A 56,291-nucleotide genomic window follows, 5' to 3' on the forward strand; every position below is an offset into this window, starting at 1 on the left:
GCCACCGGAGATGCTGCTCAAGGCCTTGCTGCTGCAGATCCTGTTCTCCATCCGCAGCGAGCGCCAGTTGGTCGAAGCGATCAACTACAACCTGCTGTACCGCTGGTTCGTGGGCCTGAACATCGAAGACAAGGTCTGGGACCACTCCACTTTCAGCGCCAACCGCGAACGTCTGTTCAACGAAGACCTCGCCCGCGCCTTCTTCGAGCGCGTCAAGCTCAGTGCCCAGTGGGGCAAGCTCGCCAGCGACGAGCACTTCAGCGTGGACGGCACGCTCATTGACGCCTGGGCCTCGCACAAGAGCTTCAAGCGCAAAGACGACGACAGCGGCACGCCGCCTGGGCGCAACCCCGAGGTGGACTTCAAGGGGCAGGAGCGCTGCAACGACACCCACGAGAGCACCACGGACGCCGATGCCCGGCTGTTCAAGAAGAGCCAGGGCGACAAATCCCGCCTGTGCCACATGGGGCACATCCTCATGGAGAACCGCAACGGGCTGATCGTGGATGTCGAGATCACCCACGCCAGCGGCACGGCCGAGCGCGAGGCGGCGCTGGCCATGTTGGAGCGTCGGGGCAACAGGAACAAACGGGCCACGGTCGGTGCCGACAAGGGCTACGACAGCAAGGCCTTCATCAAAGGCTGCAGAAAGCTCAAAGTCACGCCCCACGTGGCGGCCAAGGACAAACACTCGGCGGTGGATGCGCGAGTGACACGGCACGAGGGCTACAAGACCAGCCTGAAGGTGCGCAAGCGCATCGAAGAGGCCTTTGGCTGGATCAAGACCGTCGGTGGTCTGGCAAAGACCAAGCTGATCGGTCAGGCCAAGCTCACGGGCCAGGCGCTGCTGTGCTTTGCCACCTACAACCTTGTGCGAATGGGCAGCATCGGCGGCTGGTGGGACGCGCATCATGCGTGAGCCCAGGGATACGTGCGCCCGAAATGGGCGGGAGGGCCTGCAAACCGGCCAGATGGGCCGTTGCAATCGCTGCGCAGACGCGTCTGGGCAGCTCGTGTCTTCGCACTCAGCGTCCCTGATGCGTTCGAAAAGCACTTTTTCAACGGCCTGCTAGGGCCTGTGAACACTATGGAAGGGGATCGCATTGCCTCGCAAAGAAGGTGGATGCCAGGCGCTTGCGCGCCGCAAGGCTCGTGCCTTGCCAGCGCGGGCAACGCCGCAGACGGCCCCTTTGCGAGGCAACCCGAAGGGAAGCTCATGACAGCCCCCTCGGTGTTGCGTTCCTTGTGCGTGCGGGCGCACGCACTGCGTCACGCGCCTTGATGGGCAGGCTGTCATGAGCTTCGCGACTCCTTCCATCACAGGCCCTAGCGGCACGCCACGCGGGCTGCAGGCGCCTACACTCGGCCCATGCTGCGCTGGCTTCTCGTCGTCTTCCTCGCCCTGGTGCTCATCAACGGGCTCACCCCCTGGCTGCGCCGCCTGGGGCTGGGCCGGCTGCCGGGGGATTTTCAGTTCCGCCTCTTCGGGCGCGACTGGTTCATCCCGCTGGCCAGCACCGTGCTGCTGAGCTTCCTGCTCAGCCTAGCGGTCAAATGGTTGTGAGCCTTTTATGGCGCTAGCCCTTGCTGGACAAGCGCGGCAGCTATCAATTGAGATAAACGTTTTTGCCCTACAGCCGAGGCGGCCGCGGTTGCGCCATGATGGGCCCCATGCCGCAGCAACCTCCTACCTCCCAGTCGCCGGGCCTGCATGCCGGCGTGGACATTGGCGGCACCAAGGTGGCCGTGTGCCTGGCGGACCCTGCCAACGGCAGCGGGCCGCCGGTGTTGCTCACGCGCGTGGCGGAGCCCACCGCCAAGACCGGTGCGCCGGATGCGCTGGCCCAGCAGGTGCTGCGGCTGCTGGATGCCGCCTGCACGCAGCAGGGCATCAAGCGTTCGGACTTGGCGGGTGTGGGCGTGGCGTCCTGCGGGCCGTTCGTGCGGCATGCGGGCATGGTCGAAGTGGTCAACCCCAACATCTGCGGAGGGCTCGCCGGTGCGCCGCGCGGCCTGGGCAACGACTGGACCCGGGTGCCGCTGCAGGCGCCCTTGGCGCAGGCGCTGGGCGCAGACCGCGTGCATGTTGCCAACGATGCCGTCGCCGCGCTGCAGGCCGAGCGGCTGTGGGGAGCGCTGCGGGGGGAGGACGATTGCGCCTACGTGACCTGGAGCACCGGCATCGGCGTCGGCCTGTGCGTGGACGGCTGCGTGCTGCGCGGCAAGAACGGCAACGCGGGCCATGCCGGCCACAGCTACGTGGGCGACCCCGACGCGGGCAGCGACGTGGCGCTGTGCGGCTGCGGCAACCAGGGCGATGTGGAGTCGCTCGTCGCGGGCAGTGCGCTGCCGCGCCGACTGGGCCGGGAGGCGCCCGCGCTGATGGCGGCGGCGGACGCGGGTGACGCTGCCGCGCTGGCCGAAGTGCAGGCGCTGTGCGTGCTGATGGGACGGCTGCTGTACAACCTGGTGGCCACGTTGGACCTGCGGCGCATCAGCCTGGGCGGTGCCGTGTTCCTGCACCACCAGGCGCTGCTGCTGCCGCTGCTGCGTGCGCAGCTGGCGCGCTACTTCCCCGCGCTCACCGCCGGGGTAGAGCTGGTGCCTGCGGGGCTGGGCGCCCATGTGGGCGACTACGCGGCGTTGGCTCTGCTGCAGCAACCCGGTTGAACTCAGCGGTTGGCCTTGACCGGCTGGGGCGTGGCGGGGCCGCTGCGCGCAGGACGCGTGCACCCAGACAACCCTCAAGTGGCTGCCACGGCCCCTGCCGGCGCGGTGACCGGCGGTGCAGCCTCGTCGCGCAGCGCCTGCAGGAAGCTGTTGCGCCACCAGTGCACGTCCTGGCGCTGGATGCGTTCCATGAGCCGTTCATGGCGCCACTGGCGCTCGGACAGCGGCATGCGCAGCGCGGTCTGGATCGCGTCGGCCATGCCCTGGGTGTCGTAGGGGTTGACCAGCAAGGCCTCCTTGAGTTGCTCGGCCGCGCCGGCAAAGCGCGACAGCACCAGCACGCCCGGGTCCTCGGGCTCTTGCGCCACCACGTATTCCTTGGCCACCAGGTTCATGCCGTCGCGCAGCGGCGTGACCAGCCCCACGCGTGCCGCGCGGCACAGGCCGGGCACGCGCTTGCGGGCGACGGTGCGGTGGATGTAGCGCAGCGGCATCCAGTCCAGATCGCCATAGTCGCCGTTGATGGCGCCGCACAGGCCCTCCAGCTCCTGGCGCAGGTCGGCATAGGCGTGCACGTCGTCGCGCGAGGGCGAGGCGATCATCACCAGCGTGGCGCTGTGTTCGTTCTCGGGGTAGCGTTCCAGCAGCTGGCGGAAGGCGCGCACGCGGTGCGGGATGCCCTTGGAGTAGTCCAGCCGGTCAATGCCCAGCAGCAGCTGGCGGCGTGAATACTCCGCGCGCAGGGCTTCGCAGGTATGCACGGCGTCTGGTGCGCGGCCCAGGCGCTGGAACTCCTGCACATCGATGCCGATGGGGAAGGCCGCCACGCGCACGGTGGCGTTGAAGGCGCGCAGGCGCTGCCCGTCCAGCTCTTGCGCATGGGCTTCGTTGACCATGTAGCGTGTGAAGTGGACGACGTCGGCCTCGCTTTGCAGGCCCACCAGGTCGTAGGCAAAGAACGAACGCATCAGCCACTCGTGTTGCGGCAGCGCTGCGAGGATGAGCGGCGGGGGAACGGGCACATGCAGGAAAAATCCGATGCGCTGGCGGCAACCCAGCGCACGCAGCTCCGCCGCCAGCGGGACCAGGTGGTAGTCGTGCACCCAGATCACGTCGTCCTCGCGCAGCAGCGGCAGCAGCTTGCGCGCGAACATCTGGTTCACGCGGCGGTAGCCCTCGCTGTAATTGGCGCTGAAGTCGGCCAGGTCCAGCCGGTAGTGCAGCACCGGCCACAGCACGCTGTTGGCGTAGCCCTGGTAATAGGCCGCGTGGTCCGCCTGGCACAGGTCCACGGTGGCCAGGGTCACGTTGCCGGCCTGGTGTGTTTGCAGCGCACCTTCGCCGGGTGTGCCGTCCGGGGTGACGGTGCCGCTCCAGCCGAACCACAGGCCGCCCGTGCGTGCCAGCGCGTCGCCCAGGGCCACGGCCAGGCCACCGGCAGCGCTCTTGCGCGGGTCGGCCAGGCGGTTGGAGATGACGACGAGTCGGCTCATGCAGGAAGGCTCCAGGTCAGATCACGCTGTCCCAGGGGGCGGACAGCCGCATGGCGGCATTGATGATGCCCACCATGGAATAGGTTTGAGGGAAGTTGCCCCACATCTCGCCCGTGGCGGCGTGGGTGTCTTCGGACAGCAGGCCCAACGGGTTGCGCACGGCCAGCATGGCCTCGAAGATCTCCTGCGCCTGCTCGCGCCGGCCGGTGCGCGCCAGCGCGTCGATGCGCCAGAAGGTGCAGATGTTGAACGCGGTCTCGGGCTTGCCGAAATCGTCCGCGGCCTCGTAGCGGCGCATGAAGGGGCCGTCGCACAGCGTGTGTTCCATGGCGTCCAGCGTGCTCACGAAGCGCGGGTCGGTGGGGTGGATCAGACCCACCTCGGCCATCAGCAGCACGCTGGCGTCCAGTTCGCTGCCGCCAAAGCTCTCGGCAAACACCTGGCGCTGGGCGTGCCACGAGCGCTCGAGGATTTCGCCATGCATGCGCTGCGCATGCTGCTGCCAGTAATGGGCGCGCTCGGGCAGTTGGAGGGCGCGTGCGATCTTGGCCAGCCGGTCGCAGGCCGCCCAGCTCATGAGGGCTGACGAGGTGTGGATGCGCGCGCGCGTGCGCAGCTCCCACATGCCCGCGTCGGGCTTGCCGTACACCTGCACGGCCAGCTCGCCCACGCGCTCCAGGCGCTCGAACTCCGCGGCGCCGGCGGGGTGCAGCAGCCGCCGGTCGTGGAAGGACTGCGCCGCGCCCAGCACGATGTTGCCGTACACGTCGTGCTGGAAGTGCTCCGCCGCCTGGTTGCCCACGCGCACCGGGCCCATGCCGCGGTAGCCAGCCAAGTGGGGCAGGACGGATTCGGGCAGCTCGTGCTCCAGCCCGATGCCGTACAGCGGCTGAATGTGGCCGCTGCCGGTTTTGGCCACGATGTTGCCGAGCCAGCGCAGGTAGTCCTCCATGGTGCCCACTTCCGACAGGCTGTTGAGCGCGCGCACCACGAAGAACGCGTCGCGCAGCCAGCAGTAGCGGTAATCCCAGTTGCGGCCGCTGTGCGCCGATTCGGGGATGCTCGTGGTCATCGCCGCGACGATGGCGCCCGTGTCCTCGAACAGCGACATCTTCAGCGTGATGGCCGAGCGGATCACGGCCTCCTGCCACTGCAGCGGCAGATGCAGGCGCTGGGTCCAGTGCTTCCAGTACGACACGGTCTCTTGCTCATAGTGGCGTGCGGTGTCGCCAATGCCGCCGGAGAGCGTTTCGTCTGCACCGAGCAGGAAGTTGTATTCGCGCCCCGCTACAAAGGGCTCGCCCGAGAGCACGTACGCCACGGGCGCGTCGGTGTTCAGCCGCAGCGTGAAGTCGCCCCCCACGTAGCGGATGTGGTTGCTGCCGCGCGTGAGGGCGGGCAGGGCCATGCCCCAGTCGTAGCGCGGCTGTACCAGCACGCGGATGCGCGGGGCCCCGCGCACCGGTCGCACGCGGCGCACCAGCATCACGGGGCGAAAGGCGCGAGAACGTGCGAAGAAGCGCGGGCAGAAGTCGGTCACCTCCAGGCAATTGCCATGCGCGTCGGTCAGGTGCGTGCGCAGCACGGCGGTATTGGGCTCGTACCACTGCTCGCTGCGGGCGAAGTCCTCCAGCTCGATGGCGAAGCGGCTGCCATCGGGGCCGGGCTGGACCAGCGCATTGAACACCGGGTCGCCGTCAAAGCGTGGCATGCAGCTCCAGACGATGCAGGCGCGCGCATCCACCAGCGCGCTGATGGTGCAATTGCCGATCATTCCCAGCGCCAGTGACGGTGCGGCCATGGCGGTGGCGCCCACGTGAGGTGCTTTGCTCGTCATGTGATCTCCTCGCCCACGGCGTGCTGCAGCCATTGGCGTACGGCAGCAGGTGTGGCCAGCCGCGCGTGGGCGCGCGTCGCGCCTTCGCCCACCTTGATGCCCAGGCCCCCCAGCGACTGCGCGGCGGCAAAGCCGGCTTCGTCCGTCACGTCGTCACCCACGAACAGCGGCGCGCGCCCGGCGAAGGGAGCCAGGCGCATGAAGTCCGTGATCGCGCGGCCCTTGTCCGGCCCCACGGGCTTGACCTCGTACACGAACTTGCCGTGCAGCAACTCGGCCCCCGGCACCTCGCGCAGCGCCTGTGTGATCGCCTGCAGGCACAGCGCCTGCAGTTGCGGCGCCTGTCGGTAGTGCAGCGCCAGGCCGGCGCTCTTGGCCTCCAGCAGCAGCTCGGGGTGCTGCGCCATCAGCGGGCGCAGCGCGGCCAGCAGCGGCTGCAGTGGCAGCACCGGCAGGCCGCCGCTGCGCCCGTTGCCCAGGCGGTAATGCGCGCCATGCTCGCAGGCCACGGGTAGGCGCAACGGGTCCAAAAAATGGTCGATATCGGCCATGGTGCGGCCGGTGACGATGGCCAGCGCCCCCTCCAGCCGCACATGCAGTGCTTGCAGGCAGTCCACCACGCCGGGCGGCAGCTGCACGGCATGCGGCTGTGCGGCAATGTCGGCCAGCGTGCCGTCGAAGTCGAGGAACAGGGCGTGGCGGGAAGTCGGCAGAGGCGGCGTGGGCATCGCCCGCAACCTTAACCCTGCACGCGCGCGGCCACTGTAGGCCGGCTACCCGCAGGGCCGTAGGCATTGAAAACCTGGCCCCTTACCCGCAATTGCCTGGTTTCGCCAACCCCCGCGAGGTCCTCCATGAGCTCCCCCGAAGCACTGCATGTCGTCTGCCCCCACTGCCACACCACCAACCGCGTGCAGGCCGCGCAACTGGGCAGTGCGCCCGACTGCGGCAGCTGCCATCGGCCACTGTTCACGGGCGAACCGCTGGCGCTGGATGCGGCCAGCTTCGACCGGCATGTGGCGCGCAGCCACCTGCCGGTGGTGGTGGACTTCTGGGCGCCGTGGTGCGGCCCCTGCCGCCAGATGGCGCCAGCCTTCGCACAGGCTGCGCGCGAGTTGGAGCCGCGCATGCGGCTGGCCAAGCTGGATACCGAGGCGCACCCCGCGATCGCGGCGCGCTACGGCATCCGCAGCATCCCGACGATGATCCTGTTTCGCGGCGGACAGGAGGCAGCGCGCATCTCCGGCGCGCTGGGCGCGGCCGATATCGCGCGCTGGGTGCAGTCGGTGTAAGGCGCTGCGGAACCAACCCTCGTGTGGCGCTCGCCCCTGTTGTGGGGCCGCGGCGCTAACGATTCGCCATACGAATGGCTGTTGCTGCGTACCCGCAGCCAATCCTCACCGGGAATCCTCACCGGGGCCAGGCACCACAGGTGCTCAGCCAGCGTTGCCCCGAGGTTCTGGGGCAGGCTGCGCGGTGGCGTGAAGCCAGTCGGCCACGGCCTGTACGCGGGCGGCGTGAATCATCTCGCCCACCTTGGGGCCGCTCAGGCCCAGTTGCGCAGCGTGCGCAGCCACGCTGCTGGTGGTGACCGACTGCACGGCCGCGAGCGCGGCGTTGATGCGCGCGCGCTGCGGGTAGGGCCGATCGGCAAAACCCAGGCGTCCGCGCGCATCGCATTCACAGGCCAGCAGGATCTCGTCCAGCCGCGCGGGTTTGCGGATGGCGTCGCAGCGCTCCAGCAGGCGCACCAGCGCGGCAGCGCCCAGGTCGCCGCTGCGGTGGATGTTGCCGTGCTCGCGCGCCACCACGTCGGCCAGTTCGCGGCATTCCACCGGCACGCGCAAGCGTTCGCACACGGCCTTGAGCAGCCGCGCGCTGCGCTGCTCATGGCCGATATGGCGCGGCAGCACGTCGTGCGGCGTGGTGCCTTTTCCCAAGTCGTGCGTGAGGCAGGCGAAGCGCACGGCGAGCGGGGCCTGCAAATGGGCTGCCATGTCCAGCACCATCATCAGGTGCACGCCGGTGTCCACTTCGGGGTGGTATTCGGGGCGCTGGGGTACGCCCCACAGGCGCTCGACCTCGGGGAGCACCACGGCCAGCGCGCCGCAGTCGCGCAGCACGTCGAACATGCGCGAGGGCTGCGGCTCCATGAGCCCGCGCGCCAGCTCCTGCCACACGCGCTCGGGCACCAGGTGGTCGGCCTCGCCGTCGTGCACCATCTCGCGCATGAGCTGCATCGTCTCGGGCGCCACGGTGAAGTCGGTGAAACGCGCCGCAAAGCGCGCCACGCGCAGGATGCGCACCGGGTCCTCGCGGAAGGAGTCGGTCACATGGCGCAGTACCCGCGCCTGCAGGTCGCGCGCGCCGCCATAAGGGTCAAACAGGTCTCCAGCGCCCGTCCAGTCAGCGCTGGCAGCTATTGCATTGATAGTAAGGTCGCGCCGTGACAGGTCTTCTTCCAGTGTCACGTCGGGCGACGTCTGCACCACGAAGCCGCGGTAGCCGCGCCCGCTCTTGCGCTCGGTGCGCGCCAGCGCGTATTCCTCGCGCGTCTCGGGGTGGAGGAAGACGGGGAAGTCGCGCCCCACGGGCAGGTAGCCGCGTGCCACCATGTCGTCGGGCGTGGCGCCGACGACGACCCAGTCGTGGTCATTGACGGGGCGGCCCAACAGCCGGTCGCGCACGGCGCCGCCCACCATGTAAATCTGCATGGGGGCAGTGTATTCAACCTGGAATCGGTCGCTGTCCGCACGTCATCGCCAGGACTGCCGCCCCGCTGGACGAGGCAGGGCGCAGGTGGCAGTAGCCGAAGCATTCTTCGCTGCGCAGATCGTCCTCGTCGATGCCGGCGTCGTCCGCCGCGCGCAGCGTGCGACCACGGCCGGTTTGCAGGCGCAACCCGCAGGCTTGTCCAGGTGAAAAGCCATGGCGCCGCTCGGCCAGCGGGACGCGGGCACGCAGGTGGGTGGGTGTCGTCGGCCGTGGTGCAGGCCTTTCGGCGCGTTGGCCTGACTGGTGGTTACGCCACCTCTACAACCAGGTGGGGGTTGAACCGCGCGTTCTCCACCTGCCCATCCTTGGCATAGCCGCGCGGGTTGCACAGCACGCGTGTGCCGTGCAGCCGGTAGTCGAAGCTGTCGTGCGTGTGCCCATGCACCCACAGCCGCGCGCCGCTGCCCTCGACCAGGGCCTGTGCGTCGGACACGAAGGCGGCGTTGATGGGCGAACCCGCAAAGCGCGGGTGGATGCTGTGTGGCGAAGGCGCGTGGTGGGTGACGACCACGGTGGGGCCGGCAAAGGGCTGGGCGAGTTCGCGCGCCAGCCAGCGTGCGTTGGCGTCGAACAGGTCGGCCGCGTGCTGGGGCGTGAAGAGCGCCCCGCCGTCTGCGCCACCCGCGCGTATGCGGCTGAAGTCGCGCATGAACTGCTGGGCCTGGGCCATGGCCTCGGTGCGGGCGGCGCCATCGCCGGCCACGCGGAAGTCGCTCCACAGGGTGCTGCCGATGAAGCGCACGCCCTGCAGCACCAGGCTGCGGTTGTCCAGCAGGTGCACGGGACTGCCCTCGCACAGACGGCGCAGCTCTTGCACGGTGTCCTGCAGGCTGGAGCCGTAGAACTCGTGGTTGCCCGGCACGTACAGCACCGGCTTGGCGAAGCCCTGCGCCCAGGCCACGGCGGCCGCGGGGCGGGCAATGTCGCCCGCGAGGATCACCACATCCGCGTCGGTGCGCGGGTGCTCCATGCCCTGCACGCCCAGGTGCAGGTCGGACAGGATGTGCAGTTTCATGGCAACGCGCCGGCGGGCTAGCCGCGCCGCGCGCGGTAGGGCTCGTCGAACGGCACGAAGTCCTGCTCGGCCAGTGCGCCGTCGATCCAGGCCTTCACGCCCGGCAACTGCTGCACGCGCTGCACATAGGCGGTGATGTGTTCAGGCACGGGCAGGGCAAAGGTGGCCAGACGCATGCACACCGGCGCATAGAACGCGTCGGCAATGCTGAACTGGCCGAACAGCATGGGGCCGCCGTGCTGGTCCAGCAGCTCGCTCCACATGTCGATCAGGCGCTGCACGTCGGCGCGCACGGCGGGCTGGTCGCGCCACACGATCTCGCCCACTTCGGGCAGGCGGGCCTCGATGTTCATGCCGCAGTGGCTGCGCAGCGCGCCGAAGCCACTGTGCATCTCGGCCACCACGCTGCGGGCGCGGGCGCGCGCGGCCTTGTCCTGGGGCCACAGGTGCTTGTCGGGGTACTGCTCGGCCAGGTATTCGGCGATGGCCAGGCTGTCCCAGACGGTGATGTCCCCATCCACCAGCACGGGCACCTTGGCCACGGGGGTGACGGCCTTGAGCTGGCGCTTGAACTGCGAATTGGCATCGAAGCTGTCAAAGCGCACGGGCACTTCCTCGAACGCGATGCCGGCCTGGCGCAGCAGCACCCAGGGGCGCATCGACCAGGAGGAATAGTTCTTGTTGCCGATGTAGAGCTGGAGCATGGAGGGGTTCCTTGATGCTGTGGTGCTACGTTAAAAAGAGCTGCTCGCGCCCGTAATCACAGGGTTTGAGCTCGTTATTTGCTTGAAAGCACCGGATGCCAAGCGCAAGCCGCTCTTGTTTTTGAAGCGTCAAACCGGCCAGACCACGCCGTTGTCGTTGAGTATGGCGTCCAGCGGCAGATCGTGTGCCTCGGGCTCGAAGTCGTCCAGGTAGCCGTGGGTGAACCCCAGGCCCACGGTGGCGGGGCGGGGCTGCAGCGCAGCCAGCGTGCGGTCGTAGAAGCCCCCGCCGTAGCCCAGGCGGTAGCCGCCCGGGCCGTAGCCCACGCAGGGCACGAACAGCAGCGTGGGGTGGATGAGCTCGGTGTCCTTGGGCTTGGGGATGCCGTAGGCGTCTTCCTCCATGGGGCAGCCGGGATACCAGGCGTGGAAGGTGAGCGTCTTGTGCACCTTGTCCACCACGGGCAGGCCGATGCGGCGCAGCTGGGGCTCGTCCAGCAACTCGCCATCTTCCTTCCAGCGGTGCAGCGCGGGCAGCGGATCGAACTCACCCTTGATCGGCCAGTAGGCGCCGATGATGGTGTCCGGGCGGTCCACCAGCCAGATGCGCATCACGCGTTGCAACTGGTCGGCGCGCTGCAGGCGGTCCGGCAGATTCAGGCGCTGTTCTACCAATGCGCGGCGCAGGGCTGCTTTGTCCATCACATAATCCCCCAATGCTTTGGATGAAGATTCTGACACCGCTGATCGCCGGCGCTGCCCTGGCCACCGCCGCGCCGTGGGCCGGGGCGCAAAACCGCGGCGATGACACCGTCCTGGAGATGCAAAAGGCCTTCCGCAAGGGCGACAAGCAGCGGCTTGCCGCGCTGCTGCCGGGCGCGCGCGGCCATGCCCTGGAGCCCTGGGCCGCGTACTGGGAACTGCGTGCGCGGCTGGAGGAGGCCCAGCCCTCCGAAGTGACCGCCTTCCTGCAGCGCTGGGCGGGCACCTACCAGGAAGACCGTCTGCGCAACGACTGGCTGCTGCTGCTGGGCCAACGCCGCGACTGGGACCAGTTCGCAGAATTTCACCCGCAGTTCCGCATGGGCGATGACCGCGAGGTGCATTGCTACGCGCTCGCGATCGAGCAGATCAAGGGCACGGCCGCCGAGAGTGCCGGCGCTGAGATGCTGCGCCACTGGTATGCGCTGCGCGAGCTGGACGACGGCTGCTCCAGTGCCGCCGCCGAGATGCTGGCCGCCAAGAAAATCAAGCCCCTGGACGTGTGGCGCAAGGCGCGTCTGGGCGCAGAGGCCAACCGCCTGCGCGTGGTGCGCAAGGCGGTGGAAATCGTCGCGCCCGATGCGCTGCCGCAACTGCGCGAGGCGCTGGATTCGCCCACCAAGTACCTCACGGGCCGCGCCACGGCGCGTGGCAAGGAGCGTCAGGAACTGGTGGTGCTGGCGCTGACCCGCATGGCCATGAGCGATGTCGCCAACGCCGCCAGCCTGCTGGACAGCAAATGGGGGCCGCACCTGTCGGCCGAGGAGCGCAACTGGCTCTGGGGCCTGATCGGCAAGCAGGCCGCCACGGCGCTGTCGCCCGATGCGCTAAGCTACTACGCCAACGTGGGCCGCGACGCCGACCTGACCGACGACATGCTGGCATGGCGCACGCGCGCCGCGCTGCGGGCCGGGCAATGGAAGCTGGTGGGCCGCAGCATCGATGCCATGAGCCCCGCGGCGCGCCAGGAAAGCGTCTGGACGTACTGGAAGGCGCGCGCCCTCATGGCCAACCGCCCCGGCGACGAGGATCGCGCGGCCGCGCGCCAGCTGTATGCGCGCATCGCCGGCACCACGGGTTTTTATGAACAGCTGGCGCTGGAGGAGCTGGGCGAGCGCGTCACGCCGCCCCCGGCGCCCGCACCGCTGACCGAGGAAGAAAAAGCCACCGCGCGCGCCAACCCCGGCCTGAACCGTGCGCTGTACGCCATCCTGATGGGCCTGCGCAGCGAAGGCGTGCGCGAGTGGAACTACACCACCAACCTGCACACCCCTGGCGGCATGGGCGAGCGCGAGCTGCTGGCGGCGGCCGACTTCGCCTGCCAGCGCGAGGTGTGGGACCGCTGCATCAACACCAGCGAGCGCACCAAGGGCGTGATCGACGCGGCGCAGCGCTTTCCGATGCCGTTCCGCTCCGCCGTGGTGGAGCGCGCGCGGGGCATCGGGCTGGACCCGGCCTATGTCTATGGCCTGATCCGCCAGGAAAGCCGCTTCATCATGGATGCCCGCTCGGGCGTGGGCGCGTCGGGCCTGATGCAGGTGATGCCCGCCACCGCGCGCTGGACGGCGCGCAAGATCGGCCTGGAGGGCTTCTCCCCCCAGCAGCTCTACGACCGCGACACCAACATCACCATCGGCACCGCCTATCTGAAGCTGGCGCTGGACGACTTCGACGGTTCCATGCCCCTGGCGGCGGCAGCCTACAACGCCGGTCCGGGCCGCCCGCGCAACTGGCGCAACGGCCCGGTGCTGGACGCGGCCATCTGGGCCGAGAACGTGCCCTTCAGCGAGACGCGCGACTATGTGAAGAAGGTGCTGGCCAACACGGTGAACTACGCCGCCATCCTCACCGGCCAGCCGCAATCGCTCAAGAGCCGGCTGGGCACGGTGGGCCCGCGCGACGCGCGCGCGCCGGAGCCGAACAAGGATTTGCCTTGAATCTGCCTTGAGGGCCTGCTGCGCTATATAAAAAGGAGCTTTCAGCGCTTGCAGAGTAAGCGCTGGAGCCATTTTTCATGCCACATCGTCACCCCGCGGCGGCGCCTTGCGGCCGGTGACCATGGCGCGCACCAGGTTCTCGCGGTGCTGCAGGCAGGTCCATAGCACACCGCCCACATGCAGGGCCACGCAGGCCAGCAGGGCCCAGCCCAGGGACTGGTGCAGGTGGGCCAGCCAGCCATAGCCCCAGAACCGGTCGGTGGTGTAGAGCCAGCCGGTGAAGCCCAGCAACGCCATGATCGCCAGCAGTGCCAGCACCATCCAGGCGCCCAGCGGGTTGTGGCCGAGGTAGCGCGGCGCATGGCCCGCCAGCGCCAGGCGCGCATAGGCCAGCGTGGCCGCCGGCGTGCGCACGAACTGGGCGAAGCGCGCATAGCGGCTGCCGCCGAATCCCCACGCCACGCGCGCGGCCAGCAGGGCCAGGGCCACGTAGCCCACGCGCTCGTGCAGCGGACCGGTGTCGTCGCTGCTCCACCAGGCCACGGCCACGCACGCGGCCAGGCCCCAGTGCAGCAGGCGCACGGGCCGGTCCCACACGCGCAGCGGTGCGCCGGCGGCGCGCGCACCGTCAGTCTTGAACGCGCTCAAGCGTCTTGGGGTCGAAGAAGGCTTCCACGCGCTTGCCCTGCGGGTCTTTGCCGTAGACCTCGTAGCAGGTCTCGGTCTTTTCCATGCGGCGCACGGTCCAGCCTTCCTTCAGCAGCTTCTGCTCCAGCTCGGTGTGCGGTCGCCATTCGGCGGGGGGATGCTCGGGGCAGGTGACCTTGCCGTGGGCGAAGGCGCTGCTGGCCGAGACGGCGAGCGCCAGGGCGGCGATGTGCGAGATCCAGGATGTCATGCGGGGCTCTCTTTCTTGCCGGGAAGGAATGGGTTGCGGTGATCGTTCGCCGGTGTGCTCAGGGCCTGGCCCAGCGGCGCAGCAGGTTGTGGTACACGCCCGTGAGCTGTACCAGGCGCGGGTCGTCGGGCGCCACCAGCGGCGTGAGTTGCTGGATGGACTGGTCCAGGTCGAACAGCAGCGTGCGCTCGCCCTCGTCCTGCACCAGGCTCTCGATCCAGAAGAACGATGCCACGCGCGCCCCGCGCGTGACGGGCGTGACGCGGTGCAGGCTGCTGGAGGGGTACAGCACCATGTCGCCGGCGGCCAGCTTCACGGCCTGCACGCCGAAGGGGCCCTCCACCTCCAGCTCGCCGCCGTCGTATTCCTCGGGCTCGGCCAGGAACAGCGTGGCCGACAGGTCGGTGCGCATCTGCTGGTGGCTGCCGGGCAGGAACATGAGCGCGCTGTCCACGTGCGCGCCGTAGGTGCCGCCGTCGGCGTAGCGGTTGAACTTCGGCGGGTAGATGGTGCGCGGCAGCGCGGCGCTGATGAACAGCGGCGTGCTGCTCAGCCGGCGCAGGATGTGCTGGCCCAGGCGCTGGCAGAGTTCGCTGCCGTCGGTGATCTGCTGGTTGCGCTTGACGCTCTTGGCCAGCGTGCCGGCGGTGGCGGCGCCGTCGTCCCAGGCGGCGGCGTCCAGTTGGGCGCGAAAGTCGCGCACCTCCGTTTTGGAGAGGACCTGGTCGATGGAGATCAGCATGGTGGTTGCGGTGTGAGGCAATTGGGGGTGATGTCGCACAGCTGGGCACAGCCGGCCTGAGCCATGCAGGCGTGCAGCTCCTCGGTCAGCAGCTGCAGCATGTGGGCCACGCCCAGCGCACCCGCCACGGCCAGGGCGTACATCTGCAGGCGGCCGATGAGCACGGCGTCGGCCCCCAGGGCCAGGGCCTTGAAGGCGTCGGCGCCGCTGCGCACGCCGCCGTCCAGCAGCACGGGGTAGCCCTCGCCCACGGCGGCGCGCACGGCGGGCAGGCGATGCAGGGACGCGGGCGCGCCGTCCAGGCTGCGCCCGCCGTGGTTGGAGACGATGAGGCCGGCCGCGCCCGCCGCCTGCAGCGCGCGGGCGTCGTCGGGGTGCATGACGCCCTTGATCCATACGGGCAGGCGGGTCTCGCCCAGCAGCCAGCGCAGGTCGTCCCAGGTAGGGGCGTGGCGCATGGCGCCCTGGAAGATGCGGCTGTCGTCCGCGCCCAGTACGGGCGGCGCGGGCGGTGGGTAGGCCGCCAGGTTGGCGGGCGTGCAGTCGGCGGGCATCACAAAACCCGCCTGCAGCGCGCTGCGGCTGGCCAGCTGGATGCTGGCGTCCAGCGTGAGCACGATGGCGCGGTAGCCCGCGGCCTCGGCGCGGCGCAGCAGGGCGAGCGTGTGTTCTCGCTCGGGCTGCAGGTACAGCTGGAACCAGCGCGCGGGGCCGGCGGCACCCGCGATCGTCTCCAGCGTGCACGACGACAGCGTGCTGGCCACCAGGCAGGTGCCCGTGGCCTGGGCGGCGCGGGCGGTGGCGACTTCTGCCTCGGAGTGGGCCAGGCGCTGGTGCGCCACCGGGGCCAGCAGCAGCGGGTGGGGCAGGTCCAGCCCACCCAGCGTGAGCCGCGTGTGGCCGCCGCGCACGTCGCGCAGCAGGCGCGGCACGATGGCCCAGGCGGCGAAGGCGGCGCGGTTGGCGGCCACCGTGCGGTCCCAGCCGCAGCCGCCGGCCACATAGGCAAGACGGCCCGCGTCCATGTGCTGGGGCGCGAGCCGTTCGTAATCGATGGCGTTCCAGACGCCTGCGGGAATATGTGGTGTCATCAAATTTGATAGCTGCTAGCGCTTGTCCATCAGGCGCTAGCAGCCTATTTGATTACAAGTCCAGGTTCAACGTCAGGCGCACTGCGCGGCCGTCGCCCTTGTACAGGAAGGCGCCCGAGCGGTACACGGCGGTGTAGTAGTCCTTGTCGGTCACGTTCAGCACGTTCAGGCGCAGGTCGGCGTGCTTGTTGATGCGGTAGGACGCGAACAGGTCGTACACGCTGAACGAGGGCACTGGCTGCGAGCACATGCCGTTGGTGTAGCCGGCACCGGTGTCGGGCTGGCCGCCGCAGCGGCTGCTCTCGTAGCGCGCCACGGCGCCGAAGGAGAAGTCGCGCGTGAGCTGGTACTTGCCCTGTACGGTGAAGGAGCGGTCGGCGAAGTTGGACAGCGGGTTGCCCACGTTGGACGCCACGGCCGAGCGCAGCACCTTGGATTTCATGATCGCCGCTCCGGCTTGCAGCTGGAAGTTCTTGGTGAGATTGCCGGCCAGGCCTAGTTCGATGCCGCGCACGCGGTTCTTGCCGGTATTGAAGGTGCCTTCAGTGTCGTAGTTGGCGCCCTCCATCACGTCGTCCTTGGTGGTCTGGAACACGGCGGCGGTGGCCAGCAGCTTGTCGTCCAGCAGGTTCCACTTGGTGCCCAGCTCGATGTTCTGCGAGGTCTCGGGCTTGGCGCCGGCGGCGCTGCCGTTGTGGATCACCAGGCCGCCGTAGCCGCTGCTCGTGCCGGTGTCGGGTTCGCCGCCGTTGATGTCCTGCGCCGTGCCGTAGCTTGCATAGACCATACCCATGGGGTTGATCTTGTAGCTCACACCCAGGTGGCCGTTGAGCAGTGTGTCGTTGAAGCCGTAGTTGCCCGTGATCGCGCCCGTCTGGTTGTTGCGGGTGTCCAGCGACAGGTCGTAGTGGTCGGCGCGCAGGCCGCCGAACACGGTCCACTGGTCGGTCAGGTCCACCGTGTCCATGGCCGACAGCGCGAAGGTCTTCACGCGCCAGTCGCGTGTCCAACTGCGGCGTTCGTAGCTGCGGCCGGCCAAGTCGCCCAGGTTGCTCACGGGGTTGCCGTTCAGATCAGTGATGCACCAGCCGGCCTGCGGGCCGTTGCGGCCCGAAACGCGGCAGTTGGTGGCGCCGGTGTTGGTCACGCCGTAGTTGCCGGACTTCACCTTGTGGTCGGTGTATTCGAAGCCGAAGATGAATTCATGCTTGAGGCTGCCGATCTGCTTGTCCCAGCGCAGGTTGCTCTGGTGCGCGAAATATTTCACGTCCTGCCAGCCGGTGTGGCCGCCGTCCAGCACGCCGGCCGTGCCGATCGGGTTGTTGGCCGCGTCCAGCACCGTGCCGTTGGAGGCTCCCGTGGTGGCGTAGCGGTTGTCCGACTGGCCGTAGCGCGTCAGGCTGGTGAGTTTGAGGTCGGGCGCAAAGCGGTAGGCGATGCGCGCGGTGACCGTGTCCACGTCGGAATTCAGGAAGTCGCTGTTCTGCGCATAGACCGGCACACCCGTGGCGGGGCGGCGGTTGGGCACCGTGCCCACGAGGTAGCCGCCCAGGTCGGGATGCTTGTCCTTGGCGCGCAGGCCGTAGTAGTCCAGCGTGACGGACAGGTCTTGGTTCAGCTCCCACAGGCCCGACAGGGCCAGGCCGTCGCGGCGGCGCTGCGAGGGGCTGCGGCCCGGCACGTCCTCGCCCGAGGTCAGAGCGTTGGCGCGCAGGGCGAACTTGTCGGTGAAGCCCTTGTTCATGTCCAGCGTCACGCGGTGGTGGCTGTCGGTGCCCACGCCGGCGGACACGCGGGTGAAGTCATAGTCCAGCGTGGCCTGCTTGGTCACGGCGTTCACCGCGCCGCCCGCCGAGCCGCGGCCCGCGAAGCTGGAGTTGGGGCCCTTGGTGACCTCCACCTGCTCGATGGCGAAGCTCTCGCGCGTGGTCATGCCGGGGTCGCGCAGGCCGTCCACGAACACGTCCGAGCGCGCCTCCTGGCCGCGGATGATGTAGCGGTCGCCAAAGGCGTTGCCGTTTTCGCCCGTGCCCAGGGTGATGCCGGGCTGCGCGGCCAGGATCTGCTTGAGGTCGGTGGCGCCGGAGTCGCGGATGGCCTCGCCGGTGACCACTTGGATGGTCTGCGGCGTCTCGGCCAGCGGGCGGGTGTGGCGCGTGTCGGCGGAGGTCTTGGCCTTGTAGGGCGCGCCGACCTCGGCGTTGGGGTTGGGATCGATGGCCTGCTCCTGCACCGTCACCGTGGGCAGGGTGGTGACGGGGGCGGGCGTGGGCTGCACCTGGGCGATGGCGCTCAGCGGCAGCAGGGCTGCGGCCATGCGCAGGCTCTTGGGCTTCTTGAGAGGGGAGGAGGAGGGCATTGCTGGAAACGAGAGGTTGGAATTATTCGCTAGGGATTATTGTTGCGAATCAATCTCGTTTGCGTCAATAAGTGCAAAAATGCCTCACCCACAGTGGCGGAAACGTCAGCAGCAGTGGTGTTTTGTGGTGGTTTGGCAACAAACACACGGTTGGGCGCGCGAAGTCCCGCCAAGTCCCGCCCAGCGCGGCAAGCATTCGGCCAATGCTGGCGCATATCCCGCTGCCGGATGGCACACGGCGGCAGGGCGATCAGGCGTTGAGCAGCGCGCCGCCCTCGCGCCGGGCCGCGCCGGCGTCCACCAGTTCCTGCATCAGCTGCTCGGCCCAGACGGATGCGGTCTGCTGCGCAAAGTGTCGCTGGTGCAGCAGGCCGAAGTACGGTGTGGCCGCCAACCAGGCATGCACTTGCGCCAGCGGCGCCTGCTGCCATTCCAGCAGCTTGTACTTGAGCAGCACCTTGGCCGCGTGGCGCGCGTGTTTGACCGGGTCGGCCTCGAAACCCGCCAGCCGGCGCCGCGCCCGCGCCAGCGCGGCGGGCACGTCGCCAAACACGCTGCCGTGGCCGGGGATCACGGTGAGCGGGTTCAGCCGCTCGATCAGATCCAGCGTGGCGCCCACCTCGGCAAAGGCCTGCTCGCCGTCCAGTTCGGGGAACACCACGCCGAAGCCGTTCTCCCAGAGCGCGTCGCCCGAGATCAGCACGCGGGCGTGCGGCTCGAACAGCACCACGGCATGGGTGTCATGCCCCGGGGCTGCGTGCACCTGCCACGCGCGGTCGCCCAGCTGCACCTCGGTGCCGGGGGGCAGCACGCCGTCGGCACGAAAGCGCGGGCACTCCTGGCCGGTGGGCACGTAGCTCAGCGCCACCGGGTCCCAGTCCTGCACCTGTGCCCACTGCCCCGGGGGGATGCGGGTGGCAAGCTGCGGCCAGCGCGCCTGCAGCGCGGCATTGCCGCCGCAATGGTCGCTGTGCAGGTGGGTATTGAGCAACTGGTCCAGCACACGCCCGTCCAGCGCCGACTCCACCAGCGCCACGGTTTGCGGCGCGTGGGCGCAGTAGCCGCTGTCCACCAGCGCCGTGCAGTCGCGCCCCAACAGCAGCACGTTGTTGGCCGACAGCCAGCCGCGCTCGATGACAATGATTTCCGGTGGTAGGGCAGGTGGAACAAGCGGCATCAGCTATGAAAATTGGAGTAACCGGAGCGCGGCATCACTTGCCGTCGCGCAGCTCCCGTCGCAGGATCTTGCCCACGTTGGTCTTGGGCAGTTCGTCGCGGAATTCGATGTATTTTGGCCGCTTGTAGCCGGTCAGGTGTTCATGGCAGTAGCGCACCACGTCGTCCTCGGTCAGCGAGGGGTCGCTGCGCACCACGAACACCTTGATGGCTTCGCCCTGCTTGTCGTCGGCCACGCCCACGGCGGCGCATTCCAGCACGCCCGGGCACAGGGCCACCACCTGCTCCAGTTCGTTGGGGAAGACGTTGAAGCCGCTCACCAGGATCATGTCCTTCTTGCGGTCGATGATGCGCGTATAGCCCTCCTCGTCCATCACGCCGATGTCGCCCGTGCGCATGAAGCCGTCGGGCGTGAAGGCCTTGGCATTTTCCTCGGGTTGGTTGTAGTAGCCGGGCATCACGTTGGGGCCCTTGATGCAGATTTCGCCCGCCGAGCCGATGGGCAGGCTCGCGCCTGCGTCGTCCTTGATGGCGATGTCGATGCCCGGCAGCGGCAGGCCGATGCTGCCGCTGAAGGCGGTGCTGTTCACCGGGTTGTTGGTGCCGATGGCGCAGGTCTCGCTCATGCCCCAGCCTTCGATCATGGTGGCGCCCGTCACGGACTTCCACTGCTGGGCCGTGGCCTCGGTCGCGGCCATGCCGCCGGCCTGCGCCACGCACAGCTGCGAGAAATCCAGATGGCGGAACTGCGGGTTCTGCAGCAGTGCGTTGAACAGCGTGTTCACGGCGGGCAGCATGTGGAAGGGGCGCTTTTTCAGCACCTCCACGAACTTGGGGATGTCCCGCGGGTTCGGGATCAGCGTCAGGCGCGAGCCCTGGCGGATGGCCAGCAGGCACAGCGTGAGCGCGAAGATGTGGTACAGCGGCAGCGCGGCAATGCTGTTGGCGCGGCTCAGGTCGCCGATCTTGCCCAGCGCGGGGGTGAACCAGGCCTCGGCCTGCAGCGTCGCGGCGACGATGTTGCGCTGGGTGAGCACTGCGCCTTTGGACAGGCCCGTGGTGCCGCCCGTGTACTGCAGGAAGGCCGGCGTGTCGGGCGCGACGCGCGCCGGGGTCAGCGTGCGCCGCTCGCCCAGGGCCAGCGCGCGCTTGAAACTGATCACTTGGCGCCCGCCCGTCAGGGGCAGCTCGTACGCGGGCACCATCTTGGCCAGGTGGCGCACGGCAAAGGTGATCCAGCGTCCGTACCAGGCGCCCAGCAGGTCGCCCATGGAGGCGATCACCACGTGCTGCACGGCCGTGTGGTCGATCACCTCGGCCAGCGTGTGCGCGAAGTTCTCCAGGATGACGATGGCCGAGGCGCCCGAGTCCTTGAGCTGGTGCTCCAGCTCGCGCGCGGTGTACAGCGGGTTCACGTTCACGCACGTGTAACCCGCGCGCAGCACGGCGGCCATGGTCACCGCGAACTGCGGCACGTTGGGCAGCATGATGGCCACGCGCGCACCGGGCGCGAGACCCTGGCCCTGCAGCCACGCGCCGAGCCGGGCCGACAGGCGGTCGAGTTCGCGGTAGCTCATCCACCGATCCATGCACACCGAGAACGGGCTGTCGGCGTGGCGGTGGAAGGATTCCTCCAGCATCTGCGCCACCGAGGGGTAGGCATCGGCATCCACGTCGTGCGGCACGCCAGCGGGGTAGTTCTTGAGCCAGATTCGTTCCATGCAAGGGTCCTCGTTGCGGTATGGGGCAAGATCGCACCGATTGTGGAAGTGGCCTTCGACGCGCCATACCGGGCTTGTCCTAGTCCGGATGCCGCAGAGGTCACCCAAGCGACACACCACAACCACCACAAGGGAGCTTCATGACGAACGCGCGTTGGCAACGCTGGGCGGTGGCCGTGCATCTGCTGTTGATCGCGGGCTGGATGGCCTGGTTCTGGGGCCGTTCGCCGGCGCTGGCGCTGGCGGGCGTGGCCGCGGTCCCGCTGATGTTCCGCCTGGGCATGGCGCCGCAATTTTTCTTGATGGCCTGGGTTTGCCGGGGGGATGCGACGCCGCGTCCGCGCGCCGGGCAGTTGCTGCGCGCCTGGTGGGCCGAGTCACGCTGGGCCAGCCTGGTCTTCGGTTGGTGGCAGCCGTTCCGCCACCAGGCCGTGGCGGACTGGCTGCCACCGCGCGCGTCGGACGTGCCCGGCCCGCGCGGCGTGGTGCTGGTGCACGGCTTCCTGTGCAACCGAGGGTTCTGGACGCCCTGGCTGGCGCTGCTGCGTGCGCGCGGCCATGCCTTCGTGGCCGTGACCCTGGAGCCCGCCTTCGGCTCCATCGACGATTACTGCCGCACCATCGACGATGCCGTGCGCAGCGTGGCCGAGGCCACTGGGCGGTCGCCGCTGATCGTGGGCCACAGCATGGGTGGTCTGGCCGCACGCGCCTGGCTGCGCGCCGTGCCGGGCAGCGAGCAGCGCGTGCACCGCATCGTCACGCTGGGATCGCCGCACCACGGCACCTGGCCCGCGCGCGGCGCACGCAGCACCAATGGCCGGCAGATGCGGTTGCACGGCCCCTGGGTGCACCAGTTGGGGCAAGACGAGCCGCCGGCACGCGCCGCAGTCTTCGTGTGCTGGTACTCCAACTGCGACAACGTGGTCTATCCGCCCGCGGCAGCGATGCTGCAGGGCGCGGACAACCGCTTCATCGAGGGGGTGGCGCACGTCGAGATGGCGTTCCACCCGCGCGTGCTGCAGGACTGCCTGGCGCTGCTCGAGCAGCCCTGAGCGTGTCGGCGACGCGCTTCAGGCCGGGAGCGGCTCGCGCGCATCGGCCGCGAACTCGGGCTCGCCGCGCAGCCGTTCGTAGATCGGCGCGAAATCCTGCGCCGTGAGGTCGAACAGCTGCTCGAAGCTGTCGATCACGAAGTAGGTCTGCTGGTAGGTGTCGATCTTGTAGCGCGTGCGCATGGTGCGTTCCAGCTCCAGTGGCAGGCGCTGCGGCTCGGGGCTGTGCACGGCGTAGGGCAGTTCGCCGCGCGAGCTGAGGATGCCCGCGCCATAGGCGCGCAGCCCGCCTTGCTGGCGGATCAGGCCGAACTCGATCGTGTACCAGTACAGGCGCGAGAGCATCTCGCAGGCGCCCAGTCCCGCCGCTTTCAGGCCTCCTTCGCCATAGCGCTGCACATAGTCGGCAAACACCGGGTTGAACAGCAGCGGCACGTGGCCGAACAGGTCGTGGAACACGTCGGGCTCGACGATGTAGTCGAACTCCTGGGGCGTGCGAATCCAGTCGGTGACCGGGAATTTGCGGTTCGCCAGCAGCGAGAAGAACGGCACCTCGGGGATCAGCCCCGGCACGGCCACCAGCTCCCAGCGCGTGGCGCGGTACAGGCGCTCGTTCACGTCATCGAAGCGCGGGATGCGCTCCTTGGCGCCCAGCAGCGGCAGGGCCTGGATGAAGGCCTCGCTCGCCAGGCCCTGCAGCTGGGCCGACTGGCGCTGGTACAGGCGGTGGTAGGTGTCGTGGTCGGCGGCGGTGTAGGCCGCGAAGTTCTGCGCGCAGGTGTAATCCTCCTGCGCACGCGAATAGTCGCCGCGCGGCGGGCGGCTGGATTGTCCGTAGACGACGGGGGCTTGTCCCATGGTGCTTGTCTCCTTGTTGGAACCACGCCGTCGTCGTGCACCGCCGGCCTGGTGTGGGCCGGCGGGCGGGAGTGCAGGACGGCGTTCAGTCGATGTGGATCTTGGCGGCCTTGATGAGGAATTCGTACTTGCCCAGTTCCGAGCGCACGAAGCTGCCGAAGCCGCCCAGCGTGAGTTCTTCGGGCGTCAGGCCCATCTTCTGGAACTGCGCCTTGCCGGCCGGCGAGTGCATGGCTTTCGAGAACGCCGTGGCGTATTTCTGTGCATCGGCGGCGGGCAGCGTGGCGGGGGCAAACAGCCCGAACCAGGTGGACACGTTGAAGCCGGGCACCTCGCTGTTGATGCTGGGCACGTGGGGCAGGGCGTCGTCGCTGCCCAGCGATGTCACGCCCAGCGCCTTGAGCTTGCCGCCCTGGATCAGCGGCAGTGACGACGCCAGGTTGTCGAACACGATGTCCACGCCGCCGTCCTGTAGCGCTTTGAGCGCCGGACCCGCGCCCTGGAAGGGCGCATGGGGCATGCGCGTGTTGGTGAGCGACTTGAACATCTCCCCGGCGATGTGGCCGATGCTGCCGTTGCCGCCCGAGCCGTACTTGAGCTGGTCCGGGTGGGCCTTCATGTACTTCACGAGGTCGGTGGTGGTGCTGATATCCAACGCCTTGGCCCGTTCGGCGCTCATCACCAGCACGTTCGGTGTGCGGGCGACGAGCACGATGGGCGTGAAATCCTTGACCGGGTCGTAGGGGAAATTCTTGTACAGCCAGGGGTTCACGGCATGGGTGGCGACCGCACCCATCACCAGCAGGTTGCCGCCCTTGGGCGCCTTGGCCACCGTGTCTGCGCCCAGGTTGCCGCCGGCGCCCGGCTTGTTCTGCACCTGGATGGGCCCGAGTTGGGCCTGTGCCCCTTCGGCCAGGATGCGCGCGCTCTTATCGAGCGGGCCTCCGGCCGCGTAGGGCACCACGATGGTCATGGGGGCGGATGCGTTCTGTGCCTGTACGGCGCAAGCCATGCACAGCGCAAGGGAACCCACCAATTGACGGCGACGCAACATTGAATTTCTCCCGACTCTCTTTGAAAGGGCGCTCAGTATAGAAAGCCGTTGTTGCAGTGCGTCATTCCATGGCCGGGCCGCGCCCAGGGCTCACGCCTGGGTCTGCAGGACGCCGCGCCGGATCTGGTCACGCTCCAGCGATTCGAACAGCGCCTTGAAGTTGCCTTCGCCGAAACCCTCGCGGTAGTTGCCCTGGCGTTCGATGAACTCAAAGAACACCGGCCCCAGCATGGGCGTGGAGAAGATCTGCAGCAGCAGACGGGGCGTGCCGTCGGCCGTGGTGCCGTCCAGCAGGATGCCGCGCGCCTGTAGTTCCGCCACGTTCTGGCCGTGACTCGGCAGGCGGGTGTCCAGCATGTCGTAATAGATGTCGTTGGGCGCCGGGGCCAGGGGCACGCCCGCCAGCCCCAGCTTGTCCACCACCTCGACGAGCGAGTCGCAGATCAGCGCGATGTGCTGGATGCCCTCGCCGTTGAACTGCATCAGGAATTCCTCGATCTGCCCGCCGCCCTGCTTGGCCTCTTCGTTCAGCGGGATGCGGATCTTGCCGTCCGGCGCGGTCATGGCCTTCGACGTCAGACCCGTGTACTCGCCCTGGATGTCGAAGTAGCGGATCTCGCGGAAGTTGAAGAGCTTTTCGTAGAAGTTGGCCCAGAATCCCATGCGGCCCCGGTACACGTTGTGCGTGAGGTGGTCGATCTCGTTCAGGCCGTGCCCCACAGGGCGCCGGTCCACGCCGGGCAGGAAGTCGAAGTCGATGTCGTAGATGGACTTGCCGTCCTCGAAGCGGTCGATCAGGTACAGCGGCGCGCCGCCGATGCCCTTGATGGCCGGCAGGCGCAGTTCCATGGGGCCGGTGGGGATCTCGATCGGCTGGGCGCCCAGCTCCAACGCGCGCCGGTAGGCCTGGTGCGAATCCTTCACGCGAAAGGCCAGCCCGCAGGCCGAGGGGCCGTGTTCGGCGCCAAAGTACGCGGCCTGGCTGGCCGGCTCGCGGTTCAGGATGAAGTTGATCTGGTTCTGCCGGTACAGCAGCACGTCCTTGGACCGGTGGCGCGCCACGAGCGTAAAGCCCAGCTTCTCGAAGACCGCCTCCAGCAGCCCCGGGGTGGGCGAGGTGAACTCCACGAACTCGAAGCCCATCAGGCCCATGGGGTTCTCCCAGGCGTCGGCGTCGTGGGTGGCGCGAAGGGGCAGGGCGGCAGTCATCGTCAGTCTCCTTAGGGTGTGTCGCTTCACTGTAGGAGGGGCGGGGCTCATGTTTCTGGCGAATGCGCACGGGTTTGAGTGTGGATATGCAGGAATGTTGCGCAACGTCAATGCGATGTGCAGTCATTTCGCGTTAGGGAACACGCGGGTGCGTCTCGTGCGGCGCTTGCCTAGAATCCGCCGCCATGAGCGAACGCACCCCCGCCCTCGACAAGCTGGACCGTGCCATCCTGCGCCGCCTGCAGGACAACGGCCGCGAGACCTATGACGTGATCGGCGAACAGGTGGGCCTGTCGCCCAGCGCCGTGTTGCGCCGCGCCAAGCGGCTGGAGGAAGAGGGCGTGATTGACCGCTACGTGGCACTGGTACGCCCCGAGCGCGTGGGCCTGGGACTGACCGCCTACCTGAACGTGCGCCTGGAAAAGCACACCGAGAGCCACAAGCGCAACCCGATGGACCTGTTCCGCGCCAGCGTGCAGACCTGGCCCGAGGTGGTGGAGTGCGCGTCGCTCACCGGCGAGATGGACTACCTGCTGCGCGTGGTGGTGGCCGACATGGCGCACTACAGCCGCTTCATCATGGACACGCTGCTCAAGCACCCCAGCGTGCAGGACTGCAAGACCAGCTTCGTGCTGGACCGGGTCAAGGCCACTACCGCCCTGCCGGTGTAGATAAAAAAGGCACGGCAGTCGCGTGGCGGACAGAGGAAGTCCTGTATTGATAGCTGCTTGCGCTTACTGGGTAAGGGCTAGAGGCCATTTTTCCCTTGGATCTGATTTCCCCCACTTTTTTGTTGCATTGCAGCATATGCGCCCCAGATTCCTAGGGAAAACCCTAGAATCGGCCGCATCATGCTTTCAACCAAAGACTGGCTTCGCGCTTCCTGGAATGCAGGGCGACAAATGCTGCGCCCCACCGCCGAGGGACGCTTCCACCGAGGTTTTGCCATGAACACTGTGATGGTGCCCATCCGTTCGCTCGGCCCGCAGCACCGCGAGCGCATTGCCGCCCACCTGCTGCGCCTGGAGCCGCGCGACCGCTACCTGCGCTTTGGCTACGCCGCCAACGACGACCAGGTGCGCCGCTACGCCGAGTTGCTGGACTTCTCGCGCGACGAGGTGTTCGGCATCTTCAACCGCCGCCTGGAGTTGATCGCCATGGCCCATGTGGCGTTTGCGCCATCGGGTGAGTACGAAAGCTGCGCCGAGTTCGGCGTCTCGGTCTCGGCCACGGCGCGCGGGCGCGGCTACGGCGCGCGGCTGTTCGAGCGCGCGGTGATGCTGGCGCGCAACCGCGGCGTGAGCATGATGTTCATCCACGCGCTCACCGAGAACACGGCCATGCTCAAGATCGCGCGCAATGCCGGCGCCACGGTGCGCCGCGACGGATCCGAGTCCGAGGCGTACTTGCAGCTGCCGCCCGCGCGCTTCGACACGCGCGTGTCCGAGATCATGGCCGAGCATTTCGGCGAAGTGGACTACCAGCTCAAGAAGCAGGCGCGGCAGTTCTGGCGCTTCCTGGCCGACCTGCAGGAAATCCGCCAGGGCGTGCGCGACGGCCGCCACCAGGCCGCCGAGTAGGCAGGCGCGCCCCCGGCGTGCCCCGCGGGTGCGCGGGGCGATCCGCTATCCTTGGGGGCTGATCCACTCCCTGCACAACCTGCACCCGTTCCCGTGTCCGACCCCCACCCTGCGCGCGCCTCCGACAAGGAGGACAAGCGCACGTTCCTGCAGCGCCTCGTCGAGTTCATCAACCCCGGGCCGGACTCGACGGCCGAGCTCATCGCCACGCTGGCCGAGGCCGAGGACAACGACGTCATCAACGCCGATGCGCGGGTGATGCTGGAGCGCGTGCTGCGCATGGCCGAGATGACTGCGGGCGACGTGCTGGTGCCCGCGCCACGCATGGACATGCTGGACATCGACGCGCCGGTGGACGAGCTCATGCACCAGGTGCTGCACACCGCGCACTCGCGCTTTCCGGTGTACCAGGGCGAGCGCGACAACATCATCGGCATCCTGCTGGCCAAGGATCTGCTCAAGCTCTGGCGCTCGCCGGGGCTGAACGTGCGCACGCTGGTGCGCCCGGCGCTGTTCGTGCCCGAGAGCAAGGGCCTGCATGACCTGGGGCGTGAGTTTCGCAACACGCGCAACCACATGGCCATCGCCATCGACGAGTTCGGCCGCATCGCCGGTCTGGTGACGTTCGAGGACGTGATCGAGCAGATCGTGGGCGAGATCGAGGACGAGTTCGACATCCCCGAGGACGAGGGCGACATCTTCGGCCTGGCCGACCGCACCTTCCGCGTGAGCGGCGACACGCCCGTGGAGCGCGTGGCCGAGGCCTTCGGCGTGGCGCTGCAGGGCAGCGACCCCGAAGAGAGCTTTGACACCATCGGCGGCCTGATCGCGCACGAGCTGGGCCGCATGCCGCGCAAGGGAGAGTCCGTGGTGCTCGGCGGCCTGCAGTTTGTGGTGATGCACACCAAGGGCGGGTCGGTGCGCTGGTTCAAGGTCGCACCGGCGGCGGCCACGCCCGAGTCCGAACGCTGATGGCCGTCGCACCGCCCCTGGCCGCGCACGCACCGCGCCGCGGCCCGTTGCCCTGGGTGCTGGCACTGGTGGCCGGGCTGGCGCAGGCCGCATCGCTGGCCTGGCCCTGGGGCGGACAGCCGCTGTGGTGGCTGCAGATCCTGTCGCTGGCCTTGTGGGCGCATGTGCTGCTGGGCGCCGGCGGTACGCGCCGGGCCGGCCTGCTGGGCTGGGTGTTCGCCACGGCGTGGCTCGCGGGCACGTTCTGGTGGCTGTTCATCTCCATGCACACGTATGGGGGACTGGCCGCGCTGCTGGCCGTGCTGGCGGTGCTGGGGTTGGCGGCGTTCCTCGGCAGTTATTACGCAGCGGTTTCTGCATGTTTTTGGGCTCTAGCGCCCGTCCATAGAGCGCTGGCAGCTATCGTTTTTGCTGCGCTGTGGTTATTGGCGGAATTGGCACGCGGCCAATGGTGGACCGGCTTTCCGTGGGGCGCGGGCGGCTACGCGCATGTGCAGGGGCCCCTGGCCGCGCTGGCGCGCAGCGTGGGCGTGTACGGCATCGGTGCCGCGGCGGCGCTCTTGGCCATGTTGCTGGCGCAGGCGCGCCGCGCCGACCTGCGCAACGCACGTGCCTGGGCGCTGGTCCTCGCGCTCACGGCCGTGGGGGCAGGGGCCGCCTGGCAGCGCCACTGCGCCGTCGAGGGCTGCGGTGCCCCGCCGCCCGTGCATGCGCCGCTGTCGCTGGCGCTGCTGCAGGGCAACATCCCGCAGGACGAGAAGTTCCAGCCCGGCAGTGGCGTGCCGATGGCGCTGCAGTGGTATTACGACCAGATCCACGCGGCCAAGGCCAGCCTGGTGGTGGCGCCCGAGACGGCCATCCCCCTGCTGCCGCAGCAGCTGGTGCCCGGCTATTTGGAGGGCATGGCCGAGCGCTATGCCGCAGGCGGCCAGGCGCTGCTGCTGGGCATCCCGCTGGGCAGCCTGGAAGAGGGCTATACCAACTCGGTGCTGGGCTTTGCGCCAGAGCAGCCGCAGCCCTACCGCTACGACAAGCACCACCTGGTGCCGTTCGGCGAGTTCATCCCGCCGTTCTTCCGCTGGTTCACCGAGATGATGAACATCCCCCTGGGCGACTTCAACCGCGGCGCGGTGGGTCAGCCGTCGCTGGCGTGGGCCGGCGAGCGCATAGCGCCCAATATCTGCTACGAAGACTTGTTCGGCGAGGAGATCGGCGTGCGCTTTCTCGACCCGGCGAGCAGCCCCACCATCCTCGTGAACCTGAGCAACATCGGCTGGTTCGGCAACACCGTGGCGGTGGACCAGCACCTGGCCATCAGCCGTCTGCGCGCGCTGGAGTTCGAGCGTCCCATGGTGCGTGCCACCAACACCGGCGCCACGGCGGTGATCGACCACCGCGGGCAGGTCACGCACCGCATGCCGGCTTATCAGCGCGGCGTGCTGCGCGCCCAGGTGCAGGGGCGTGGTGGCGCCGCCACGCCGTACGCCCGGTGGGTGGCGCGCTGGGGGCTTTGGCCCCTGTGGGCGCTCGGGTTTGCAGTGGCGGGGCTGGCCTGGTGCCTGCGCGGGCGCACAGGGCGGGCGCGGGCTGGAAATTGATCCAGATCATCCCGGCGCGGTAGCCAGCGGGCTTTCCCGGGGCACGGTTACAGGCCAGAGCGCGCGCGAGCCTGGATAATAGAGGGCCTTCGCCGCCCGTGGCCGCGGGCCGCGCGCTGATTTTTTGCATCAACGACAACCACCTACCGCGACGGCACGGGCCGTCTGGAGCACGATTGACAATGGCTGATTCCTTCTCGTACGAACAACTCATCGCCTCGGGCGAGGGCCGGTTGTTCGGTCCGGACAGCGGGCGCCTGCCCCTGCCCCCCATGCTGATGTTCGATCGCATCACGCACATCGACACCGACGGCGGCGCGCATGGCCTGGGAAGGATCGTGGCCGAACTCGACGTCAAGCCCGACCTGTGGTTCTTCGCCTGCCATTTCCAGGGCGACCCGGTCATGCCCGGCTGCCTGGGGCTGGATGCCATGTGGCAGCTCATCGGCTTCTATCTCACCTGGCTGCGCCTGCCGGGCCGTGGCCGCGCGCTGGGCGCGGGCGAGGTCAAGTTCACCGGCGAGGTGGGCCCGGACGTAAAGCTCGTGACCTACGAAATCGACCTCAAGCGCGTCATCAAGCGCAAACTCAACATGGCCATCGGCGATGCGCGACTGCTGGCCGACGGCAAAGAGATTTACGTGGCCAACGACCTGCGCGTGGGTCTGTTCCTGCGCGAAGGCGACGCACAGGGAAGCGCAGCATGACCAAGAAACGGGTGGTGATCACGGGCGCGGGCATCGTCTCGTGCATTGGCAACGATCTGCAGACCGTGGAGGAGGCGCTGCGCGCCAGCCGCTCCGGCATCAAGGCCGTGCCCCAGTTCACCGAGCTGGGCCTGCGCAGCCAGGTGGCGGGCGTGCCTGAGATCGACGTCGAGGCGCGCATCGACCGCAAGCAGCTGCGCTTCATGGGCGACGCCGCGGCCTATGCGCAGATTGCCCTGGAAGACGCCATCCAGCAGGCCGGCCTCACCCCCGAACAGGTCAGCCACCCGCGCACCGGCCTCATCATGGGCTCGGGCGGCGGCTCTCCCGCCAACCAGATCGAGGCGGCCGACACGCTGCGCGAAAAGGGCATCCGCCGCGTGGGACCCTACCAGGTTACGCGCTGCATGAGCTCCACCGTGTCCGCGTGCCTCGCGACCAACTTCAAGGTCAAGGGCATCAACTATTCCATTACCTCGGCCTGCTCCACCTCGGCGCACTGCATCGGCGCCGCTGCGCAGCAGATCGCCTGGGGCCTGCAAGACGTGATGTTCGCCGGCGGCGGCGAAGAGCTGTCCTGGGGCATGTCGCTGCTGTTCGACGGCATGGGCGCCATGTCCAGCAAGTACAACGCCACGCCCGAGAAGGCCTCGCGCGCCTATGACGCCAACCGCGACGGCTTCGTGATCGCCGGCGGCGGTGGTGCCGTGGTGCTGGAAAGCCTGGAGCATGCACTGGCACGCGGCGCCACCATCCTGGGTGAGGTCGTGGGCTTCGGCGCCACGAGCGACGGTGAGGACATGGTGGCCCCGTCGGGCGACGGCGCCATCGCCTGCATGCAGCAGGCCATGGAAGGACTGGGCGCACCCATCGACTACATCAACACCCATGGCACCTCCACGCCTGTGGGCGACATGCAGGAAGTGCGTGCGATGCAGGCGGTGTTCGGCGAGGCCGTGCCGCCGTTCTCCAGCACCAAGTCGCTCACCGGCCATTCGCTGGGCGCCACCGGCGTGCAGGAAGCGATCTACTGCCTGATCATGCTGAACAAGGGCTTCATCGCCGGTTCGGCCAACGTGGAGACACCCGACCCGCTGCTGGGCTCCATGCCGCTGGTGACCCACACGCGCGACGCGCAGTTGACCCACGTGCTGTCCAACAGCTTCGGCTTTGGCGGCACCAACGCCAGCCTGGTGCTGCGCCGCTGGCAAGGCCAGTGACGGCCTCGGGCCAGGTGCGACGGGGGCTGCGGCCCCCGTTTTGCTTGGACGCCTAAAATTGCCGGTTCGCGCGTGCGAGCGCGCCCGCTCTCTCAGACACACAGCCATGCTGACATTCCAACAAATCATCCTCAAACTGCAGTCCTACTGGGCCGACCAGGGTTGCGCACTCTTGCAGCCCTATGACATGGAAGTGGGCGCCGGTACGTCGCATACAGCTACGTTTTTGAGAGCTCTGGGCCCGGAGCCCTGGAAGGCCGCCTACGTGCAGCCCAGCCGCCGCCCCAAGGACGGCCGCTATGGCGAGAACCCCAACCGCCTGCAGCATTACTACCAGTACCAGGTGGTGCTCAAGCCCGCGCCCGACAACATCCTGGAGCTGTACCTGGGCTCGCTCGAAGCCTTGGGCTTTGACCTCAAGAAGAACGACATCCGCTTCGTCGAGGACGACTGGGAGAACCCCACGCTGGGCGCCTGGGGCCTGGGCTGGGAGGTGTGGCTCAACGGCATGGAGGTGACGCAGTTCACCTATTTCCAGCAGGTCGGCGGCATCGACTGCAAGCCCGCCACGGGCGAGATCACCTATGGCCTGGAGCGCCTGGCCATGTACCTGCAGGGCGTGGACAACGTCTACAACCTGACCTGGACCGAGGGCCCGAATGGCGCGAAATTGACCTATGGCGACGTGTACCACCAGAACGAGGTGGAGCAGTCCACCTACAACTTCGAGCATTCCGACGCCGAGTTCCTCTTCACCGCCTTCGGCGCCCATGAGAAGCAGGCCAACCACCTGATGGGCGAGCAGCTCGCGCTGCCGGCCTACGAGCAGGTGCTCAAGGCGGCGCACACGTTCAACCTGCTGGATGCGCGCGGGGCGATCTCCGTGACCGAGCGCGCCGCCTACATCGGCCGCATCCGCAACCTGGCGCGCGCCGTGGCCAAGGCCTACCTGGACAGCCGTGCGCGCCTGGGCTTCCCCATGGCGCCCAAGGCGCATGCCGACGAGGTGCTGGCCGAGCTGGCCAAGGCCGCGGAACAACAGAACAAGAAGGCCGCCTGAGCGCACGCGCCGCGCAGCGAGAAACACACCATGAATCACCAGAATCTTCTTGTCGAACTGTTTGTCGAAGAACTGCCCCCGAAGGCCCTGCAAAAGCTCGGCGATGCCTTCGCGGGCGTGCTGCTGGAGCAACTGCAGGCGCAGGGCCTGACCTCGGCACATTCGCAGCTCACCGCCTTTGCCTCGCCGCGCCGGCTGGCGGCGCACATCACCGAAGTGCTGCCCGCCGCGGCCGACAAGGCGGTGTCGCAAAAGCTCATGCCCGTGGCCGTGGGTCTGGATGCGAGCGGCCAGCCCACGCCGGCGCTGCTCAAGAAGCTGACCGCGCTGGGCGCCGACGCCGCCAGCGTGCCGCAGCTCAAGCGCGTGCACGACGGCAAGGCCGAGGTGCTGTTCTTTGAAAGCATGGCCAAGGGCGCGCTGCTGGCCGACGGCCTGCAGAAGGCGCTGGACGAGGCCATTGCCAAGCTGCCGATCCCGAAGGTGATGCGCTACCAGCTGCAGGACGGTTGGACCAGCGTGCATTTCGTGCGCCCGGCCCACGGCCTGGTGGCGCTCCACGGCACGCAGGTGCTCGTCGGCGTGCAGGCCCTGGGCCTGACGGCCGGCAACACCACGCACGGCCACCGCTTCGAGGCCTCCGTGGACCCGGTCGTGATCCAGAGCGCCGACAGCTACGCCGAGCAACTGCGCAGCGAAGGCGCGGTGATTGCTAGCTTTGCCGAGCGCCGCGCCGAGATCGCGCGCCAGCTGCAGGCGGCCGCCGACCGTGTAGGCGGTGGCGTGCGGCCGATCGAAGACGCCGCCCTGCTGGACGAAGTAACGGCGCTGGTCGAGCGCCCCAATGTGCTGGTCTGCGAATTCGAGAAGGAGTTCCTCGCCGTGCCGCAGGAGTGCCTGATCCTCACCATGAAGGCCAACCAGAAGTACTTCCCGCTGCTGGATGCCGAGGGCAAGCTCACCCACCAGTTCCTGGTGGTGAGCAACATCAGCCCGCAGGACGCCAGCGCCGTCATCCAGGGCAACGAGCGCGTGGTGCGCCCGCGCCTGGCGGACGCCAAGTTCTTCTTCGACCAGGACCGCAAGAAGACCCTGGTCAGCCGCGTGGAGCAACTGGCCAAGGTGGTCTACCACAACAAGCTGGGCACGCAGGGCGAACGTGTGGAGCGCGTGCGCCATATCGCCAAGGCCATCGCCACGCAGCTGTTCACGGCGCTTGCGCAAGGCAACGCGGCGCTGGACTCCCAGGAAGGCGAGATCGCCCAGGACTATCTGCTGACCTGCGTGGACAACGCCGCGCTGCTGGCCAAGACCGACCTGGTCACCGACATGGTGGGCGAGTTCCCCGAGCTGCAGGGCATCATGGGCGGCTACTACGCGGTGAGCGACGGCCTGCCCGACGAGGTGGCGCACGCCATCGAGGACCATTACAAGCCCCGCTTTGCCGGCGACGCGCTGCCGCGCGAGAACGTGGGCGTGGTCGTCGCGCTGGCCGACAAGCTGGAGACGCTGGTGGGCATGTTCGGCATCGGCAACCTGCCCACGGGCGACCGCGACCCGTTTGCGCTGCGCCGCCATGCGCTGGGCGTGATCCGCATGCTGGTCGAGAAGGAGTTGCCGCTGGATCTGGATGCGCTGCTGGCCAGCGCGGTGCCGGCCTTCGGCGACAAGATCGAGGACACCAGCGCCCAGTTGGCCGACTTCATCTACGACCGCCTGGCTGGCTCCCTGCGCGAGCAGGGATACAGCGCCCAGGAGGTGGACGCCGTCATCGCCCTGCGCCCGCAGCGCCTGGCCCTGGTGCCCCGCCAGTTGGAGGCCGTGCGTGCTTTCACCCAACTGGAAGAAGCGCCCGCGCTGGCCGCGGCCAACAAGCGCGTGACCAACATCCTCAAGAAGGCTGGTGAGGTGGATCCGCACGTGAATGAGGAACTACTGCAAGAGCCCGCCGAGAAGGACCTGTACGCCGCGCTGCAGCGCTTCGTGCCCGAGGCCAACGCCCAGTTCGACAGTGGCGACTACACCGCCAGCCTGCAAACCCTGGCCGTGCTGCGCGCGCCCGTGGACGCGTTCTTCGACGACGTGATGGTCAATGCCGAGGAGCTGGCGTTGCGCCTGAACCGCCAGGGCCTGCTCAAGAAGCTGCACATGGCGATGAACCGCGTGGCCGACCTCTCGCGCCTGGCGGTGTGACCGTGCGCGGCTGTGGGGCCTGGACCGTTACGCCGGTGACGGCGGACGCGGGCGGCGCGGCAGCGTTGCTTTGATAATCGCGCCATGAAACTCGCCATCCTGGACCGAGACGGAACGCTCAACGCGCTGGGCGATGGCTTCATCGCTTCGCCCGACGAATGGGTGCCGGTGCCTGGCGCGCTGGAGGCCGTGGCGCGGCTGAACCACGCGGGCTGGCATGTGGTGGTGGCCACCAACCAGCCGGGCCTGGGCCGCGGCCTCTTCGATGCGCAGACCCTGGTGGCCATCCACGCGAAGATGCACCGGCAGCTGGCCACGCTGGGTGGGCGCATCGACGCGGTGTTCTACTGCCCTCACACCGAGAGCGAGCAATGCCACTGCCGCAAGCCCGCTCCGGGCCTGATGGAGCAGATCCGCGATCGCTACGGCGCGGAGGGGCAGGAAATTCTGGTGGCGGGCAGCAGTGCGGCCCACCTGCAGGCGGCGAGCGAGCTGGGCGCGCAACTGCACATGGTCTGCACCGGTCGCTCGGCCCACCTGGACCCGCGCCAGAGCCTGCCGCCCGGCTGGCCCGCCGGCACGCGCGCCCATGCCAGCCTGGGCGCGCTGGCGGATTTCATCGCCCCGCAGAACGGCGCCAGCCTGCCCGTGGCCCTGTGATGCGAAAACTATTGAATTGATAGCTGCTGGCGCTTACTGCATGGGCGCTAGAGGCCAAAAAACACTGAAAACTGCTTCATGGCACTGATCCGCTCCATTCTTCATCTGCTGGTGATGGTCGTCACCGTAGTCCCCTACACCCTGGGCATCCTGCTGGTGCGTGTGCTGGGCGGCAGCCCGGCGGCGCGCTACCGCGTGGCGCGCGCCTGGCTGAAGCTGTGCATCGACTCGGCGCGCTGGCTGCTGGGCATCCGCACGCAGATCACCGGCATGGAGCACCTGCCCCAGGGCGAGCAGCAGGGCGCGGTGCTGCTGGTCAAGCACCAGTCCACCTACGAGACCTTCCTGATGCCGGCGATCATGCCGCACCCGCTGGCCTACGTGTTCAAGAAGGAACTGCTCTCGGTGCCGTTTTTCGGCTGGTCCATCGGCAGCCTGGACATGATCCACATCGACCGTGGCCAGCGCGCCCGCGCCTTTGCCAAGGTGCTGCAGCAGGGCCGCCGCCTGCTGTCCAAGGGCACCTGGGTCATCATGTTTCCCGAGGGCACGCGCGTCGAGCGCGGCGCCAAGGGCGAGTACAAGAGCGGCGGCACGCGCCTGGCCATCGACGCCGGCGTGCCCGTGGTGCCGATCGCCGTGACCTCGGCCACGGTCTGGCCGCGCAAGGCCTTCATCAAGCGCCCGGGGGTGGTGCACGTGTCCGTCGGCCGGCCCATCCCCACCGAGGGGCGCAAGCCTGACGAGCTGATGCGCGAGGTCGAGGCCTGGATCGAGGGCGAGATGCGCCGCCTGGACCCCGACGCCTACCCCCCCGCCGCCGGCTGACATGCAGCGGTTGGTGCAGCTGGCGCTGGACTTCCTGGGCGGCGGGAGCAGCCCGGATTCCGGGGTGCCACAGCCGAAACGGGCGATAGCGCCCGTCCAGCAAGCGCCAGATGCTCCTTTATTAGTAGCGCCAGCGCCACCGCTGGGCGATCTGCTCACGCCCGCCGTGTTCCGCCACCCGGCGGCCAGCCGCGAGGTGCTGCTGGGCGACGCGGTGGTGGCCTATGCGCTGCAGCGTGCGCGCCGGCGCTCCATCGGCTTCACCGTGGGGCCCGAAGGCCTGTCCGTGCGCGCGCCCTCCTGGGTCACGCTGGCGGGCGTGGATGCCGCGCTGCGCGACAAGGCGCCGTGGATCCTGCGCAAGCTTGGCGAGCAGCAGGCGCGCCGCCAGCAGGAAGAGCGTGCGCGCATCGTCTGGGGCGACGGCGCCGTGCTGCCCTACCTGGGCGAGCCGCTCACCGTGGTGCTGGACCCCACGCACGGCTTCGCCGCGCGCGGTGGAGCGCTCGAGGAGCAGGGCGGCGCAACCGGTCGCGCGCTGCACATCGCCCTGGCGCGCAGCGCCGCGCCCGCCCAGGTGCGCGACGCGGTGCAGGCCTGGCTGATGCGCGATGCGCGCCGCTGCTTCACCGAGCGGCTGCACCACTTCGCGCCGCTGCTGGATGTGCGCTGGACGCGGCTGCGCCTGTCCAGCGCCAACACCCGCTGGGGCAGCGCGCGGGCCGACGGCTCCATCCGGCTGAACTGGCGGCTCATGCACTACCGCCCGGCCATCATCGACTACGTGGTCGCGCACGAGCTGTCGCACCTGCGCGTGATGGACCACAGCCCGCGCTTCTGGGACACCGTGGCCACCGTGGTGCCCGACTACGCCGCGCTGCGCCGCAGCCTGCGCGAGCAGCCCGCGCCGCCCTGGGACTGATGGGCGCGCGGCGGCCATGGTCTGCCAGAATGGCCGCCATGAACACGCCCACGCCCGACCTCCACGCTTCTGAGCAACCCCTGCCCGCCGAGGGCTACGCCGGCGACGTGAGCCCGCCGCTGGCGTGGCAATGGGTGCGCGCCGGCCAGGCGGTGCTGGTGGACGTGCGCACCGATGCCGAGCGCGACTGGGTGGGCTTCGTGCCCGGCGCCGTGGCCGCGGCCTGGAAGCAATGGCCCGGCATGCAGCCCAATGCCGATTTTGACGCGCAGTTGCGCGCGGCAGTGCCGCCCGGCGGCACGGCGGTGCTGTTGTGCCGCAGCGGCGTGCGCTCGGTGGCCGCGGCGCGGCGCGCGACCGAGCTGGGCATCACGGCCTACAACATCCTGGAAGGCTTCGAGGGCGAGCCGGACGAGAACGGCCAGCGCAACCGGCGCAGCGGCTGGCGCTTTCGCGGCCTGCCGTGGCGGCAGGGCTGAGCGGGTTGCTGGAGTTTTTTGCTCTCAAAAAAATAGCTGCCAGCGCTTGATGGGCAAGCGCTGGCAGCCGTTTTGGCTTGAGATTGCCGGGGCTTACTTGGCCAGCGGCGGAATGCGCAGCTTCTGGCCGGGGTAGATCTTGTCGGGGTGGGTCAGCATGGGCTTGTTGGCCTCGAAGATCACCGGGTACTTGTTGGCGTCGCCATAGAACTTCTTGGCGATGGCGCTCAGCGTGTCGCCGCGCACCACGTCGTGGTACTGCGCTTCGGGCTCGGGGTTGGTCACGCTCATCTGGTTGTCCACGCTGGTCACGCTGGCCACGTTGCCGCAGCACAGGGTGACCTTTTCCTTGGCCGCCTGCGTAGGTGCGGTGCCCTTCACCGTCACCTTGCCCTCGGGGCCTTCGAAGTGGACTTGCACGTCGCTCACGCCCAGGTTCTGCGACGCGATGTAGGCCTCGATGGCCTTGCCCGCCTTGTCGTTGAGCTCGGCCTGCGTGGGCGCGGCGGCTGTGGAAGCCTGCGCGTCCTTGCCGCCAAACAGCTTCTCGCCGGCTTCCTTGATGAAACTGAAAAGACCCATGGCTTTCTCTCCTTCTGGGGGTTGCAGAAACGGTCGGGACCACTATAGCCGTACTGTCCGGCACCGCCATGTCGGAAAAACGCCCGCGCCGGCGGCCGCGCGTGCATTTACGGCGCTCTGCGGGAGGCAAAGGCAAAAAACGGATAATCCGCGCCATGACTTTCCTGGCCATCGACGCGGGCAACACCCGTCTCAAGTGGGCGTTGTTCGACGCAGCGCAGCCCGGTGCCAGCCTGCTGGCCCATGGCGCTGAATTCCTGGACCATATCGAACGCCTGGCCGAGGGCCCGTGGTCCCACCTGCCCGCGCCCCGGCATATGCTGGGCTGCGTGGTGGCGGGCGACGCGGTCAAGCGCCGCGTGGCCGAGCAGATGGAGCTGTGGGACGTGCCCGCGCGCTGGGTGGTGCCGTCCGCGCAGGAAGCCGGCGTCATCAACGGCTACGACCATCCCACGCGCCTGGGCGCGGACCGCTGGGTGGCCATGATCGGTGCGCGCCACCGCCTGCTGGCCCAGGGGCCCGCGCGGCCGCTGATCGTGGTGATGGTGGGCACCGCCGTGACGGTGGAGGCCCTGGACGCGGAGGGCCGCTTCCTGGGCGGCCTGATCCTGCCCGGCCACGGCATCATGCTGCGCGCGCTGGAGTCCGGCACCGCGGGGCTGCACGTGCCCACGGGCGAGGTGCGCCTGTTCCCATCCAACACCAGCGATGCGCTGACCAGCGGCGGCACCTATGCCATCGCCGGCGCGGTGGAGCGCATGTACCAGCACCTGCGGCAGCACTGCGGGCAGGAACCCGCCTGCATGATGACCGGTGGCGCGGGCTGGAAGATGGCGCCAAGCATGACGCGCCCGTTCGAGTTGGTGGAAAACCTGATCTTTGACGGCCTGCTGGAGATCGCGGCGCGCCGGTTTGCCGAGCTGCCGGCCTGACACGGCCCGCCAGCGCGGGTGTTAAGCGGCCTGGTCGTAGGCCCCGACCAGCCGCGCCAGGTGCGCACGCTGGGTGGGCTCCAGGTAGGGCATGAGCAGCCCCAGCACATGCCGCGCGCCGTGCAGCAGCGCAGCCTGCGCGCTCTCGGGTTCCAGCGCCTGGCGCGGGGCCCGCACATACTCGAAGCTGAGCCAGTAGGTCAGCACCACCACCATGCTGGTCGCGGTAGGCTGCATGGCGTCCGCCGGTTCCATCTGCAAGGCGCCACGGCGCCGCAGTGCCTGCAGGAGATCGTGCATGGCGGCGGTCTTGGCCTGTAGCAGCACGGGGAACTGCTCTTCCAGCCGGCGGTTGCACGACAGCAGGTTGTTCAGGTCGCGGTAGAAGAAGCGGTACTGCCAGATCAGCTCGAACAGCGTGTGCATGAAGAACCACGCGTCCTCCACGTCCTGCACGTCCGCACCCGCGTGCAGCAGGCCGCTCAGCGCTTCGTCGTAGCGCGCGAAGAGCGCGTTGACGATCTCGTCCTTGGCGGGGTAGTGGTAATAGAGGTTGCCTGCGCTGATGTGCAGGTCCGCGGCGATGGCCGTGGTGGAGACGTTGGGCTCGCCAAAGCGGTTGAACAGCGCCAGGCTGGACTCCAGGATGCGCTCGGCGGTGCGGCGGGGAGCTTTCTTCGCCATGGGCTGTCTCCTCCCATCGGGGGCGTTGTCGTGCTCCGGAAATCTACTCCAGTCGCCCGCGGGTGCACAGCCGGGTTGATGCGGAGGGTCGTTCAACCCTCGCGGGTGGATGGGCGCGACGGCGGCGGCGCGGTTGTCATGCCATCGCGGTCGGCTTGGCGCTCCTGCAACGCTTGCAATTCCTGCGTGAGGGCGTCGATGCGCTCGTGCAGGGCCTGCACTTCCTGCGCGGTGGGTACGCCGAGGCGCTGCAGGGCTTTGGACACGCGCTCCTCGAAGATGCCCTCCAGCCGGTCCCACTGGCCGGCGGCGCGCTCGCCCAGTCCCGAGGCCATCTGCCCCATGCGCTGCGCGGCCTCGCCCCAATGCTCCTGGGCGGTGTCCTGGGTTTTGCGCTGCAGTGCCATGCCCTCGCGCACCAGGGCCTCAAAGACCTTGCCGCCCTCGGCCTGGGCCTTGGCAAAGGCGCCCAGGCCAGCCAGCCAGATTTGCTGTGCGGACTCCCGGGCCATGCGTGGGAATTCGCGCGCGGGGTCGGTGTCGTCGTCGGGAGGAACGTGGGGCATAGGAGACTCCTTGTGCATTGGCCTGAATGGTGATTGTGGGCGCCCTCCAGCGTGCGCATGTAGGTGCAGCGCCCTAAATCCCGTCACGGGAGTTTGTTACAGGCATGTGCATGCCGATGGGATAATCCAAGGCTTTGTCCCCGCAGGCAGTCCGGTCTGCAGACGGTTCTGGCGAAGGATTTCCACCCATGATTCTGGTAACAGGCGGCGCAGGTTTCATTGGCGCCAACTTTGTGCTCGACTGGCTGGCTGTCGGTGACGAGCCGGTGGTGAACCTGGACAAGCTCACCTACGCGGGCAACCTGCACAACCTGGACAGCCTGCAGGGCGATGGCCGTCACGTGTTCGTGCAGGGCGACATCGGTGACCGCGCGCTGCTGGATCGCCTGCTGGCCGAGCACCAGCCACGCGCCGTGATCAACTTCGCCGCCGAATCCCACGTAGACCGCTCCATCCACGGCCCCGAGGACTTCATCCAGACCAACGTCGTCGGCACCTTCAGGCTTTTGGAGGCCGTCAGGCACTACTGGCAAGCGCTGCCAGCTACACAAAAAGAAGCATTCCGCTTCCTGCACGTGAGCACCGACGAAGTCTATGGCAGTCTGGCGCCGGCTGCTGCGGCCTTCACCGAAGAGCACAACTACGAGCCCAACAGCCCGTACTCCGCCAGCAAGGCGGCCAGTGACCACTTGGTACGCGCCTGGCACCACACCTACGGCCTGCCGGTACTCACCACCAACTGCAGCAACAACTACGGCCCGCTGCACTTTCCGGAAAAGCTCATCCCGCTGATGATCGTCAACGCCCTGGCCGGCAAGAGCCTGCCCGTGTATGGCGACGGCATGCAGATCCGGGACTGGCTGTACGTCAAGGACCATTGCAGCGCCATCCGGCGCGTGCTGCAGGCGGGCCGGCTGGGCGAGACCTACAACGTAGGCGGCTGGAACGAAAAGCCCAACATCGACATCGTCAACACCGTGTGCGCCCTGCTGGACGAGTTGCGCCCGCGCAGCGACGGCCAGAGCTACACGACGCAGATCACCTACGTGACCGACCGCCCTGGCCACGACCGGCGCTACGCCATCGACGCGCGCAAGCTCGAGCGCGAACTGGGCTGGAAGCCGGCCGAGACGTTCGAGACCGGCATCCGCAAGACCGTGCAGTGGTACCTGGACAACCCGCAATGGGTGCAGCAGGTGCAAAGCGGCGCCTATCGCGACTGGGTGGCAAAGCAGTACGAGGCCGCATGAACATCCTGCTCCTTGGCAAGAACGGCCAGGTTGGCTGGGAACTGCAGCGCAGCCTTTCCGTGCTGGGGCCGGTCACCGCGCTGGGCCATGACGAGGCGGACTTCACACAGCCCCAGGCCGTGGCGCAGGCCGTGCGCGCCCTGCGCCCCCAGGTGATCGTCAACGCCGCCGCCCACACCGCCGTGGACAAGGCCGAGAGCGAACCCGAGCGCGCGCGCCTGCTCAACGCCGCCACCCCCGGCGTGCTGGCCCAGGAAGCCGAGCGCCTGGGCGCCTTGCTCGTCCACTACAGCACCGACTACGTGTTCGACGGCAGCGGCGACACGCCCTGGGTGGAAACCGACGCGCCCGCGCCGCTGTCCGTCTATGGCGCCACCAAGCTCGAGGGCGAGCGGCTCATCCAGCAATCGGGCTGCCGGCATCTCATCCTGCGCACCAGCTGGGTCTATGCCGCGCGCGGCGGCAACTTCGCCAAAACCATGCTGCGCCTCGCGCAGGAGCGTGAACGCCTGACCGTCATCGACGACCAATGGGGCGCCCCCACCGGCGCCGACCTGCTGGCCGACGTGACCGCCCACGCCATCCGCCAGCTGCAACGCCGCCCCGAGGACGGTGGCCTGTACCACTGCGTGGCGGCGGGCGAGACCACCTGGCATGCGTATGCCAAATACGTGCTGGAGCACGCCGCGCAAGTCCAGGCAGCTATCGAAATCAAAGCGAAAGAGATCGCGCCCGTGCCCACCAGCGCCTTCCCCACGCCGGCCGCGCGCCCCCACAATTCGCGCCTGGACACCGCCCGGCTGCGCGACACCTTCGGCCTCACCCTGCCGTCCTGGCAGCAGGGCGTGGCGCGCATGCTGACCGAAATCTTGTGAAACGCCCCATGACGACACGCAAAGGCATCATCCTCGCCGGCGGCTCCGGCACCCGTCTGCACCCGGCCACGCTGGCCATCAGCAAGCAACTGCTGCCGGTGTACGACAAGCCCATGATCTACTACCCGCTCAGCACGCTGATGCTGGCGGGCATCCGCGACATCCTCATCATCAGCACGCCGCAGGACACCCCGCGGTTCGAGCAACTGCTGGGTGACGGCAGCCAATGGGGCCTCAACCTGCAATATGCCGTGCAGCCCAGCCCCGACGGCCTGGCCCAGGCCTTCCTGATCGGCGAGCGGTTCCTGAATGGCGCGCCCAGCGCCCTGGTGCTGGGCGACAACATTTTTTACGGCCACGACTTCCATGAGCTGCTGGCCAATGCCAACGCCCGCACCGAGGGCGCCAGCGTCTTTGCCTACCACGTGCACGACCCCGAGCGCTACGGCGTGGCCGAGTTCGACGCCCAGGGCAGGGTGCTGTCGCTCGAAGAAAAGCCGCAGGCCCCCAAGTCCAACTACGCCGTCACCGGCCTGTACTTCTACGACGCGCAGGTGGTGGAGCTGGCCAAGGGCCTCCAGCCCTCGCCGCGCGGCGAGCTGGAGATCACCGACCTGAACCGGCTGTACCTCGAACAAGGCCTGTTGCAGGTGGAAATCATGGGCCGCGGCTATGCCTGGCTGGACACCGGCACGCATGAAAGCCTGCTCGAGGCGGGTCAGTTCATCGCCACGCTTGAGAATCGGCAAGGATTGAAAATCGCCTGCCCCGAGGAAATCGCGTGGCGCCATCGGTGGGTCGATGCCGCGCAACTGGAGCGCTTGGCACAGCCATTGACCAAGAATGGTTATGGGAAGTATCTGATGCGCATTTTGAACGAAAAAATCTATTGAGCTCCCTATGCAAGCTACCCGCCTCGCCATTCCTGATGTCGTGCTGATCGAGCCTAAAGTGTTCGGCGACGCACGCGGATTTTTTTTCGAGAGCTTCAACCAGCGCGCCTTCAACGAGGTCACGGGTACCAACCATCATTTTGTGCAAGACAATCACAGCCGCAGCACGAAAGGGGTGCTGCGTGGCCTGCATTATCAAATTCAACAACCCCAAGGCAAGCTGGTGCGCGTGGTGCAGGGGGCGGTGTTCGACGTTGCCGTGGACATTCGAAAATCTTCTGCGACATTCGGCCAATGGGTCGGTGTCGAGTTGAGTGCCGAGAACCACCGCCAGCTCTGGGTGCCGCCCGGTTTTGCCCACGGTTTCGTGGTGCTCAGTGATACGGCCGACTTCTTGTACAAAACCACCGATTACTATGCGCCCCAGTACGAGCGCTGCATCGCGTGGAACGATCCAACATTGGCCATCGCTTGGCCTGATCTGGGAATGCGTCCCACATTGTCCGCAAAGGACGGTGCGGGCAAACTGCTGCAGCAGGCAGAGTTGCCCGCGTGAATCGGGCGGCGGTCTGTATCGCCGGCGGTTCGGCCGGTGGCAGGGTTGACGAAGGTCTTTACGTCAGGTTCTCTCGACGATAAGAACGCCAATGGCCTGCATGTCGAAAATCATAGCGGTTGTGGTGGCCTATCGCCCCAACCTGGAAAAACTGCATGAGCAGTTTGCCGCGTTGTTGCCACAAGTGCATTCCATCGTAGTGGTGGACAACAGTCCCGGAGCGGAGGTTCTGGATTGGGCTGGAAAGTGGCCTGCGTGCCAGGTGCATTGCATCGCCCTGGGACAGAACATGGGCATTGCCCATGCACAGAATCGCGGTATCGAATGGGCAAGGTCCATGGGAGGCAGCCACGTGCTGCTCATGGATCATGACAGTATTCCAGCGCAGAATATGGTTGCCCAGTTGCTCCGCGCGCTCGAGGCATGGCCGCATGCGGGTGCCGTAGGTCCCCATTACACCGATGCGCGCAGAGACAAAAACAAAAGCCCGTTCGTCCGTACCGTCGGCCTGAGAAGGATCTGGCTGAACTGCTTCGATGGTGGCGAGGCGGTGGAGGTCGATCATCTCATCGCTTCGGGTTGTCTCATTCCCATGGGCGTGTTGGACCATGTGGGCGCCATGCGTGAGGATTTTTTCATCGACTTTGTCGATGTCGAATGGTGCTTGCGTGCACGCCATGCCGGTTACCGCATGTACGGTGTCTGCGCGGCGCATCTGGAACATCAGCTGGGCGACAAGCCCGTGCGTTTTTTGGGGCGTGAGTACCTCAGCCACTCACCCCTGCGGCATTACTTCCATGCGCGAAACGCCATGCTGCTTTATCGCGAGCCATGGGTGCCATTGAATTGGAAATTGGTGTCTGCCTGGCGGTTGCTGCTCAAGATGGGTTTTCATGTGCTGGTCACCGCACCCAGGCTGCGGCACCTGGAGAAAATAACCCGTGGCCTGCTGCATGGCCTCATGGGGCGTGCCGGCGGTATTGCGGAGCGCTGAGGCTGAGGGTGTTTCGAATCATTCCATTGAAAATTATCTAAGTTAATGACAGCCATCAGTCCCGAAGATGCGGATTCAGTTGCCCTGGTGACGGTGATCCTGCCTGCCTACAACCACGCCAAGTATGTGGTTGAAGCGATGGACAGTGTCCGCGCCCAAACCTTCACCCGCTGGGAACTCATCGTGATCGACGATGGTTCCACCGACGATACCTGGGCTGTCTTGCAGGCCTACGCGGCACAACACAGTGATCCCCGCATTCGCCTGTTGACCCAGGCCAATGCCGGCTCGCACGCCACCCTGAACCGGGGCCTGGCAATGGCCCGGACCCCTTATCTCGCGATCCTGAATTCGGATGATTGCTACGCGCCCGAGCGCCTGCAGCGTTTGGTGGATACCGCGCAGGCGGCTGCCGATGAGGTTTTCATCGTCACAGGCTTGCGCCTGATCGATGGCGACGGCAACTTTTTCCCCGAGTCGTACTGGTGGAATGCCATGTACGGTGACATCTTGCAGCGCTGGCGGGCCGCGCAGTCCAGTGGCGTGAATCCCGCGCTTCAGACGCTGCTGTGGGGCAACTTCACGGTTTCCACGTCCAATTTTTTCATGTCCCGCACGCTTTGGCAGCGGCTGGGGCCTTTCAAGCGTCTGCGTTACGTGCCGGACTGGGACTACGCGCTGCGGGTCGCCATGGAGCAGCCACGGGCGTTCCAATTCCTGCATGACCAGGCCCTGCTGGAATATCGCCTGCATGGGCGCAACACCATCCTGGGCGGTGCGCTGCGCAACCACGCAGAGGCTTACCACGTGCTGCGCACCTACCAGAAAAAATGGGCCGCGGCGGGGCAGGCGCTACCGGAACATGCGCTTGATCGACTGCATTACCTGGCGCGCTTCATTCGCCACGAGCATGCGCGCCAGCAGTTGGAGCGCCAAAAGCTGGGCTGGCTGGAGCAAGTCGATGCGCTGCGGCTGGAGTTGGATTCGGCCCGTACCGCAGCGGCGCAATGGCAAGCCACGGCGCAAGGCATGCAAGCCTCGCGCTCATGGAGGCTCACGGTGCCCCTGCGCAAGCTGGCCCAGGTTCTGCGTGCCTGCAGGACCGGGCCCCGCGCAGTGGTCCGGAAACTGGCGGCTCGGTGGCGCCGCGCCCAGTCTGGCGGCGTCAAGACGGCCTATGGGCAATGGCTGAAGGCGGAAGCCTCGCAGCTGCAGGGGCTGCATGCGCGGGCCGGCATGCTGATCAACGAGCTGCCGCGCCGGCCGCTGATTTCCATCGTCATGCCGGTGCATGACACCCCCCCTCATTTTTTGCAGGCGGCCGTCGATTCCGTGCAAGGCCAGTGGTACGGGCATTGGGAGCTTTGCATCTGCGACGACGCCTCCAGCCGGGCGGACACGCGGCAGCGGCTGCAAACGCTGCAAGATCAAAGCGACAAAATCAAAGTGACGCGCCGCGAGACGGCGGGCCACATCGTCCACGCCACGAACGATGCCCTCGCGCTGGCCCAGGGCGAGTTTGTCGTGTTCCTCGATCACGATGACGTCCTCGCGCCGCAGGCCCTGCTGCGGCTGGCGCAGGCCATCAATGCGCCGTCGGCTCCAGACTTCATCTACTCCGACGAGGACAAGCTCGATGAGCAGGGCAGGCGCTGCCTGCCGCTTTTCAAACCCCAGTGGTCCCCCACGTTGCAATGGGCGCAAAACTATGTGGGGCACATCATGTGCGTGCGCCGGGCGTGGCTGGAGCGACTGGGAGGGCTTCTGGAGGGAAGCCAGGGCAGCCAAGACCACGACCTCGTCTTGCGGTTGGCCGCGCAGGGCGCCAAGATCGAGCACATTCCCGAAGTGCTCTACCACTGGCGCATCCATGCCGCCTCCACCTCCGCCAGTCCGCAGTCCAAGCCTTACGCACATCTGGCGGGCAGGCAAGCCGTGGCACGCCACTTAGCCAGCCGATATGGGGAGCAGTTTGACCGGGTCGATGACGGCGACCACGCCTTTGTGTACCAACCGAGGTTCCGCGTGCCGGCGGGCACCGTGGCCAGCATCATCATCCCCACGCGTGACAAGACCGATCTGCTGGACGCCTGTATCCAAAGTATCCATCGCCACACCACCGGGATCGCATACGAGATCCTGGTGCTCGACAATGGCTCCACCGAACCAGAAACCCAGGCCTGTTTCCAGCGCCTGACCCAGGACGCACGCGTACGCGTCATTGCCGCCGACATTCCCTTCAACTGGTCCCGACTCAACAACATTGGCCGCAGCCACGCGCGCGGGCAAGTGCTGGTCTTCCTGAACAACGACACCGAAATCATCACCCCCGATTGGCTGGTGCGCCTGGTCGAATATGCGCTCTTGCCCGACGTGGCCACCGTCGGTGCCCTGCTCCTGTACCCCGATCGCACCATTCAGCATGCTGGCGTGGTGGTGGGCATGGGGGGCTGGGCCGACCATGTCTTCAAGGGCGAACCGGTTCAGCATTACCCGACGCCCTTCGTGTCCAGTGTCGTGCCGCGCAATGTCCTGGCCAATACCGGCGCCTGTGTGGCCGTGGCGACCGCGCGTTTCGATGCCCTGGGCGGGTTCGATGAAGCCTTTGAAATCTGCGGCAGCGATGTCGAATTGGGCATCCGCGCGCACAAGCAAGGCCTGCTCAACGTCTACCTGCCGGCGGCAAGGCTCCTGCATCTCGAGAGCAAAACCCGCAGCCCCCATGTGCCGGAAGTCGATTTCCAGCAGTCCGCGCTCAAATACGCGCCATACCGCCTGGAGGGCGATCCTTTCTACAACCCCAACCTGGACCTGTCGGCCAGTACTCCGCGGCCAAGGGTCCCCGGTGGGCATGTGCCCGGGGCGCAGTAAGCGGGCGCAGCAGTTCAAGGCATGGCTTACTCATTCACCCAAACCACGGCCCGCGTGTTGGCGCGACTGGCGCGCTACCAGCCCGTGCGCAGCGGCCTGCAGAAACTGGCCGTGGCGTACCGCCAGCAGCAGGCTATGTCCACGGCCTCGCCAAACCATGACATTGCAGAGGTCCTGCCGATCGATCCACGGCCGGCCGTGGCGCAGGGCGGTACCCGCCTCAACCTGATGGTGCCCGCGGTCTCGCAACGGCACGTATTTGGCGGCATCGAAACCGCCCTGCAAGTCTTCGATGCCCTGCGGCCGTACTTTGACCAAGCGCGCATCATCGTGACGGACGAGGCGACGCCGGAGCCCCGCAGCGATGCCTACTACGGTGCCTGGCCCATCGTGCCCATGGCCAGTGAGTCACCGCCGTGCGATCACATCGTTGCCGCAGGCTCCCGCTGGGGACAGACGCTGGCTGTTCATGCCCAGGACCATTTCATGGCCACGGCATGGTGGACGGCCCACAACGCCTTTGCACTGTTGAATTGGCAGCGAGCACAGGTGCCCGAGGCGTCTGCCCGGCGCCTCCTGTACCTGATCCAGGACTACGAGCCAGGCTTCTACCCATGGTCGTCGCGCTACCTGCTGGCCCAGGCGACCTATGAGCAGCCTGGCAGAACCATCGCGCTGATGAACTCGCATTGGCTTGCCGACTACCTGGCTGCACAAGGCTATGCGTTTCCCGTCAAGGAGGTCCTGCAGCCACGCTTGCATCCCGCCCTTGCGGCCGCCCGCGCGCGTTGCGAAACCTTTGCCAAGGAGCGGATTCTGCTGGTCTATGGCCGTCCTGGCACCGAGCGCAACGCCTTCAGCCTGATCGTGGCGTCGTTGCGACTCTGGGCCAGGCACTACCCTCAGGCCCGCCAATGGCGCATTTTGTCCGCAGGCGAAGCGTTCGCTCCGATCGATCTCGGCAGCGGCTGCACGCTGCACAGCGTTGGTAAACTGAGCATCGAAGCCTATGCCGACCTGTTGTGCCGCACGGCGGTGGGTTTCTCGCTGATGGTCTCGCCACACCCCAGCTATCCGCCATTGGAGATGGCCGCCTTCGGCGCCCGGGTGGTCGTGAACCGCTTTGCGAACAAGGATCTCTCCGGCGTTTCGCCGCTATTGGTGTCGGCTTCGCCGCCCAACCCGGAAGGGTTCTCCGCCGCATTGCGCACACTGACGCAAGCCTTCGACCATGGCGAAACCTCCTGCATGCCCGCCAACGCTTCCGAGATGGTCTGGCAGGGTGGGTTCCTGGACTCTTGCGGCCCGGGCTTTGCTTGGGCCGCCGATGTCGCGGCCAAGCTTCTGGGTGACGCCCCTGCCATCCCCGCCACCGTGTGAACCGCTTCCTATCGTGAACACTCATTCCAGCAGCATTGGGCTGCGACCGTCGAGCAGCCCGCTGCAGTTACTGCGCAGCCTCTGGCATCACCGTTTTTTGCTCCGCCAACTGGTGCGGCGAGATGTCGCCAGCCGGTACCGAGGCTCCCTGATGGGCCTGCTCTGGTCCTTGCTGCTGCCCTGCGTGATGTTGGCGGTCTATGTATTCGTTTTCGGCTATGTTTTCACGCCGGTGCGCAAGGTGGGTGACGGGGCGCTGAGCCCCGCGTTTGCGCTGTCCCTGTTTGCCGGGATGCTGTTGCACGGCATGCTGGGCGAATGCCTGTCGCGTGCGCCTGCGGCCGTGCTGGCCCAGCCCAGCTATGTCAAGAAGGTCGTGTTCCCAATGGAACTGCTGCCGCTGGCCGTGGTGGGTACGGCGGTCGTGCAGTTCCTCATTGGCTCGGCCGTGCTGCTGCTGGCCCTGGTGCTCACCCAGGGCTTGCCGGCGACCGCCTGGTTATGGCCGCTGGCATGGCTGCCGCTGGTGGCGCTGGTGGCGGGTATTGCCCTCATGCTTGCGGCCCTCACGGTGTATTTGCGCGACCTGGCCCAACTCACCGGATTCGTCGCGACATTGCTGTTGTTTCTCTCCCCGGTCTTCTACCCGTTGGAGAGCCTGCCGCCCAACTGGCAGCATTGGCTGCTGCTCAATCCGCTCACGGTGCCCATCGAGGCAACCCGCAGCCTGCTGGTCCATGGACAGGGCTTGAATTGGGCTCACTGGAGTGCCCATGCAGCGGGGTGTCTGGCCACGCTCTGGGCCGGCTGGTGGATTTTTCAGCGCGCGCGCAAGGGGTTTGCCGATGTCATCTGAAATACCATCCGGCGGCTGGGCGATCCGCGCGCAGGGCCTGGGCAAGACCTACCGCTTGTACGACAAACCGCACCATCGCCTGCTGCAATCGCTGTGGCGTGGGCGCAAGAACTACTTCCGAGAGTTCGCGGCCTTGAGCGACGTCTCGTTCGAGCTGGCGCGGGGACAGACCCTGGGCATCATCGGGCGCAACGGCGCGGGCAAGTCCACGCTGCTGCAGATCATCTGCGGAACCCTGACGCCCTCGGCCGGGCAAGTGCAGGTGAACGGACGCATTGCCGCCCTGCTGGAGCTGGGCACCGGCTTCAATCCCGAATTCACCGGACGCGAAAACATCGTCATCAATGCCGCCATCCTTGGCTTGAGCCAGCGTGAGATTGCCGAACGGCTCGATGACATCATCGCCTTCGCCGATATCGGCCCCTTCATCGACCAGCCCGTCAAGACCTATTCCAGCGGCATGTATGTGCGGCTGGCGTTCGCCGTGGTGGTGCACGTCAACCCCGACATCCTCATCGTGGACGAAGCCCTGGCCGTGGGCGATGCCCTGTTCCAGGCCAAGTGCATGACCCGCATGCGCCGGATGCTGGACGACGGCCTCACCCTGCTGTTCATCAGCCACGACATCGCGGCCGTCAAGGCCTTGTGCCAGCGCGCGCTCTGGCTTGATCACGGACGAGTGCGCGCCCTCGGAGCCACTCCGGAAGTCACGCGCGATTACGACCACGACTGGATCCGCCAGGCCAACGCAGCCCACGACCTGCCCACGGATGCGCCGGCCGCCGCTGCCGCGTCCGACGCTGAGGCGCTGTTGCCGTCCGGCGTAGGCACGGGCGCGGTCGCACTGCTCGCGGTCGGCTGGGGCGTGGCGGGCATGTTCGGCACCGAAGCCCGAGCCCAGCACGGCGACACCCTGCACCTGCGCCTGCGCCTGCAGCTGCGCCAGCCCTGCCGGCACCTGGTCGTGTCGTATCACATCAAGAATCGGCAAAACCAGCATATCCTGGGCGGCCACAGCAGCGACCGCCCCGAGGTGCATGGCCGCGCCTGGCAGTCGGGCGAGGTGCTTGAACTGGCCTTCGACATTCCCGTGCACCTGCACCAGGGCGACTATGCCCTGACCGTGCTGGCGGCGAGCATGGCCGATGTGGCGCATTACACCGACGCCGTGTTCCACCTGTGGGCCGATGACGTCGCCACATTGCACGTCATGCCGCGTGCGCATTTTCCGCTCAGCGACCTGATCGAACCCCCGCAGGACCTGAGCGTCATCCCGCATGCCCCATGGCTCGTGCTGGACGATTTTTTCCCCAACCTGCTCACGGGTTTTCGGGTGGCCGAATACAACGCCCACCTCGCGGCCTTTCCGCAGCTGTCGGTGCTCTCCAGCCTGGGCGACTTTGCCTCGCAGCATGCGCGCTATGCCGAGCATTACCCGGCGCTCGCCCATCGGGTGCGGCCGTTTGCACCGGCCTGGCTGGCAGGAGCAGGGCTGGCGTTCCTGAACTTCCTGAACAACGCGCACCAGTTCTTGCCGGCGCTGCAGCAGTACCGGGTGCCTTTCGTGCTGACCCTGTACCCCGGCGGTGGCTTCGGCCTCGATGAGCCGGAGAGCGACGCCAAGCTGGCCGCGGTGCTGGCCTGCCCGCTGTTGCAGGCCCTCATCGTCACCCAAGGCGTCACGCAGGACTATGTGCAGCGGTTTGCCGCGGGGCGTGGCCTGGCCTTGCCCCCCCTGCACCGCATCGACGGCGTGGTGGTCAATCCGCTCTATCTCGAGGTCGAGGCGCCCGCGCGCGACGCCATGGCCGACAAGGCGGTGCTGGACATCTGCTTCGTGGCCGAGCGTTACATGCCCCAGGGCGCGAACAAGGGCTACCCCGCATTCATCGCGGCGGCCCTGGCGTTGGCGGACTGCGCCCGGTTGCGCTGGCACATCGTGGGCGGTGGCTTCACACCCGAAGAAATCGACGTCAGCGCGCTGGGCGACCGCATCCAGTTCCACGGCCGGCTGACCACGCAGGACTTGCGTCAGTTCTATGCCCGCATGGACCTGATCGTCTCGCCCAACCAGCCCTACCTCCTGCATCCCGGCAATTTCGACGGTTTCCCCACCGGTTGCTGCGTAGAGGCCGCCCTGTGCGGCGTTGCCGTCATGGCCACCGATGCCCTGCAGCAAAATCCCGGCTACGTCGATGGCGAATCCATGCTGATGCTCGACGCCGCCTCCGAGGTTTCTCTGGCGCAGCAAATCGAAATCCGCATCCGCCAGATACTCGCGGACCCCGCGGTGCTGACCCGCATCGGCCAGGCCGGGCAGGTGTTCACGCGCGAGCTGTACGCCCTCGAGCGGCAGATCGGCGAACGCCAGCGCATCCTGCGCAGCGTGGCCCAGCGGCTCGGGCTGCCGGTGCCGATGGAAGAGAATCCGCTGCCATGACGCCCCTCATCCTCTTCGGTGCCGGAGGCCACGCGCGCGAAGTGGCGCAGCTGGTGCGCGACATCAACCAGGCCCAGCCCGGCAGCTGGCAGCTGCTCGGTTTCATGGCCGACCCCGGCGCCGCCCCCGGGAATCCCATGCCCCTGCCTGCCCCCTGGCTGGGGGACAGCCAGCAGGCGCTGGCCGCCCACCCGGGCGCCCACTGCATCGTCGCCGTAGGCGATTCCCGGGCTCGCCGCAGGATCGCAGCCCAATTGCGGCAGCAGCACCCCGGGCTGCGCTTTGCCACCTTGGTCCACCCGCGGGCCTGGCTGGCGGAAGGGGTTCACCTGGGGCCCGGCAGTGTGGTGTTTGCCGGCGCCTGCATCAATGTCGATGTCACCATTGGACGCCATGCCAGCATCAACCTGGCCTGCACCATCAGTCACGACTGCGTGCTGGGCGAATACGTCAGCCTCGGCCCCGGCGTGCATCTGCCGGGGGGGGTGACGCTGGGCGAGGCGGTCGATGTCGGCACCGGGGCCTGCTTTCGGCCCCGCGTCAGCGTGGGGGCCAACGCGGTCATCGGCGCCGGCGCCGCCGTGGTGCATGATTTGCCTGGCAATTGCGTGGCGGTGGGGGCGCCTGCACGCCCGACCAGACCTTAATGAAAAGATCCCTAATGGGTGAGAGGAGGCATTTGGGGCATGGCATTTCACGCCAATGGGTCTGTCCACCCGGAGCCAGGACAACCATTCGCCAACGGCGGACACGCATTTCGATACTCCCGCCGCTTGCTGGGAGCGATGGCGGTTCTGGCAGTTTGCGTCGGCATGGCCATGTGCTTCCTGTCGCCGGCACTGAATGCACCAGACGAGGTCTATCACTGGCAACGGGCGGTGCAGGTCTCGCATGGTCAGTTTCTTGCTGACCGGCGTGAGGGGCAGGACTATGGCGGAGAAATAGACGTAGCCGCACTTGAATTCGCCCGCTGGGCGAATTCCCACTTCGAACGCTCCTCCGCGTTCAGCCTCAGCCAGGCCAGGCAAGTCTCGGCAGCGCTTGCAGACAACGAGGGCATGGCACGGGCCTCGTTTCCAAGCAGCGCCTCATTTTCACCGTTGGCGTACCTGCCACAGGCCTCCGGGATCGCAGTGGCGCGTCATCTGGGAGGCGGAGTCTTCGAGCAGATGATCGCTGGCCGTATGGCCAACCTGCTGGCGTATGTGGCGCTGATGGCAGCAGCGGCTTGGGTGGCACCCTGCGGGCGGCGCCTGGTGGTGATGCTGGCGCTCACGGCCCCCGCGCTGTATCTGGCGGCATCGGTGAGCGCAGACCCGCTCAATTTTGCCCTGCCGGCCTTGCTCTTCGCCTGGTGCCTCCGGCTGCGCTTCGATGATTCGGCCCGCCTGTCACGCCGCGGGCGTTTGGGCCTCGGGCTGATGCTGGTGTCGTTGTCCCTGCTGAAACCGATTTATCTGTTGCTGGCCGGCATGGCGCTGCTCGTGCCGGCGCGGCATTTCGGCGGTCGTCGTGGGCGAGGTTTTTTCTTGCTGGCGGCCATTGGTGCAGGGTTGGTGCTTACGCTGGCCTGGAATGCCGTCTACCCCTTCATGCCGGGGCGTTATTGGGGGACTGATGCGGCCCCGAAGGCTGTACTGCTGAGCATCGTGCATGCCCCGCTTGCCGGCCTGGAATACTTTGTTCACAGCCTGCTCCATCAACTGCCCGTGATGTGGCTGGACGGTTGGGGCCGGATGGGGGGGTATCCGCCGCCCTTTATGACCAATGCGCCCAGGGCGCTGTCCTGGGCCGGCTTGGCAACGATGCTTGCGATTGCCGCATCCGACGGCCATCAGCCCCGAGATCTGCGTGCCTCCGCGTTCATGGTGGCACTCGCCGCGCTGTTCACAGGCGTCATCTTCCTGGCCTTCTGGCTCAGCTTTTCGCCGTCGAACGCTGCCGTCATCCAGGGCGTGCAAGGCCGCTACTTCCAGCTCGTCTTTTTGCTGATCGGCTGGGCGCTGGTTTGTGCGGCGCCGTTCGGAAAGGTGTTTCAGCGGTGGCGTGCGCCCTTGTTGATTTTGGGTCTTGTGTTACAGACGGTATCCTTGTTGCAGGGGATGGGGGAGTTCCGCTTTTATTGGGCCAGCTAGGTTCTTTTATGAATAACAAATTGCGTCTTGCGGTATTGATACCCTGCTTCAACGAAGAAGTGGCGATTGGGACGGTCGTGCGTGATTTCCAGCGGGTTCTGCCGCAGGCGACGATCTACGTGTTCGACAACAATTCGCGTGACAACACCGTGGCCATCGCGCGCAGTCTGGGCGCCGTGGTGCGCCATGTACCCCTGCAAGGCAAGGGAAACGTCATGCGACGCATGTTTGCCGACGTCGAGGCCGACATCTACGTCCTGGTCGATGGCGATGCCACGTACCACGCCGAAAGCAGCCCGCAAATGATTGACCTGCTGCTGGCCGAGGGCCTGGACATGGTCGTCGGGCGCCGCGAAAGCATCGAAGAGTACAGCTACCGCCTGGGACACCGCTTGGGCAATCGCATGCTGACGGGCTTCGTAGCCCGTCTGTTCGGGCGGCGCTTCACCGACATGCTGTCGGGCTACCGGGTGTTTTCCCGCCGCTACGTGAAATCCTTCCCCGCCCTGGCGCGGGGTTTCGAGACCGAGACCGAGCTGACGGTGCATGCACTCGAGCTGCGCATGCCGGTGGCGGAAGTCGATACCCCGTACAAGGCGCGGCCAGAAGGCTCCTTCAGCAAGCTCAACACCATCCGCGATGGCTTGCGCATTCTGAACACCATCGTGCGCTTGTTCCGGCTCGAACGCCCCCTGCTGTTTTTCAGCCTGATCAGCGCATTGCTCGCCCTGCTGGCCGTGGCGTTGGCCGTGCCGCTGGCCGTGACCTATGTCGAAACTGGCTTGGTGCCACGGCTGCCCACCGCCGTGCTGGCCGCCGGCCTGGGGCTCCTGTCCAGCCTGTCCCTGACCTGCGGCCTCATCCTTGAGAACGTCACCCACACCCGGCAGGAAGCACGCCGGCTGATTTATCTCGGCATTCCGTGCAGCGGCCTGCCCGGCACGGTAGGCGCGTCAGTCGGGAGCCAGGATTGACGGGTCGGCTGCTGCGCTTCGGACTGGTCGGCACGGCCGGCTTCGTGGTGGATGCCGGGCTGCTGCAAACCATGGTGCAGTGGGGCGGGGTCAACCCCTTCCTGGCGCGCCTGGGCTCCTTCATGGCCGCCGCCACGGCCACCTGGTGGCTCAACCGCTGCTTCACGTTTCGCGTGGGCAGCCAGGCCAGCGCAGGGGAGTGGATGCGCTACGTCACCACGATGGTGCTGGGCGGGTTGGTCAACTATGGCGCATACGCCGCGCTTTTGTTGTGGCTGCCACTGGCCATGCGCCAGCCCTGGCTCGGCGTGGCCTTCGGCTCCCTGGCGGGGATGGCGGTCAACTATTACACCTCCAGCCGCTTCGTGTTCGCGCGCTAGGCGTGCAGGGATCGTCCCCGAATGGTGAGCGGGGCGCACCATAACAACGTCACCGGTTGCCTGCACTGGCGGGGTGACATCTCCTACCCCATCTACCTCATCCATGTGGGAATGATCTTTGCCATTGACGCGTTGGGGGGGGGCGTGGCTGGCAGGCGCTGCTGTCCAACATCGTCCTCACCCTGGCCTTGGCGGCATTGCTACATTACCTGATTGAAAACCCGAGCCGACGCTGGGGTGCGCGCTTGGTGCGCTCCAGAGCCCGCTCGCTAGACTGCCGCCCATGCTGACTCCCCACGCCTCGACGCCTGTTCCCTTCGCCCAGCCCATCTACGTCACCCGGCCGATGCT

The 56,291-nt window shown here is 67.4% G+C and carries 53 protein-coding genes and 1 pseudogene (1 of these 54 running past the window's edge); 34 read left to right on the plus strand and 20 right to left on the minus strand.

Features of this window, described 5'->3' with window-relative positions; all coding sequences use genetic code 11:
• The 3 genes from BV908_RS14920 to BV908_RS14935 form a co-directional block, all read left to right on the plus strand.
• Positions 1-919: IS5-like element ISDisp1 family transposase (locus BV908_RS14920; protein ID WP_103737516.1), on the plus strand; the 919-nt coding region annotated here is incomplete at its 5' end.
• A 450-nt stretch (positions 920-1,369) separates the two neighbouring features.
• Positions 1,370-1,564 carry a DUF2905 domain-containing protein gene (locus BV908_RS14930; protein ID WP_011803958.1) on the plus strand — a complete coding sequence of 65 codons (195 nt, stop codon included), beginning with the start codon at positions 1,370-1,372 and terminating at the stop codon, positions 1,562-1,564.
• A 95-nt stretch (positions 1,565-1,659) separates the two neighbouring features.
• Positions 1,660-2,670, plus strand: coding sequence for an ROK family protein (locus BV908_RS14935; protein WP_103738527.1), 1,011 nt, complete (start codon positions 1,660-1,662; stop codon positions 2,668-2,670).
• A 74-nt stretch (positions 2,671-2,744) separates the two neighbouring features.
• Here the strand turns inward: BV908_RS14935 and otsA are convergent, their stop codons facing one another.
• Genes otsA through otsB form a run of 3 tightly spaced genes read right to left on the minus strand, consistent with a single transcriptional unit; the run spans position 2,745 to position 6,728 of the window.
• Complete coding sequence (gene otsA / locus BV908_RS14940) at positions 2,745-4,163, minus strand: alpha,alpha-trehalose-phosphate synthase (UDP-forming) (RefSeq protein ID WP_103738528.1); 1,419 nt, start codon at positions 4,161-4,163, stop codon at positions 2,745-2,747.
• Between the two features lie 16 nt (positions 4,164-4,179).
• Positions 4,180-6,000, minus strand: coding sequence for a glycoside hydrolase family 15 protein (locus BV908_RS14945; RefSeq protein WP_103738529.1), 1,821 nt, complete (start codon positions 5,998-6,000; stop codon positions 4,180-4,182).
• The gene (otsB, locus tag BV908_RS14950) at positions 5,997-6,728 is read right to left on the minus strand and encodes a trehalose-phosphatase (RefSeq protein WP_103738530.1); all 732 of its coding nucleotides are present in this window, start codon (positions 6,726-6,728) and stop codon (positions 5,997-5,999) included. Before otsB ends, BV908_RS14945 begins: the two co-directional genes overlap by 4 nt.
• A 126-nt stretch (positions 6,729-6,854) precedes the next feature.
• Between otsB and trxC the strand changes: the two genes are divergently transcribed.
• Positions 6,855-7,292 (plus strand): thioredoxin TrxC, encoded by a 438-nt coding sequence (gene trxC, locus BV908_RS14955; protein ID WP_011803963.1) that lies wholly within the window; start codon positions 6,855-6,857, stop codon positions 7,290-7,292.
• Between the two features lie 144 nt (positions 7,293-7,436).
• On the opposite strand, the gene BV908_RS14960 is transcribed toward trxC, so the two are convergent.
• The 4 genes from BV908_RS14960 to BV908_RS14975 form a co-directional block, all read right to left on the minus strand.
• Positions 7,437-8,714, minus strand: coding sequence for a multifunctional CCA addition/repair protein (locus tag BV908_RS14960; protein ID WP_103738531.1), 1,278 nt, complete (start codon positions 8,712-8,714; stop codon positions 7,437-7,439).
• Positions 8,715-9,022: 308 nt separating this feature from the next.
• Positions 9,023-9,790 carry a metallophosphoesterase gene (locus BV908_RS14965; RefSeq protein ID WP_103738532.1) on the minus strand — a complete coding sequence of 256 codons (768 nt, stop codon included), beginning with the start codon at positions 9,788-9,790 and terminating at the stop codon, positions 9,023-9,025.
• 17 nt (positions 9,791-9,807) lie between these two features.
• Positions 9,808-10,494, minus strand: coding sequence for a glutathione S-transferase family protein (locus tag BV908_RS14970; protein WP_103738533.1), 687 nt, complete (start codon positions 10,492-10,494; stop codon positions 9,808-9,810).
• Between the two features lie 129 nt (positions 10,495-10,623).
• Positions 10,624-11,196, minus strand: a complete 573-nt coding sequence (locus BV908_RS14975; RefSeq protein WP_103738534.1) for a 5-formyltetrahydrofolate cyclo-ligase — start codon at positions 11,194-11,196, stop codon at positions 10,624-10,626.
• Between the two features lie 14 nt (positions 11,197-11,210).
• Here BV908_RS14975 and BV908_RS14980 point away from each other — a divergent pair, with 14 nt between their 5' ends.
• Positions 11,211-13,193 carry a lytic transglycosylase domain-containing protein gene (locus BV908_RS14980; RefSeq protein ID WP_103738535.1) on the plus strand — a complete coding sequence of 661 codons (1,983 nt, stop codon included), beginning with the start codon at positions 11,211-11,213 and terminating at the stop codon, positions 13,191-13,193.
• A gap of 75 nt (positions 13,194-13,268) precedes the next feature.
• On the opposite strand, the gene BV908_RS14985 is transcribed toward BV908_RS14980, so the two are convergent.
• The 7 genes from BV908_RS14985 to BV908_RS15015 form a co-directional block, all read right to left on the minus strand.
• Entirely contained in the window at positions 13,269-13,841 is a 573-nt protein-coding gene (locus BV908_RS14985; RefSeq protein WP_103738536.1) for a cytochrome b/b6 domain-containing protein, read from the minus strand.
• Positions 13,822-14,091 carry a PepSY domain-containing protein gene (locus BV908_RS14990; protein ID WP_103738537.1) on the minus strand — a complete coding sequence of 90 codons (270 nt, stop codon included), beginning with the start codon at positions 14,089-14,091 and terminating at the stop codon, positions 13,822-13,824. The genes BV908_RS14985 and BV908_RS14990 overlap by 20 nt, the downstream gene beginning before the upstream one ends.
• Before the next feature lie 58 nt (positions 14,092-14,149).
• Positions 14,150-14,833, minus strand: a complete 684-nt coding sequence (locus BV908_RS14995; protein ID WP_103738538.1) for a Fe2+-dependent dioxygenase — start codon at positions 14,831-14,833, stop codon at positions 14,150-14,152.
• On the minus strand, positions 14,827-15,924 hold the full coding sequence (locus BV908_RS15000) for an alpha-hydroxy acid oxidase (protein WP_103738539.1): 1,098 nt from the start codon (positions 15,922-15,924) through the stop codon (positions 14,827-14,829). Before BV908_RS15000 ends, BV908_RS14995 begins: the two co-directional genes overlap by 7 nt.
• Before the next feature lie 52 nt (positions 15,925-15,976).
• Positions 15,977-18,283 carry a TonB-dependent receptor gene (locus tag BV908_RS15005; protein WP_011803973.1) on the minus strand — a complete coding sequence of 769 codons (2,307 nt, stop codon included), beginning with the start codon at positions 18,281-18,283 and terminating at the stop codon, positions 15,977-15,979.
• A gap of 250 nt (positions 18,284-18,533) precedes the next feature.
• Positions 18,534-19,460: an MBL fold metallo-hydrolase gene (locus BV908_RS15010; RefSeq protein ID WP_103738540.1), complete on the minus strand. Its 927-nt coding sequence runs from the start codon at positions 19,458-19,460 to the stop codon at positions 18,534-18,536.
• A 34-nt stretch (positions 19,461-19,494) separates the two neighbouring features.
• Positions 19,495-21,180, minus strand: coding sequence for an AMP-binding protein (locus tag BV908_RS15015; protein WP_103738541.1), 1,686 nt, complete (start codon positions 21,178-21,180; stop codon positions 19,495-19,497).
• A 140-nt stretch (positions 21,181-21,320) separates the two neighbouring features.
• Here BV908_RS15015 and BV908_RS15020 point away from each other — a divergent pair, with 140 nt between their 5' ends.
• Positions 21,321-22,232 (plus strand): alpha/beta fold hydrolase, encoded by a 912-nt coding sequence (locus BV908_RS15020; protein WP_103738542.1) that lies wholly within the window; start codon positions 21,321-21,323, stop codon positions 22,230-22,232.
• A gap of 18 nt (positions 22,233-22,250) precedes the next feature.
• Here BV908_RS15020 and phhA read toward each other — a convergent pair whose 3' ends face one another.
• From phhA to hppD, 3 genes are all read right to left on the minus strand, one after another.
• Positions 22,251-23,090 (minus strand): phenylalanine 4-monooxygenase, encoded by an 840-nt coding sequence (gene phhA, locus BV908_RS15025; RefSeq protein WP_103738543.1) that lies wholly within the window; start codon positions 23,088-23,090, stop codon positions 22,251-22,253.
• 85 nt (positions 23,091-23,175) lie between these two features.
• A complete protein-coding gene (locus tag BV908_RS15030) occupies positions 23,176-24,144 on the minus strand; it encodes a tripartite tricarboxylate transporter substrate binding protein (protein WP_103738544.1) in 969 nt (322 codons plus the stop codon).
• A 90-nt stretch (positions 24,145-24,234) separates the two neighbouring features.
• Positions 24,235-25,353 carry a 4-hydroxyphenylpyruvate dioxygenase gene (gene hppD / locus BV908_RS15035; protein WP_011803979.1) on the minus strand — a complete coding sequence of 373 codons (1,119 nt, stop codon included), beginning with the start codon at positions 25,351-25,353 and terminating at the stop codon, positions 24,235-24,237.
• A 185-nt stretch (positions 25,354-25,538) separates the two neighbouring features.
• Between hppD and BV908_RS15040 the strand changes: the two genes are divergently transcribed.
• The 12 genes from BV908_RS15040 (at position 25,539) to BV908_RS15095 (ending at position 37,572) form a co-directional block, all read left to right on the plus strand.
• Positions 25,539-26,024, plus strand: coding sequence for an Lrp/AsnC family transcriptional regulator (locus BV908_RS15040; protein ID WP_011803980.1), 486 nt, complete (start codon positions 25,539-25,541; stop codon positions 26,022-26,024).
• Positions 26,025-26,204: 180 nt separating this feature from the next.
• Entirely contained in the window at positions 26,205-26,933 is a 729-nt protein-coding gene (locus BV908_RS15045) for a GNAT family N-acetyltransferase (protein WP_041835865.1), read from the plus strand.
• A gap of 93 nt (positions 26,934-27,026) precedes the next feature.
• Complete coding sequence (locus tag BV908_RS15050) at positions 27,027-27,905, plus strand: transporter associated domain-containing protein (RefSeq protein WP_103738545.1); 879 nt, start codon at positions 27,027-27,029, stop codon at positions 27,903-27,905.
• Positions 27,905-29,503 (plus strand): apolipoprotein N-acyltransferase, encoded by a 1,599-nt coding sequence (lnt, locus tag BV908_RS15055; protein WP_103738546.1) that lies wholly within the window; start codon positions 27,905-27,907, stop codon positions 29,501-29,503. The genes BV908_RS15050 and lnt overlap by 1 nt, the downstream gene beginning before the upstream one ends.
• Positions 29,504-29,685: 182 nt before the next feature.
• Entirely contained in the window at positions 29,686-30,210 is a 525-nt protein-coding gene (fabA, locus tag BV908_RS15060) for a 3-hydroxyacyl-[acyl-carrier-protein] dehydratase FabA (protein ID WP_047350077.1), read from the plus strand.
• Entirely contained in the window at positions 30,207-31,430 is a 1,224-nt protein-coding gene (fabB, locus tag BV908_RS15065; RefSeq protein WP_103738547.1) for a beta-ketoacyl-ACP synthase I, read from the plus strand. The genes fabA and fabB overlap by 4 nt, the downstream gene beginning before the upstream one ends.
• A 106-nt stretch (positions 31,431-31,536) precedes the next feature.
• Positions 31,537-32,490: a glycine--tRNA ligase subunit alpha gene (glyQ, locus tag BV908_RS15070; RefSeq protein WP_011803986.1), complete on the plus strand. Its 954-nt coding sequence runs from the start codon at positions 31,537-31,539 to the stop codon at positions 32,488-32,490.
• 30 nt (positions 32,491-32,520) lie between these two features.
• On the plus strand, positions 32,521-34,683 hold the full coding sequence (glyS, locus tag BV908_RS15075) for a glycine--tRNA ligase subunit beta (RefSeq protein WP_103738548.1): 2,163 nt from the start codon (positions 32,521-32,523) through the stop codon (positions 34,681-34,683).
• Positions 34,684-34,767: 84 nt separating this feature from the next.
• Positions 34,768-35,343: a D-glycero-beta-D-manno-heptose 1,7-bisphosphate 7-phosphatase gene (gene gmhB / locus BV908_RS15080; protein ID WP_012655568.1), complete on the plus strand. Its 576-nt coding sequence runs from the start codon at positions 34,768-34,770 to the stop codon at positions 35,341-35,343.
• Between the two features lie 78 nt (positions 35,344-35,421).
• Positions 35,422-36,171 carry a lysophospholipid acyltransferase family protein gene (locus tag BV908_RS15085; protein ID WP_103738549.1) on the plus strand — a complete coding sequence of 250 codons (750 nt, stop codon included), beginning with the start codon at positions 35,422-35,424 and terminating at the stop codon, positions 36,169-36,171.
• A gap of 1 nt (position 36,172) precedes the next feature.
• Positions 36,173-37,093, plus strand: a complete 921-nt coding sequence (locus BV908_RS15090) for a SprT family zinc-dependent metalloprotease (protein ID WP_103738550.1) — start codon at positions 36,173-36,175, stop codon at positions 37,091-37,093.
• Between the two features lie 38 nt (positions 37,094-37,131).
• On the plus strand, positions 37,132-37,572 hold the full coding sequence (locus BV908_RS15095; RefSeq protein ID WP_041836166.1) for a rhodanese-like domain-containing protein: 441 nt from the start codon (positions 37,132-37,134) through the stop codon (positions 37,570-37,572).
• A 93-nt stretch (positions 37,573-37,665) separates the two neighbouring features.
• On the opposite strand, the gene lysM is transcribed toward BV908_RS15095, so the two are convergent.
• On the minus strand, positions 37,666-38,154 hold the full coding sequence (lysM, locus tag BV908_RS15100; RefSeq protein ID WP_047350082.1) for a peptidoglycan-binding protein LysM: 489 nt from the start codon (positions 38,152-38,154) through the stop codon (positions 37,666-37,668).
• A 155-nt stretch (positions 38,155-38,309) separates the two neighbouring features.
• Here lysM and BV908_RS15105 point away from each other — a divergent pair, with 155 nt between their 5' ends.
• Entirely contained in the window at positions 38,310-39,086 is a 777-nt protein-coding gene (locus BV908_RS15105) for a type III pantothenate kinase (protein ID WP_103738551.1), read from the plus strand.
• Between the two features lie 21 nt (positions 39,087-39,107).
• On the opposite strand, the gene BV908_RS15110 is transcribed toward BV908_RS15105, so the two are convergent.
• Positions 39,108-39,770, minus strand: coding sequence for a TetR/AcrR family transcriptional regulator (locus BV908_RS15110; protein WP_012655573.1), 663 nt, complete (start codon positions 39,768-39,770; stop codon positions 39,108-39,110).
• Positions 39,771-39,862: 92 nt separating this feature from the next.
• Complete coding sequence (locus BV908_RS15115; protein ID WP_103738552.1) at positions 39,863-40,336, minus strand: phasin family protein; 474 nt, start codon at positions 40,334-40,336, stop codon at positions 39,863-39,865.
• A 188-nt stretch (positions 40,337-40,524) separates the two neighbouring features.
• Here BV908_RS15115 and rfbB point away from each other — a divergent pair, with 188 nt between their 5' ends.
• The 15 genes and pseudogenes from rfbB to BV908_RS15185 all read left to right on the plus strand — a co-directional run.
• Positions 40,525-41,586, plus strand: coding sequence for a dTDP-glucose 4,6-dehydratase (gene rfbB, locus BV908_RS15120; protein WP_103738553.1), 1,062 nt, complete (start codon positions 40,525-40,527; stop codon positions 41,584-41,586).
• Entirely contained in the window at positions 41,583-42,461 is an 879-nt protein-coding gene (gene rfbD / locus BV908_RS15125; protein WP_011803997.1) for a dTDP-4-dehydrorhamnose reductase, read from the plus strand. Before rfbB ends, rfbD begins: the two co-directional genes overlap by 4 nt.
• Before the next feature lie 8 nt (positions 42,462-42,469).
• The gene (gene rfbA, locus BV908_RS15130) at positions 42,470-43,354 is read left to right on the plus strand and encodes a glucose-1-phosphate thymidylyltransferase RfbA (protein WP_011803998.1); all 885 of its coding nucleotides are present in this window, start codon (positions 42,470-42,472) and stop codon (positions 43,352-43,354) included.
• A 7-nt stretch (positions 43,355-43,361) separates the two neighbouring features.
• Positions 43,362-43,910 carry a dTDP-4-dehydrorhamnose 3,5-epimerase gene (rfbC, locus tag BV908_RS15135; RefSeq protein ID WP_011803999.1) on the plus strand — a complete coding sequence of 183 codons (549 nt, stop codon included), beginning with the start codon at positions 43,362-43,364 and terminating at the stop codon, positions 43,908-43,910.
• Between the two features lie 100 nt (positions 43,911-44,010).
• Positions 44,011-44,904 (plus strand): glycosyltransferase family 2 protein, encoded by an 894-nt coding sequence (locus BV908_RS15140; protein WP_246867520.1) that lies wholly within the window; start codon positions 44,011-44,013, stop codon positions 44,902-44,904.
• A 45-nt stretch (positions 44,905-44,949) separates the two neighbouring features.
• Positions 44,950-47,775 (plus strand): glycosyltransferase, encoded by a 2,826-nt coding sequence (locus tag BV908_RS15145; protein WP_103738555.1) that lies wholly within the window; start codon positions 44,950-44,952, stop codon positions 47,773-47,775.
• Positions 47,776-47,829: 54 nt separating this feature from the next.
• Positions 47,830-49,155 carry a glycosyltransferase family 4 protein gene (locus BV908_RS22475; protein WP_172751393.1) on the plus strand — a complete coding sequence of 442 codons (1,326 nt, stop codon included), beginning with the start codon at positions 47,830-47,832 and terminating at the stop codon, positions 49,153-49,155.
• Positions 49,103-50,011, plus strand: coding sequence for an ABC transporter permease (locus tag BV908_RS15155; RefSeq protein WP_255580517.1), 909 nt, complete (start codon positions 49,103-49,105; stop codon positions 50,009-50,011). Before BV908_RS22475 ends, BV908_RS15155 begins: the two co-directional genes overlap by 53 nt.
• A pseudogene (locus BV908_RS22820) lies at positions 50,001-50,705 on the plus strand (ABC transporter ATP-binding protein); the annotation flags it as partial. The gene BV908_RS15155 and the pseudogene BV908_RS22820, both read left to right, overlap by 11 nt.
• Entirely contained in the window at positions 50,691-52,451 is a 1,761-nt protein-coding gene (locus BV908_RS22825) for a Wzt carbohydrate-binding domain-containing protein (protein ID WP_348639066.1), read from the plus strand. The pseudogene BV908_RS22820 and the gene BV908_RS22825, both read left to right, overlap by 15 nt.
• Positions 52,448-53,098, plus strand: a complete 651-nt coding sequence (locus BV908_RS15165; protein ID WP_011804005.1) for an acetyltransferase — start codon at positions 52,448-52,450, stop codon at positions 53,096-53,098. The genes BV908_RS22825 and BV908_RS15165 overlap by 4 nt, the downstream gene beginning before the upstream one ends.
• A 39-nt stretch (positions 53,099-53,137) precedes the next feature.
• The gene (locus BV908_RS15170) at positions 53,138-54,586 is read left to right on the plus strand and encodes a DUF2142 domain-containing protein (protein ID WP_135149851.1); all 1,449 of its coding nucleotides are present in this window, start codon (positions 53,138-53,140) and stop codon (positions 54,584-54,586) included.
• An 8-nt stretch (positions 54,587-54,594) separates the two neighbouring features.
• Positions 54,595-55,560: a glycosyltransferase family 2 protein gene (locus BV908_RS15175; RefSeq protein ID WP_103738559.1), complete on the plus strand. Its 966-nt coding sequence runs from the start codon at positions 54,595-54,597 to the stop codon at positions 55,558-55,560.
• Complete coding sequence (locus BV908_RS15180) at positions 55,557-55,940, plus strand: GtrA family protein (protein ID WP_011804008.1); 384 nt, start codon at positions 55,557-55,559, stop codon at positions 55,938-55,940. The genes BV908_RS15175 and BV908_RS15180 overlap by 4 nt, the downstream gene beginning before the upstream one ends.
• Before the next feature lie 283 nt (positions 55,941-56,223).
• Positions 56,224-56,291, plus strand: partial view of a DegT/DnrJ/EryC1/StrS family aminotransferase gene (locus BV908_RS15185; protein WP_103738560.1) — the beginning only. It continues 1,084 nt past the right edge of the window; the window shows 68 of its 1,152 coding nt (coding positions 1-68); it begins with the start codon at positions 56,224-56,226; its stop codon lies beyond the right edge, outside the window.

It is taken from the genome of Diaphorobacter sp. LR2014-1 (genome assembly GCF_002916785.1).
Lineage (GTDB): Bacteria > Pseudomonadota > Gammaproteobacteria > Burkholderiales > Burkholderiaceae_C > Diaphorobacter > Diaphorobacter nitroreducens.

Excerpts from the sequence above, each read along its gene's own strand:
- BV908_RS15020 (WP_103738542.1), top strand. The coding sequence starts at position 21,321 with ATGACGAACGCGCGTTGGCAACGCTGGGCGGTGGCCGTGCATCTGCTG.
- BV908_RS15095 (WP_041836166.1), top strand. The coding sequence starts at position 37,132 with ATGAACACGCCCACGCCCGACCTCCACGCTTCTGAGCAACCCCTGCCC.
- rfbC (WP_011803999.1), top strand. The coding sequence starts at position 43,362 with ATGCAAGCTACCCGCCTCGCCATTCCTGATGTCGTGCTGATCGAGCCT.
- BV908_RS15040 (WP_011803980.1), top strand. The coding sequence starts at position 25,539 with ATGAGCGAACGCACCCCCGCCCTCGACAAGCTGGACCGTGCCATCCTG.
- otsB (WP_103738530.1), bottom strand. The coding sequence starts at position 6,728 with ATGCCCACGCCGCCTCTGCCGACTTCCCGCCACGCCCTGTTCCTCGAC.
- BV908_RS14980 (WP_103738535.1), top strand. The coding sequence starts at position 11,211 with ATGCTTTGGATGAAGATTCTGACACCGCTGATCGCCGGCGCTGCCCTG.
- lysM (WP_047350082.1), bottom strand. The coding sequence starts at position 38,154 with ATGGGTCTTTTCAGTTTCATCAAGGAAGCCGGCGAGAAGCTGTTTGGC.
- lnt (WP_103738546.1), top strand. The coding sequence starts at position 27,905 with ATGGCCGTCGCACCGCCCCTGGCCGCGCACGCACCGCGCCGCGGCCCG.
- BV908_RS14930 (WP_011803958.1), top strand. The coding sequence starts at position 1,370 with ATGCTGCGCTGGCTTCTCGTCGTCTTCCTCGCCCTGGTGCTCATCAAC.
- rfbD (WP_011803997.1), top strand. The coding sequence starts at position 41,583 with ATGAACATCCTGCTCCTTGGCAAGAACGGCCAGGTTGGCTGGGAACTG.
- fabB (WP_103738547.1), top strand. The coding sequence starts at position 30,207 with ATGACCAAGAAACGGGTGGTGATCACGGGCGCGGGCATCGTCTCGTGC.
- glyS (WP_103738548.1), top strand. The coding sequence starts at position 32,521 with ATGAATCACCAGAATCTTCTTGTCGAACTGTTTGTCGAAGAACTGCCC.
- BV908_RS15085 (WP_103738549.1), top strand. The coding sequence starts at position 35,422 with ATGGCACTGATCCGCTCCATTCTTCATCTGCTGGTGATGGTCGTCACC.
- BV908_RS15110 (WP_012655573.1), bottom strand. The coding sequence starts at position 39,770 with ATGGCGAAGAAAGCTCCCCGCCGCACCGCCGAGCGCATCCTGGAGTCC.
- BV908_RS15140 (WP_246867520.1), top strand. The coding sequence starts at position 44,011 with ATGTCGAAAATCATAGCGGTTGTGGTGGCCTATCGCCCCAACCTGGAA.
- BV908_RS14995 (WP_103738538.1), bottom strand. The coding sequence starts at position 14,833 with ATGCTGATCTCCATCGACCAGGTCCTCTCCAAAACGGAGGTGCGCGAC.
- BV908_RS14960 (WP_103738531.1), bottom strand. The coding sequence starts at position 8,714 with ATGCAGATTTACATGGTGGGCGGCGCCGTGCGCGACCGGCTGTTGGGC.
- BV908_RS15015 (WP_103738541.1), bottom strand. The coding sequence starts at position 21,180 with ATGGAACGAATCTGGCTCAAGAACTACCCCGCTGGCGTGCCGCACGAC.
- BV908_RS15090 (WP_103738550.1), top strand. The coding sequence starts at position 36,173 with ATGCAGCGGTTGGTGCAGCTGGCGCTGGACTTCCTGGGCGGCGGGAGC.
- BV908_RS15000 (WP_103738539.1), bottom strand. The coding sequence starts at position 15,924 with ATGACACCACATATTCCCGCAGGCGTCTGGAACGCCATCGATTACGAA.
- gmhB (WP_012655568.1), top strand. The coding sequence starts at position 34,768 with ATGAAACTCGCCATCCTGGACCGAGACGGAACGCTCAACGCGCTGGGC.
- BV908_RS15115 (WP_103738552.1), bottom strand. The coding sequence starts at position 40,336 with ATGCCCCACGTTCCTCCCGACGACGACACCGACCCCGCGCGCGAATTC.
- rfbB (WP_103738553.1), top strand. The coding sequence starts at position 40,525 with ATGATTCTGGTAACAGGCGGCGCAGGTTTCATTGGCGCCAACTTTGTG.
- BV908_RS14935 (WP_103738527.1), top strand. The coding sequence starts at position 1,660 with ATGATGGGCCCCATGCCGCAGCAACCTCCTACCTCCCAGTCGCCGGGC.
- trxC (WP_011803963.1), top strand. The coding sequence starts at position 6,855 with ATGAGCTCCCCCGAAGCACTGCATGTCGTCTGCCCCCACTGCCACACC.
- rfbA (WP_011803998.1), top strand. The coding sequence starts at position 42,470 with ATGACGACACGCAAAGGCATCATCCTCGCCGGCGGCTCCGGCACCCGT.
- glyQ (WP_011803986.1), top strand. The coding sequence starts at position 31,537 with ATGCTGACATTCCAACAAATCATCCTCAAACTGCAGTCCTACTGGGCC.
- BV908_RS15105 (WP_103738551.1), top strand. The coding sequence starts at position 38,310 with ATGACTTTCCTGGCCATCGACGCGGGCAACACCCGTCTCAAGTGGGCG.
- hppD (WP_011803979.1), bottom strand. The coding sequence starts at position 25,353 with ATGACTGCCGCCCTGCCCCTTCGCGCCACCCACGACGCCGACGCCTGG.
- otsA (WP_103738528.1), bottom strand. The coding sequence starts at position 4,163 with ATGAGCCGACTCGTCGTCATCTCCAACCGCCTGGCCGACCCGCGCAAG.
- BV908_RS15170 (WP_135149851.1), top strand. The coding sequence starts at position 53,138 with ATGGCATTTCACGCCAATGGGTCTGTCCACCCGGAGCCAGGACAACCA.
- phhA (WP_103738543.1), bottom strand. The coding sequence starts at position 23,090 with ATGGGACAAGCCCCCGTCGTCTACGGACAATCCAGCCGCCCGCCGCGC.
- BV908_RS15030 (WP_103738544.1), bottom strand. The coding sequence starts at position 24,144 with ATGTTGCGTCGCCGTCAATTGGTGGGTTCCCTTGCGCTGTGCATGGCT.
- BV908_RS15155 (WP_255580517.1), top strand. The coding sequence starts at position 49,103 with ATGTCGCGGCCAAGCTTCTGGGTGACGCCCCTGCCATCCCCGCCACCG.
- BV908_RS14990 (WP_103738537.1), bottom strand. The coding sequence starts at position 14,091 with ATGACATCCTGGATCTCGCACATCGCCGCCCTGGCGCTCGCCGTCTCG.
- BV908_RS14970 (WP_103738533.1), bottom strand. The coding sequence starts at position 10,494 with ATGCTCCAGCTCTACATCGGCAACAAGAACTATTCCTCCTGGTCGATG.
- BV908_RS14945 (WP_103738529.1), bottom strand. The coding sequence starts at position 6,000 with ATGACGAGCAAAGCACCTCACGTGGGCGCCACCGCCATGGCCGCACCG.
- BV908_RS15005 (WP_011803973.1), bottom strand. The coding sequence starts at position 18,283 with ATGCCCTCCTCCTCCCCTCTCAAGAAGCCCAAGAGCCTGCGCATGGCC.
- BV908_RS15165 (WP_011804005.1), top strand. The coding sequence starts at position 52,448 with ATGACGCCCCTCATCCTCTTCGGTGCCGGAGGCCACGCGCGCGAAGTG.
- fabA (WP_047350077.1), top strand. The coding sequence starts at position 29,686 with ATGGCTGATTCCTTCTCGTACGAACAACTCATCGCCTCGGGCGAGGGC.
- BV908_RS14965 (WP_103738532.1), bottom strand. The coding sequence starts at position 9,790 with ATGAAACTGCACATCCTGTCCGACCTGCACCTGGGCGTGCAGGGCATG.
- BV908_RS15145 (WP_103738555.1), top strand. The coding sequence starts at position 44,950 with ATGACAGCCATCAGTCCCGAAGATGCGGATTCAGTTGCCCTGGTGACG.
- BV908_RS15010 (WP_103738540.1), bottom strand. The coding sequence starts at position 19,460 with ATGCCGCTTGTTCCACCTGCCCTACCACCGGAAATCATTGTCATCGAG.
- BV908_RS15045 (WP_041835865.1), top strand. The coding sequence starts at position 26,205 with ATGCTTTCAACCAAAGACTGGCTTCGCGCTTCCTGGAATGCAGGGCGA.
- BV908_RS15175 (WP_103738559.1), top strand. The coding sequence starts at position 54,595 with ATGAATAACAAATTGCGTCTTGCGGTATTGATACCCTGCTTCAACGAA.
- BV908_RS14975 (WP_103738534.1), bottom strand. The coding sequence starts at position 11,196 with ATGGACAAAGCAGCCCTGCGCCGCGCATTGGTAGAACAGCGCCTGAAT.